A 55,425-nucleotide genomic window follows, 5' to 3' on the forward strand; every position below is an offset into this window, starting at 1 on the left:
AAAGCTCGTCGTCACCGCGAACGCCATGCTCAAAGCCGATCGATGCTGGACGCAATCTCCAGCTTGATCATCACGGATACTCTAAATCTTCCGCTTGAGGCCTAGCAGCCATGGCTTCACCCTGCGGGTCGGATGCGGCTTGCCGTCGAGCCGCTTCGCACGGATGATCCTGACCGGCTTGACGATCATCTGACCGCGCATCGGGCCCGATCCGCAGCAGGTCGGCACGGCGAGGATGCGCTTCACCACATCCATGCCCGCGACGACATGGCCGAAGGCGGCATAGCCGATATAATCGCCCCGCGCGTCCATGTTCGGCGTCGGCCCTATGGTGATGAAGAAATTGCCCATCGCGGAATTGGCGCGGTCGGGCCGCGCCATGGACAGCGTTGCGTCCAGATGCCTGATCCCCGTCCGCGTCGTCGGCTCATGGCGGATCGGCGGCAGCGAACGGCGCGCATCGGTATCGATGCCGCCCTGGATCAGCCCCAGCTTCGGATCGCTCTTGCGCCGCGCCGCGCGATAGAAGGTGACGCCGTCGAACCGACCGTCATCGACATAGGTCAGGAAATTGGCGGAGGTTATCGGTGCCCGGCGATCGTCCGTCGCCACGATGATGGTGCCGAGCGAGGTTTCGATCGCCACGCGGGTGTGGCCCGGTTTCGGCGCGCTGGCAGGCAAGGCGAGGACGGAGCATGGCAGAAGGGCAATCAGCGGAACGACATAACGCAAGGCAGCAGGAGGCATCGGCAACAGGCACGCTTTCAGGGATTGATGTTCCGCCCCAGGCTAGAGCGCCGGCATGCGCGGCGCAACCGGGCGACGTCGGGGGGGGAGGGAGGAGGCATCGTCCATCGAGATGAGGGCACATGCGCGGCATGGGCGGCGTTGCGCCTTCATGCATGCGGTCTATGGCGCGATTGCGATCACGAGTCTGAAGCGAGCGCCCTGTTCCGAAGGAAGCAGGTGAAGCTCGCCATGATAGGCGTCGAGCAGCGACCGGGCTATGGCGAGGCCAAGGCCCGTTCCGCCGTCTTCCCTCTTGCTGGTGAAGAACAGGTCGAAGATGCGCTGCCGGTCCCCCGGCGGAATGCCGGGGCCGTTGTCGGCAAAGTCGATCCATGCCAGGCGATCCTGCAAGGCGACCACGATGTCCAGCCGCGATGCGCCCGCCTGCCGCGCATTTTCCGCTATCGTCGTCAGCACGGCTTCCAATGCGGCTGCATCCACGATCAGCGGGGGGAAGACCTCGGGCAGATGCAGATCGATGACGAAATCCTCCGCCGTCAGCGCATCCGCCACCGACACCAGCAGCGGCGCGGCGTCCGTGCGCGCGTCGCTTTCGCCCACCAGCACGTCGGCGCGCGCCAGTTCGATCAGCCGCCGGACAAGGCGGGACAGCCGCTGGGCGTCGGCCGCCATATTGGTGAGGAACCGTTGCCGGTCGGCCGCCGCCATGTCCGCCCCATGATCCTGCAACAGTTCGATCGCGCCGGAAATGCCGGCCAGCGGCGTCTTGAATTCATGGCTGACCGAAGAGGCGAAGTCGCGCAGATAGCGGGAACGCTTTTCCAAGCTCTCCGCCATCTGCTCGAAATCCCGATAGAGCGCCCTGATTTCGACCACCTGCAGCGAGGGGTGACGCGGCGCGACCCGGCGGCCCAGCGCCAGGTCGCGGGTGGCGCGGCTCAGGCTTTCGATCGGGCGGACGATGGCGCGCGACAATATGGCCGACAGCAGCACCAGCAGCAGGAAGATCGCCACCACGCCCAGGGCGATCTTGCCGCGATCCTCGTACAGCCCCAGGAACAGCGCACGCGGCGAACGCGACACCAGCAGCACGCCCATCGGCTTTCCGTCGACGCGGATGGGCCGGGCATGATGCAGGCGGATGCTTGCCGCCCGGCTCAGCCATTCCAGCGGATAACGGGTGGCCGTCCCTTCATTTTCCCGCAGCACCGTTACGGCCCTGCCGCCCAGCGCCGCCCTGATCTCTGGCAGCGCGGCGAGACTCCGTCCGCCTTCCCGACCGTTCAGCACCACGCCGCGCCGGTCGAGCATCAGGATCGAAGACAGCGTCGTGACCTTGGTTTCGGCAAAGGCGGGCATCATCCGCCGCGCAAGCGCCAGGGCGCCGCCGTCCGGCCGGTCCCGCGTCGGGGCTGCACGGGGACGCGGCGGCAGGATGGGGGAGGAGCGCAGGTCCACCTCCGTCATCCGGTCATGATAGCGCACGGGCGTGGCGGGCTGGGCGGGATCGGCGGCCATGCCCCTGCCCACCACCGCCGCGCTCGCCGCCAGCGCCGCGCCCTGCGCCACAAGCTCGGCCTCCGTCCGGCGAACAAGCGCATTTTCATAGACCCGCAGGAAGATCGCCCCGAAACCCGGCAGCGCCGCCACGAACAGCAGGGTGCCCAGCAGGATCGTGCGCAAACGCAGCACAGGCCAATGCCGGGCTATCCACCCCTTCAGCCCTGCGATCATGCAGGCGGCGCCGTCCCGCTGCACCCGCCCAGCCGATAGCCGATGCCGGCCCGCGTCTCGATGATGTCGAAGCCGCCGACATCCGCGAATTTACGCCGCAGGTTGCGGATATGACTGTCCACCGTCCGGTCGGTCAGCGCAAAGCCCGGCCCGCGAAACCGGTCGATGATCTGGTCGCGGGAAAAGATGCGCGATGGCATGGCCAGCAGGGTGCGCAATATGGTGAACTCCGTCACGGTCAGGCTGACCTCCTCCGCCCCCCAATGCGCCGACCAGCTTTCCGTGTCGAGGGCGAGCCGCCCATGCCGGATCGTGCCGATCGCCTCCACCGCCGGCGGCCGGGCGGATGTGCGGCGCAGGATCGCCATGGATCGCGCCACCACTTCCCGAGGGGAAAAGGGCTTCACCACATAATCGTCGCCGCCAAGCTCTATGCCCAGCACCCGGTCGATCTCGTCATCGCGGGAGGAGAGGAAGAAGATCGGAACGTCATTATGCGCCCTCAGCCTGCGGCAGACCTCCAACCCATCCATGCGCGGCATGTTGATGTCGAGGATGACGAGGTCCGGCGCGTGCCGTTCGACCTCGGCCAGTGCGGCCTCGCCGTCGCTTGCCTCGATCGTCTCCAGCCCCGCCTTGCCGAAGGCGAAGACGAGCAACTGGCGGATATGGGGATCGTCGTCGACGATCAGGATCGTGCTGGGCATGGGGCATAGGATCATTTCCCCGTCTCCGCTGTCAACGCAGGAACCGCATCGGGGGCCACATGGCTGACCGGCAAGGGCGGCGGGACCAGCCTGCCGGCGCAGTCCCTGGGTCCCGATTTCAGGGGCGCGGGTGCGGTATCCGCCGCAATCGCCCGCGCCTGCTCCAGCCGTCCTTGCCCGGCCCAGGTCCAGCGCTGATCCAGTTCCGCCTCCAGCCTGGCGTGAAGCCGCAGCCTCACCGCCTGCACCCGCTCCCGGAATTCCGGCTGCAAACCGGGTCGCCGTTCCAGCGAGAGCAGGGGCAGGAGGGCCGAGTCCCCAAGCTCGCCCAGATAGCAGAGGTCGAGCGCCACGCCGCGTCCGCCGACCTCCCGCGCATGGCGCACATTCCATTCGGCCGCCACCGCCCCCAGATCGACGAAGCAGATGACGGTCAATAGCAGCCCCGCCGCCGCCAGATTGGCGTTGATCAGCCAGGACGCGCTCCGCTCCCGCAGCAGCCTCCAGCAGATCGCGGCCAGCCCGAAGCCGACCAGGGCCATCCAGACCAGCGCGGCGATCCGCAGGCGGGTAAGGGAATAGGCTTCGATATAATCCGCCGTGCGCAACATGGACGAGGCGACCAGGAAGACATTCTGCCCGATCCACAGCATCACCAGTCGCCGGATCGTCCCCAGGCGCGCGGTTTCCGATCCCGGCCGCAGCGTCACCAGCACGAACAGCGCGGCCAGCAATGCGGTCGCGATCAGCGGATAGGCGCCCCGATGGGCATAGTCCGCCATGGTCATGCCGCCGGGCATCGGCGCCCAGCCCCAGAGCCAGGCGATGTCCATCAGGTTCTGAAGCGCGAAGATCAGGTTGAAGACGACCAGCGACAGCGTCACCGAAGCGACCGACACGCCGGGCAGATGCCGGTCGTGCCTGCCGTCGAATGTCGGCAGCAGGCGCAGCGCCAGGCGCGGCCGCAGCAGGCCCCAGATCGCCGCGAACAGCAGCCCCCAGAAGGCCAGCCGCACGATCAGTTCGGGCGACGGTTCCGGCAGCAGCAGCGAGGAGAAGAATTGCTCGATCAGCGGATTGGCGGCTGAAAAGAGCGTCAGGATCACAACGCTGCCCATCAGCGGCAAAGCCAATGTGCCGAGCGCCGCGTGCAGGCTCCAGCGCCCGGTCCGCCCCGCCGCGCGCAGCTTCAACAGGCGCTTCAGATCGATCAACGGCCCGAATGGCGCCCGCAGCCCCAGCCAGATCAGCCGCTGGAACCAGCGCCATCCATCATCGAAGCGCGCCGTCGCCGGGATCAGCGCGGCCATGCCGGCCGCTACCCAGAACAGCGCCCAGGCCAGCAGGCTCGCATCATGGAGCAGGGCCAGCGCGAACAGCGCCGCCGCGGCCATTGCCAGCAAGGCCCTCCGGTCGCGCCGCAGCACGGGCCGCCCGGCCAGCAGCGCGCTCAGTACGGCCAGCGCGAACAGCCCCAGATAGCCGCCATGGAGATGCCGTTGGTAGAACAGCCAGTCCCCGATCCCGACGATCGTCAAGGCGACCGCCAGCTTCCAGCGAAAGCGCGCGAGCAAGGGCAAAGGCGGCGGCATGGCAGAGGAACCCATCAATCTATCTCCCTGAATGTCAGGGCAGAATGCGGCTTCCCGACGCAGACCGGTGCGTGCCGACGATCAATAATTGGCGCAGTTCCGGTGCAGAAAATGTGCACGGCGCAGCGGAAATGACGGATTTCCGCTGGAAAGGCCCGATGCTGGACGCCGGCGGTGCTGCACGCCGCGCCATTGCTCTCCACCCGTCGCTTGCTAGCGTCATTTCATCGCCCTTATTTTCTCTCTACCGAAGCAGTGGAGAAACGTGCATGCGCGCACATCTTGCAATCACCCTCGCTTTCCTTCCCGTTCTTGTCCTTTCCGGATGCGGTCAGGCGCCCGGCGGCTCCGTCTCCTATGAAGCGGTGAATGACGCCGCCCCGGGCGAAAATCGCGAGCGCTATGACGGCCATCCGGTCAGCCCGGTCCATCAGGTCGCGGCCGAGCCCGTCTCGACCTTCGCGGTCGATGTGGACACGGGCGCCTATGCCAATGTCCGCCGCATGCTGCTGGGTGGCCGGACCGTCCCTGCGGAGGCGGTGCGCACGGAGGAGATGATCAATTATTTCCGCTACGACTATCCGCTGCCCGACGATCCGTTCGTGCCCTTCAGCGTGACCACCGATCTTGCGACGACGCCTTGGAACCCCGGTACGCGGCTGCTGCGCATCGGCCTGCGCGGCTATGACGTGGCCCGGTCGCAACGGCCGCCCGCCAATCTGGTGTTCATGGTCGATGTGTCTGGATCGATGCAGGATGCCGACAAGCTGCCTCTGGTCAAGCAGGCGCTCTCCATGCTGGCCGACGCCCTGCGGCCCGACGACAGCATATCCATCGTCACCTATGCCGGCTTCGTCGAAACGCTGGTCGAGGGCAGCCATGACCCGGCGGAGATCAAGGCGGCGCTGGACGGGCTGGCCGCGAGCGGATCGACCGCGGGCGGCCCGGCGCTGGAGCGCGCCTATGACACGGCCCGCGCCCATTTCATCCCCGGCGGCATCAACCGCATCGTCATGGCGACGGATGGCGACTTCAATGTCGGCCTGTCCGATCGGGAAAGCCTGGAGGAGATGGTGAGGCGGAACCGGGAGGACGGCGTCACGCTCACCACCCTGGGCTTTGGCCAGGGCAATTACAACGACGCGATGATGGAGGCGGTGGCCGACCTCGGCAATGGCAACCATGCCTATATCGACAGCGCCATGGAGGCGCGGAAGGTGCTGGACGAGGAACTGTCCTCCACCCTCTTCACCATTGCCAGGGATGTGAAGGTGCAGGTGGAGTTCAACCCGGCGCTGGTCAGCCAGTATCGCCTGATCGGCTATGAGAATCGCGGCCTTGCCGAACAGGATTTTGCCGACGATCGCGTCGATGCGGGCGAGATCGGCGCCGGGCATCAGGTGACGGCGCTCTATGAGATCGTCCCGGCGGGCGAGGCGGGTTGGCTGGCTCCGCGCAGATATGCCGCCAATCGCGCCCCGGTCGTTCCGGCGGGGGACGGTGGAGAGATCGCGACGGTCCGCCTGCGCTACAAATTGCCTGAAGAGACGCGCAGCCGCCTGATCGAAAAGCCGGTTGCCTCCGCCCTCCTTGCCGAAGCGAGCATGCCGCGGCGCGACATGGCCTTTGCCGTGGCGGTCGCGGCCTTCGGACAGAAGCTGCGGGGGGACAGGCGGCTGGGCGACTTCGGCTATGCCGACATCGCCCGCCTGGCGGGCAGCCAGAATGACTATTGGCGGCAGGAATTCGTCCAGCTCGCCCGGCTTGCGGGCCATGACGCCGATCCATGGCTGAGGTGAACCCGGGGCGGGACCGGCCGTCCTGCGGCGGGACAGGGGTCACACGGTCGGCACCGTCCCGCCGTCGATGACATATTCGACCCCGGTGATGGCCCCCGCGCGATCCGACGCCAGGAAGGCGATGAGGTTGGCGACTTCTTCCGGCCTTGCCGGCCTGCCCATCGGTATTCCGCCCAGGGAGTCCATGATGATCTTCTTGCCCCGGTCGATGTCGCCGCCGTGTTCCGCCGCCAATCGGCGGGCCAGTTCGATGGAGGCTTCCGTTTCGATCCAGCCGGGCGAGACGCGCACGACCCGGACCCCGCTGGGCGCCACTTCCTTAGAGAGGCTCTTGCTGTAGGTGGACAGGGCTGCCTTGGCCGCCGCGTAAGCTGTCGTGGCTTCCGGCAGGGGCAGCTCCCGCTGGATGGAGGTCACATGGATGACCACGCCATGGCCCCGCGACACCATGTCCGGCACCAGTTCCCGGTCCAGCCGGACGGCGGGCAGCAGGTTGAGATCCAGTTCCTTGCGCCATTGGTCGTCGCTAAGCGCGGAAAAACCGCCTGCCGGAGAGGAGGAGCCGCCCAGCATGTGGACGATGATGTCCACGCCGCCCAGCCGGTCCTTCACCGCTTCCGCCAGTTCCGCGCAGCCCACGGCCGTGCTCAGATCGGCGGCGACGAAACGCGCATCCGGCATGTCGGCCGGGCGCGTCCGGGCGGTGGTCAGAACATCCGCGCCAAGGGTCTGGAAGAGGCTGACCGTAGCCGCCCCCGTTCCCCGCGTGCCCGATGTGATCAGCGCCCGCTTGCCCCGGAGGGTGAGAAACGGCGTCATGCGCCGAACTTCCGATGCGCCGCCGTCGACCCGATCAGCGGCCGGTCATGACGATCGGCCCTCATGGCACGATCTCCAGCTCAGCGATCTTCCCGCCTTCCAGCATGAAGAAATAGCGCAGGTCCAACGGACTGCCGGGGAAATCGCCTGCCAGATGGCAGGCCACGACAATGCGGTCACCCTCTTTCGCGAGGGAGAAGGGTTCGGCCGTATAATTATATTTTCTGGAGGACTCCGCTTTCCAGTGCCCGATTTTTGCTCGGCCCCGGTAGATATTGCCTTCATCCCTCACCACCGCTGTCTCGGTGAAACAGCGTGATACGCTGCCCGCGTCCTCGGCGCGGTCGGCTTCGAAATAGTCAACTATAGCCTTTGGCAGATCGATAGCCACGTCTCTTCTCCTTCCATTTCCGACAGCCGGGGATGCGTGCGTCGATCCCTGTCCGGCTCGATCGTCGCATCAATTTAGGGGTGGATATGCTGCGCGATAATCGGGATAAAGGGGGATACGGCATCCCGAAAAGCAGGACAATGGCAAGACATAGCCTGATCGAACTCGATTCCGTCATCGCCATCATGCGCAAGGGCTCTTTCCGCGCTGCGGCGATCGAGCTTGGCATGTCGACCACCGCGCTCAGCAATGCGGTGGGCAAGCTGGAGCACCAACTTGGCGTGCGCCTGTTCAATCGCACCACCCGCAGCGTTTCCTTGACCGATGCCGGTCGGCATTTCGTCGGCAAGGTCGGTCCCGCGCTCCAGGACATTCACGAGGCGATGGACGCTGCCCGGTCGCAGCAGGAGACGCCTTCGGGGACATTGCGCATCAATGCGTTCGCAACCGCTGCGCGGGAAATCCTTGCGCAACTCGTCCTCCCCTTTCTGCGGCGCTATCCGCAGGTTCATGTCGACCTGGTTACCGAAGGCCGGCTCGTGGATATCGTGGCTGACGGTTTCGACATCGGCATCCGCCACGTCGACCTGGTTCCCAGCGACATGATTGCAGTCCCCCTTGGCCGCTGTCGGCGCTACGCCGTCGTCGCTTCGCCCGCCTATTTCGGGCAGCGTGACAAGCCGCAGGTGCCGCCGGACCTTCTGACCCACCCATGCATTCGTGTCAGGCTGCCGAATGGAGCCCTTTACCGCTGGCAGTTCGAAAAGGATGGCCGGCAGGCTCAAATCGATGTCGACGGGCCGATCACACTGGATGAGGCCAGTCTTGCGCGCATTGCCGTCCTGGACGGTTTCGGCATAGGCTTCTTCATGGAATCCGATATTCAGGAAGACGTGGCCGCAGGACGTCTCGTTCGCGTTCTGGAAGACTGGACACCACCGCTTTCATCACTATGCCTCTATTATCCAAGCCGGCGAAATCCGTCCGCGGCGTTCAGGGCCTTCCTCGATCACGCCCGCGATTTTGCGGCATCGACGGTCGCGACGCGGGAAACCGGTTAGCAGCAGCGGAAGTTTGCCGTTGGAGGGCTGTATAGTTCTGCGATCCTTTATCGTGCTTTTGAGAGTGTAGATGATGAAATCTGGCAAACCGGCTTATCTGCTGCTGGCGGTTGCGGCGGGGACTTGCTCTCCAGCGGCGCTGGCCGGCTTCTACACCGGGGAAGAGCTTTACGAGCTTTGCTCCACTCCGCGCAGCAGCAATGATTATCTGGAGAAGACCTATGAGTGCATCGCCTATATCACCGGCGCCGTCGATGCATTCAATACGACGCGGGAGGTCAATAAACTGAAAAGTTGCATTCCGGCCGATGTGACGATCAGCCAGCTGAGGAATGTGACGGTGGATTATCTGCGCGACAATCCGGAAGAACGCAGCGCTTCGGCATCCAGGACCGTATTCGCTGCGACGCGAAAGGTCTGGCCATGCCCCAGGACAAGGAAGCGCTGACCCCGGCGGGCTACGTGCATCGGATCGGGCGTGATGGGGAAGGCCTGATGGGGCGGCGCTCGACATTCCCAACCCTGCTGACCAAGGCAATGTCATATATGATCTGAAGCGAACCTGCCGGTCATCCATTGGTCAACAAGCCTAATAGTTGGCTGAGAAATAGCAATTTGATGGAAAGCGAAGCCTGGAAGTAACTATGCGGCCTTGGGGGAAGCCGCACATTGAGGTTGAGATTGCTATTAGCCGCTAGCAGAATGCAACTCGCGTTGACGCGCCATAATGTCGAGGATCTGTTGCCGATCCTTGTCATTCCACTGCTGACGCTGCCGTCGATGGCGATCCTCATCCATTCTGGCCGCATTGATCTGGCCCCTTTCGCCCTCAGCGCATCGCTGCTGATGACGATCGGACAGATGGGTTTCTTTGTCGCGGGTGAAGTCGTCTCCGTTGATCGTCGCCAACAGTTGCTGGATATCATCGTCGCCAGTCCGGTATCCTATGCCGTTATTTTGCTTGGGCGGGTGGGCGTGCTCACCGCGCTCGGCATACTGGGATTTGAGGAGGGGTGGATAATCGCCTGGGGTATCTGTCGCCGCCCAACCGTGCACTCGTTCTCAGCGTCGACGAGAAGTCCCAGATCCAGGCGCTCGACCGCGAGCAGCCGGTTCTGCCGATGATGCCCGGCGTACCTGAGCGCCGCACCCACAGCTACGTTCGGCACGGCACGACCTCGTTGTTCGCCGCGCTCGACATCGCCTCAGGCTTCGTGATCGGCAAATGCTACAAGCGCCACCGGGCAACCGAATTCCTCGACTTCCTCAAGCAGATCGACGCGCGGGTCAGCCATCTTGCCCTGCGGTGCAGCGGACCGACGGTTTAGGCTGCTGTCATCGGAAGATCTCTGAAAGCCAACTCAACACGGCTAGGGATCAATTCGGCACATCCTCTCGGAAACGCTCGATCTGATGCATGCGCTCGTGCAAAATGGTGACAATACCAACGGCACCATCGGACAAGATACGCCAATAGACATAATGATGCTCATACCGGCAATAGAAGCCTTCGACGCCGAGTCCCCGGGGGATATCCCGCCAAGCAATGCGGCGTTCGGCAATATCTTCAAAGCGAACAAAAAGGCAGCGAATATAACGGTCGGCCTGATCCTGTCCCCATTGCTCGCGTGTATAGTTGTAAATGTCATCTATCCGGCGGCCGGCGGCGTGCTGCACGCGATAACTGATCATGAGACTTAGTTGCGAGCGTTACGGGCAATAATTGCGTCGGCATCAAGCGGCAGATATTCGTTCTCTGATACGGCAAATGCGGCGGTCAACTCGGCCTTTAAGAGCGCCAACCGTTCGCTCTCGACCCGTTCCTTGTCACGCCGAATCAGGTCTCGAACATACTCGCTCACATTTTCATAGGCCCCCGCCTCCCCGACGTTAGCGGACACAAAATCGCTGAGAGAGCCGCTGACGCGGACATTCAAAGTTATAGATTTCGACATAAGACCAGTCCCCTGTCCACAAGATAAGGAATAATGAGGACGGAAGCAAGGGCATACGTCAGCAGCAGTACGGGCAGCGCCGGTGACGACCCTTGCACTAACCCGCTCTACGGGAGGGTCGCTTGGGGCGCGTTAGTGCGGTAAATATGGGCCTTTAGCGGGCGAGGTTGCCCACTGAGGTTGGAAGTTTCTTCAGCGAAGAGGAACTTGCCGTGACTGTCTCGATCAACACCGCCCCGATCAGCCTACTGCGTCAACGGATGTAGCACGACATGATGATGCGCGGTCTCGGTCCCCACACCCAGAAGGATTATGTGCGCCATGTGAAGCGTCTGGCTGCCTTTCTCGGCCGCCCTCCCGACACGGCGACGCCTCGTCCGGCCGCACATGACGCTTGGTCGCCATGAAGCTGTGCACGGTTGCCGCCATTGGTCCGTCGCCTCGTCGTCGTGGGCTGGACGAATGCGGTCGAGACGGCGTGGCAGAAGGTCAGCGGAACTTATTCGCTCTGCTTTGACTGGGATTTCGCGCCCAACTGGGTGATCGAAAACATCGACTGGTCAGATCCGGCAAATCCGTATCGGTTGCCGACGACATCGGCACCAACTTGTGCACACCCCATACACCGAAAGTCGATACAATGTTGATACATGTTCGTGTTATGATAATGTATTATCAATATCGATACGGTGGAGATGGTTATGCGTGTGCGAGTGAAAAAGTGGGGTAATAGTGCTTCGGTCAGGATTCCTTCCTCGATTATGGCCGCGGCTGCGCTGCATATCGATCAGGAGGTGGATGTCAGGGAAGAAGAGGGCCGGGTCATCATCGAGCCGATCACCGCACCTGCCTTCACTCTTGAGGGGTTGCTGGCGGGCATGAAGCCTGAAAACTTTCCTGAAAACGTCGATTTCGGTCCGCCTGTCGGCAATGAGCTTTGGTAATGGCCAAATATGTCCCCGACATGGGCGATATCGTCTGGCTAAACTTTGATCCCCAGGCTGGACATGAACAGGCTGGTCATCGACCTGCCCTTGTCCTGTCACCGGCAGCCTATAATCGCGTGCGCGGGATGATGATTTGTTGTCCTATGACGAGCAAAATCAAAGGCTATCCCTTTGAGGTGTTAATCAGCCAGAACCTGCCAAGTGCTGTATTGGCAGATCAGCTCAAAAGTGTTGACTGGATGACACGGAAGGCGACCAAAAAAGGAACAGTATCGCAAGCGGCGCTGCTGGAAGTTCAGGCAAAAATCCGTGCTCTGTTGGCGATTTAACCTATATCTCGTCAGGCGATTTTTCTGCCCCATGGGCAGCGTTCCCCGGCAAAAAATCTCGCGGGCGATCCGCTGGAAAGGATGGCGGCATGCCGACCTGCCTCGTGCGTGCATGATGAAGGCAGTCCGTCTGCCTCGACGTTTTTCGGCGTGGTCAGCGGAGGCGATCACTCTTTGCCCGGTTACCAGGCGCAAACGCCGCAGTCTTCGTCAATCTGTGTCTTGCATGCTACTATCATAAAGTGATATTCATCATCGACAGAGGAGTTTGGCCATGCCTTCCAGTTTCACCCTGGGGCCGCATTTCGAGGGCTTCATCAAGCAGCAGGTGAACAGCGGCCGCTACGCGTCTGCCAGCGAGGTCGTTCGCGACAGCCTCCGGCTGCTCGAAGAGCAGGACGCCATCCGCCAGGCTCGGCTTGACGCGCTCCGTGCCGAGATCGAACGGGGCGCTGCCAGCGGCCCGGGCATTCCCGCCAGTGAGGCTTTCGCGAACGCCCGGCAGCGGATCGCGAATATGGCCGCCGGCGCTACCGATAGTTGATGGGTCTCGAATTTTCGCCGGCTGCTGCTGCTGATCTTGTCGCGATCGCCACCTTTACCGCGCGCGACAATGTTCTTCTGGCCGTCACCTTCGTTGATGAACTCGAAGGGGCTTGTGCGAAGATCGCCGACTTCCCCCGGTCCGGCGTTGCCCGGCCTGAGATTCGTGCCGGGCTCCGGTCCAAGCCGCACGGCAGCTATGTTATATTCTACAGCGTTTTGGTTTCGGTCATCCGCATTGAGCGCATTCTGCATGGCCCAGCGCATCGAGCGCCGCGATCCGTACCCGATCCCAGTTTGGCCAATGACCACCTTTACGCCGTATTGCTTCGGCCGCGTCGAGCGCGGCTATCGCCTCCGCCGCGCGGCCCGCAGCCAGCAGGCGCTCGGCAATGGCTGCGGCTATCGCGGGATTATGGCGCTGGTCGGCCGGACATTGCGCGATGAAGGCATCGACATCGCCCAGCGCATCGGCAATGTCGACCAGCGCCTGGCGGACAAGCCGCTCATGCCGCCGGGCTTCCATCTCATCCTCGTAGAAAACGCCGCCTGAGCCAAAGCCGATGACGCGCCGTTCGCCCTGGGGCGGCCGCTGCTGTACTTCGCGCGCCATGGCCTCGAATTTGCGCCTGAGGGATTTCAATCCTGCTTCGCCAAGCGGCTCCGTCATCAGGGTGACGAGGCCGTGGAACTGGCCATGGTCATTGTCGCAGACGCTGTCGAACACCCGGTCGACAAGCTGGTCAGTGGGCAGGCGGGCCGCAGCGGCCAGCGCGCCAAGAACAGAGAGTGCCGTTGCAAACACGGTGCCCAGCGTACCATGGCTGTCGTCGCACCAGCTGAGCACCGGACGGGCCAGCGCGATCAGCTTCCAGAGCAGCTCGAACGCCGTTGCCGGATCGGTGGGCGCGATATGCTCCATGATCGCGCGCCGCTGCGCCTCGATATCCCGGGCGAGGGGCTTCACCTTGTTCCAGTCGACAAAGGCCTCCGCCTTGGCGATGGTGGCGAGGCGCTTGGCGACCTCTCCAGCGACATCGCCGCTGCCGTTTGCGCTGGCAAGCTCCAGGCGCAGGCGCCGCTTGGTCTGGGCATCCACCGCCACGAGCTCCAGCAGTAATTGCGCCAGCCGATTGGCGCCCAGCGTCTCGAGATTGGCCTGGTTGAGGGTTTTGGAAGAAGCCATGGAATCTGTCTGTCGTCAGATGGTGCAGGGCGTCAAGGGTGGAACGGTGTGGGGTTTGAGGCTGGGTGACTGCCCGCGCATGCGCGGGCAACGGGCTGACGGGCTGGCGCCCCGAGTCCCGCTGCTCGGGTCTCGGCCCTCGCGGGCGTTCATCCCTGCCGTGGTGGCGTGTGGGGAGGGGGGGAAGACATCGCGCGGCTGTCAGTGGGCGATACACGCGCGCGAATGGGGACCTTGGTCTGGAGAGGTCGTGCCGATGCGGAGGCGGACGCGTCCAGCCGCGCCGCCGGGATCAGACAAGAGAGGGATCTCAGATTTTTGTCGCCGAAAAATGGGTTTCGAGCGACAGAATGAAAGGTCAAGTCAATGAACATCGTTGAAGTTCGTGAAATCAACGGTCGCCTCGAAGGCCGCATCGCCACCCGCACGATCGATCTCCCCCGGAGCGGGCTGCGCAAGGTCGAGAGCATGAATCCCAGGGCGCCCGCCTATGAAGTCATCGCCCTCAGATCGGCAAGACCGTAACGTATAATTATTCAGCCTATCTCCAGGCCAATTATCGCCTGACCGACCGGCTGACGCTGACCGCCGGCGGGCGCTATATCAGCATCCGGCGCGCATTCGATTTTCAGGGCGTCAACTATGACCTGGACGGCCATCCGATCGATCCGACGTTCTATCCGCAGGTGAAGACAGGCGGCGCGATCCCCGCGCTGGGCGTCACTGTCGCCGCGACGCAGGTAAATTTCGACAATAGCGGCGTGCTCAACAAGAAGACCTGGCATGCGTTCACGCCGAAGGCAGGCATTTCCTACCAGGCAACGCCGACGATCTTCCTGTTCGCCAACTATGCCAAGGGTTTCGACGCGGGCGGCTTTACCGCGCGCTTAACCTTGCCACCGCGCTGCCCTATGATCCTGAGACGGTCAATGCGTTCGAGATCGGCTTCAAGACAGACTGGTTCGATCGCCGGCTGAGGGTCAACGCTACAGGTTTCTATAACGACTATAAGGATCTGCAGACAGCGGTGTCGGCGTTCAGTCCGATCTCCGGCACTTATGTCAGCACGCGCGGCAATGCGCCGTCAGCGCACACGCAGGGCTTCGAACTGGAAACCTCGGCAGAGCCGACCAACAATCTGTCGCTGGCTTTCAATGTCACCTATCTGACAACCGAATATGACGATTATTCGGCGCCGGCGCTGGCACCGTTCCCGCCTATAACTATACGGGCAAGCAATTTCCCGGTCAGCCGAAATGGCAATATTTCGCGTCCGCCGACTGTTCGATCCCGATTGAGGGGCTGGGCGCGATCAAGTTCGGCGGCAGCGTCAACTGGCAGACCGGCTATTTCTCCGACCAGCTCAACAATCCCCAATATCGGATCGGTTCGAAGCATTTCGTAAATGCCTTCATCGGTTTCCAGACTGCTGACAAGCGGTGGGATTTCACGCTGACGGCGCGCAACATCGGCAATGAATTTTATTATTCTACGCTCACGCCGATCGGCACGGCCATCAAGGCCGGGCCCTATGCGGGCACCTTGCTGCTGCAAGGCGCTCAGAACCCGCCGCGCACCATCTTCTTCAAGGTCGGCTTCAAATATTGATCCTTTCCGCCCGCGGCCACAAGCGGCTCTTGCGTGGCCGCGGGCGACCTGCGCTCCTCGTGATCCCTCAGTCCCCGCCATGAAAGAAACATTCCTGTCGGGGCCGGGCGCACATGGCGATCAAGCTGGGACAGGCCATGTTCGAGACTTGGGTGATACACCCCGCGACGCACGTTACCCTCCATGAGGCGGCGCGCGAGCTTTCGCGTGAGGACGATCCGATGGATTTCCTGGCGATCATGACGGCTGGAACTTGATCTGCGGAAGAGCTATATCGGGCTTATGGCAAAGCGGAGCAAAATGGCTTCGGCGAGCATGCGCGACGGAAAGACCGGGATTATCATCGGGCCTGCGGGCTCGAAGCGCACGCGGACGGTCACCACCAAACTGGGTAATGTGACCGTCAGTGCCCAGAAGCCGTCGGCCGCGCTCGTCAAGGATAATGTCAAGCGCAGCTCCCAGGCGTTGGAGCGTGCCGCGGCTCGTATCGTGCGGGGCGGGGTGGCTATTCCTCAGCGCAAGAATGTGCCGCTCTATTCGGTTGATGAAGATAATCCCAAGATCGTCATCCGTAAGCTCAACGGACAGGTGAGTCGCGGCCAGCTTGTCGACGGCAAGTTTCAAGAATTTGCGTGACGGCGCTCAAGGGCGCGGTAGACCAGATACTTTCCGCACAGGTCAGGACCGACAAGCCGCTCGCGATCATTCTGGCCGGTCATAACGGGTCGGGCGAATCGACGATGTGGCGTAAGATTCTTGCGCAAAAGCTCCAGCTGCCGTTGCTGAACGCGGATCGCATGATGCTTTCGATTCTGCCGGAAGCCCAGGGGGACGGATCGCTTGTGGACTGGGCGCAGGAATTGCGCGACACAAACCTCGGCTGGATGCAGGTGGCGTAAAATGGCGTGAATACGTTCGCCGCCCATGCCATGGCCGCGAAGGTGCCATTCGCAACCGAAACCGTCTCCAGCCATTGGGAAGAGCGGCCTGACGGCACGGCTGCCTCGAAACTCGACACGATAACCGATCTTCGGGCGGCGGGTTATTTCGTCCTGCTATTTTTCGTCGGTCTTTCGAACGCCGATCTGTCCATATTGCGCGTCAGCCAGCGCGTGCTTGAACATGGCCACGGCGTCGACACCGGCAAACTCGTCTGCGGTTTCCCAGGACGCAGAAGGCCATATCGCACGCGCTGGGCGTGGCCGACGCCTCCATATTGACGGACAACAGCCGTGACGAAAAGCGGGCCTTCACCGTGTGCCGGGTCCAGCTTGGCGGCGAAGCGCTTTATGACCTGCGGGATGGCGCGGACAAGGTCCCACTGGCCATCACCGAGTGGCTCGACGTCGTAAGCCCGCTCGCCTGATGAAGGGGCAGTTGATCGGGAACGGCTGTTGATATTTGCATGCGAATAGTTGGGACAGGCAGGTCAAAGCCTGCCGCATTCGCAACCTGTCCGTGTCTACGCGCAAGTGGGCTATGGTGACGACTTCGGTTCAATAAGCTGAATTCGAGGAAAATGTCCCACCGATCGCCGCCTGAATCTCAGCGCGGCCGGACCTTGCAATCCGGTCGCGCTGAGGCCGGTACTGTCCGCCGGCTGCGGTCAGTCGACGAAGATGGCCTGGAACACGATCTTGTCGTCGCGCACGATGAAGGCGTCCTTGCCCGAGACCTGCTGGGGCTGCCCCTTGAACTGGACCCAATGCAGGATGACGCTGTCCGGGCCGGCCGGTTCGATGGTCGTTTCCATCGCCTTGATGCCGGGATGATGATCCTTGTCGGTCAGCGTCGTGAAAACGCGCCGCGCCTGCGCCTGACCCGAATAGATGCCCGGCCCCTTGGCCGGCGCCTGATCCGCGACCAGCCCCTGGGGAGTCACGACGACGGTGTCCGCGGAGTAATCGTCCATGATCGGCTGCAACTTGCCGGCTTTCATGCTCTCGACATGACGGGCGACCACTTCGGCGGGTGTGGCGGCTTGGGCGGCCCCGGCCAGGCAGAGACTTAGGAGGGTGGCGAAGGGGAGGCGGAAGTCCATGTTGGCGGGGCCTTTCTCAAGCATTTCGGGGGGAAGGGTGGGTTGCGGGCCGGTCATCCCTCATAGGGGATGCCCGCTTCATGATCGCGGATGATCTGCCTTACGGCGTCGGGCTTCACGGGCAGCTTGTTCTGATTGGCCTGGAGCCAGGCGAAGAAGTCCGCCTCGATCGCGTCGGTCCAGCGGGTGTCGATCTGGCCGGCGGTATATCTGCCCTCGCGCAGGCGCATATGGCCGAACATGTCGCGCAGCCGCGTATTCTCCGACAGCTTCACCACCTTTTCGGCCAGTTGCGGCGGGATGAACAGCACGCCGCCGTCCCGGCCCAGCACGACATCGCCGGGCATGGCGGTCGCCTTGCCGATGCGGATCGGACCGTTGATGCCCACCATCGTCGAATTGAGCCGCGCGCCCGTCGCCATGGCGCCGAAATGATGCGACGGATCGTAGGAGCGGACGAAGGAAACGAAATTCGGCAGTTCCCTGAGGCCGTTGATGTCGCGCACCGCCCCGTCATAGACGACCCCGTTGCCGCTGCGGGCGTAGATGGCGTTGCCGACATTGTCGCCGATCGATGGGCCGTCCTGCTTCAGCCCGAAATGGTCGCTGACATAGACGTCGCCCTTTTGCAGCATGTCGACCGGCCAGGCGTTCATGGCGCCCTTGCGTCCGTCGTCGGCGCCCTGCTTTTCCAGCACGGTCTGGATGTCCGGGCGGCCGGGCAGCCATTGGGAGGTCAGCGCCCGACCGACCAGCACCTTGTCGGGGAAGATGGACAGCCAGCCATCCTCATATTGATGGTTGAAGCCGGCGCTGCGCAGCGTCGCCCAGGCTTCCTCCAGAGTGACTTCCCGCATCCGCTCCAGAATGTCGTCGGGGACCTTCGGCCGTCCGTCCGGAAAGCGTTCGCCGGTCCAGGCCGGCGTATGCCGGATCACCTGTTCGCGCGTGAAGAAGCCGTCCTCGGCCAGCGCGTGCTGCGGCAGCAGCATGGCCGCGAAGGCGAGGGCGGCGCCCATCAGCCGCCGGTCAAATCCCATGGCTCGGTCTCTCCCCATCCAGTGCGTGGCGCAGCGCCGATCCGCGCAGCGGCCGGTCGGATCTTCCATTCTAGAATTCCGGCGGCATCTGGTCGTTCGCGCCGCCGCGCGGCACCTCGACCCCTGCGGCCCACAGTATTCCATTCACCAGGAACCGGCGTTGCTGCGGATAGAGGTGCATGTTGTCATGGAAGTCGTTGCCGCCCCACACGACCGAACGTCCGCCGTCGGGCCGCTCATAGGCCCAGGCGACCGGACCGCCGGTGCCATTGGCCGCCTGTGACGGCCGGGCGGTGAGCAACGGCGTGCGGCGGGGATTGTCGGGCAGGAAATAGCGCGCGTACATTTCCTCCCGCGGCGTCCAGGGCTTGACCCCGCGCAGGATCGGATGCTTGCCGGGGATCGGCCTGATCGCCCATGTGTCGACGGGATTGTGCGAGACATAGGGAATCCAGACGCCGCCCAGCCAATCGTTCAGATAGAGGCGGCCTGCCCGGTTATCGACGAACATCGTATAATGATAGACGACCAGCCCCGTCTTCCTGCGCTTCAGAAGCGCGTCGAAATCCTTGAGCGCGGCACTGGTCTCGGCATTATAGCCCAGACCGTCCGTTTCGGCATATTGCTGGAAGATCGCCCCGGTTTCGCGCTTCAGCCAGTCGCCATTGCCGTCGATCACGATGGCGTCGGCCGCCTCCAGCATTGCCCGATCCCGCGGCTTTTCTCCGACGACGACCTGCGTCTTCACCTCCCGCGCCGCGCCGGAATGTTCGAGCAGCCAGGCCAGTTCGCGCAGGTCCTTCTCATATTCATGGCGGCCGGGCGCGCCATGCTGCTTCGGTCCCGCGAACAGCAGGATGCGCACGGGCGGCAAGGGCGCCGTTCCGGCCGGCATCGGCAAGAGGAAAGCGACCGCCATCGCCGCCAGCGCCGCACCCGCCGGGCGCGGGGCACGGGAATGGCTTCGCTTCCTGCCCGGCGGAGCAGCCATATTGCGGACCTTGCGGGCCCAGCTTGTGAACGTCCCTTTCAACTCATCCTCACCAGCAAAGATTCGTATCGCGACTCTCTCGGTCGATCCTATCCTATATGATCTGCCACAAACTGGTGGACATACCAAGACCCCGCCGCATATTTCCTGCGATCATGTCTTGGCGTTGTTCGGGGAGTGTTGGTGCACGCGCGTCTGCCACTGGCTGAGACAGAGCAGATCATGCCGCTTCTACCGGCCATCTTGTGCCGGATCTTGGCTTGAAGGCATTCACTCCACAGCCTGAACGCCTTTAGTCGGAGCGAACCATGGCTGATCGCGATTTGGAAGGGTCTGCTTGGCCGTCCTTACCGGGGAGCGGAAAGCCTCCGCAATGCCTGGCTGACCGCGAAGGCGATGAATGCCTTGGTGGGATCTGCCAATGGCCTGATCACCTATGTGGCCATGCCTTATTTCAATGACGCCGTCAGTCCGGCGGGCTAGCCGCAGATCGCCCGCACGCGCCGATGTTCCTCTGCCGCCGGTAGAAATCGCGCCGGGACCGACGCGGGGGTTCCCGAATCATGCAAATCCTTCTTTGATGCGTCAGGCTGCGCGATCAAATCGCGACGCGATACATGAAGATGAAGGTCAGATGGAAGCAGACGGCGCCATATTGCAGGATGAAGATTATGCGGCGCTGGCGGAATTCCGCTTCGCTCTGCGACAGTTCCAGGCGTTCAGCAGCGAGCGGGCGGCCAGGGTGGGACTCACCCCGCAGCAGCATCAGGCCTTGCTCGCCCTGCGCGCTGCGCCGGCCGAGGATGCGACCGTCGGCTATGTCGCGCGGCGACTGTTGCTGAAGCCCCACAGCGCGACGGGGCTGGTCGACCGGCTGGAAAAGCTGGGGCTGGTGACGCGCCATGCCAGCGCCACGGACCGGCGGCGCTCGCAATTGCAATTGACGCTGGGCGCTCTGGACCTGCTGGCGAAGCTGTCGGCCACGCATCGCGATGAGATCCGCCGCTTGCGTCCGCTGCTCAACCAGTTGCTGGCGCGCTTTGCCTAGGAAATTTCAGGCCCCAGGATAGCGGTGGAGACCTGCTCCAGCCCTTGCGGCAGGACATGGCTGGCGGGCCCAGCCCGCTACCCCCGTCGGTGGTGCAGGCGCGGAACCGCGTCGGATTGCCGGCGGACCAGGCTGTAGTCCAGTCGCGCCAACCCCCGCCCGTCGACTTCTTCCCCGCCCTTCATCGCTTCCGCCAGCAGGGTCATGGCGGCCCGGCTCATGTCGCGAATCGGCTGGCGGATGGTGGTGAGCGTGGGCCAGATCGCGGCGGCAAGCGGCGTGTCGTCGAAACCGCAGACCGTCAGATCGGCCGGCACGCTGATCTGACGCTGATGCGCGATGGTGATGGTCGCCGCGGCCATATCGTCGTTGCAGGCGAAGATCGCTGTCGGCGGCGTCTTCAGGCTCAGCAGATGCGCCGCCGCCTCCAGCCCGGACCGGTAGCTGAAATCGCCCTCGACGATATAATCTTCCTCAACCGGCAGGCCTTGCGCGGTCATGGCGACGCGAAAGCCCTCCAGCCGTCGCGCGCTGGAACGGTGCTGGGGATTGCCCTGGATGAAGGCGATGCGGCGGTGGCCGAGGTCGATCAGATGCCGCGTCATCTCGCTCGCGGCCTGGCGGTCGTCTATCGCGACGACCATCATGCCATGGTTCTCGTCCGGCGCGATCGCGACCCAGGGAATGCCCTGCCGCCCGAGCGCCTGCGCCAGTTCGTCCCAGTCGCACAGGGGCGGCGGCACGATGACGCCGGAAACGCGCGCCTGAAGAACCTGGGCGACGATGTCCTGCGCCGTGGCGCCCATCTCGCACTGTTCCACCACCAGGTGGAGGTGATGCTTCGCCGCCTCGTCCAACCCGCCCAGCAACAGTTCGCCCAGATAGGCGGAGGTCGTCGTATTGCGGTAAAGCAGCGCCACTCGCCGGTCGTCGCCCCCGGCCAGCGCCCGGGCGGAGACATTGGGCGCATAGTTCAGTTCCGCGATCGCCTTTTCCACCCGGGCTCGGGTCTGGGGGCTGACCCAGCTCTGCTTGTTCGCGACGCGCGACACGGTCATCACGGACACGCCGGCCCGCGCTGCGACTTCCCGGATTGTCGGCGGCTTACGTTCGTTCATGGTCGTTCACGGCCTAGCCTTTGCGGCCATTGAAAGCCAGTCATGGATTGCCCGGCGCATAGGGGAAAGCGAGCGATTTGTACCAGTTCAGATCATGTTCCGGCGGTGCCGTGCCCGCCGGCAGCGGGCGTTTGGACAGCGTCTGGAAATAGGCGATGCTGGCATCGCGCCACCATTTCGCCTCGCGATGCTGGATGCCGAGGAAGGACTGCGTCTGGGCGAAGCGTTCCGCATCGACATAGGGGCGCAGGCTGTCCCACGTCCTGCGCATGGCCGCGACATAGGCGACCCCCGCGTCATAATGGCGGATGAGGCCGTTCCACAGGGTTTCGCCCGATTTCAGCTTCGCGTCCCAGCCGACATGGTGGAACCAGAGGAGGTCGCGTTCCGGCGTCGTCTTCGGGTCGGCGAGCATCCTGGCGACCGGCGGGGCATATTGGGCGATGGCGTTGCTGCCGGTCCTCGTCCGGTCGAAGCCGATCCCCTGCGCGTCCGCCTTGTGATAATAGACCGGGTTCCATTCGGGCCGGGCAAGCTCTGAAATCCAGGGAGCCGGGCCGTAATGATGGCCGGTGCCCATGACATGGGACAGGCCGAGCGGGGTCATATAGTCGACCGCCGCCTCCCGGGATCCCATCATCATGGCGACCACCCGATCGGCCACCTTTGCATCCGTCGAGAAAGTCTGCGCCGCCCATTCGCGTGCGATTGCCTCCGCCGACAGATCCGGATCCCAGGCAAGGCGGCCGAAGGCGTACCAGTCCGCCTGGTTGAAGATCGATCCGCTCCAGTCGCGGTCGGCGCCGATATTGGCGACGCCGGCAATGCCGGTCAGCTTGTGGCCCTCCAGCGATCCGTCGATCACCCTGGCCACGGTCGACCCCTTGCCGCGGGCGAAGGTGTCGCTTTTCAGCGTCTCCTCGAACAAGGGGCCGAGATAGGTGAGGTGGGTCGACTGGCCCAGATATTCCTTGGTGATCTGGAATTCCATCATCAGCGGCGTCCGGGGCATGGCGCCGAACAGAGGATGGAAAGGCTCACGCGGCTGGAAGTCGATCGCGCCGTTCTTCACCTGCACCAGCACATTGTCCGCGAACTGGCCGTCCAGCGGCTTGAAGTCGTTATAGGCCTGCTTGGCGCGGTCGTCCGGATTGTCATGCGCATAGACGAAGGCGCGCCACATCACGATGCCGCCATGCGGCTTCACGGCCGCGGCCAGCATGTTCGCGCCATCGGCATGGGTGCGCTTGTAATCCTGCGGCCCCGGCTGCCCTTCGCTGTTCGCCTTCACCAGGAAGCCGCCGAAATCGGGAATGGCCCTGTAGATCTCGTCGGCCTTCGCCTTCCACCAGGCGGCGACTGCCGGGTCGAGCGGATCGGCGGTCCCGAGGCCGGACAGCTCCATCGGCGCGGTCCATTTCACCGACAGATAGACCTTGATGCCATAGGGCCGGAACACGTCCGCCAGCGCCGCCGCCTTGGCGATATAGGGCGCGGTCAGGCTGTCGGACCTGGCGTTCACATTGTTGAGGACCGTGCCGTTGATGCCGATGGAGGCATTGGCGCGGGCATAGTCGGTGTATCGCGGCCCCTTCCAGTCGGGCAGGCGCCACCAGTCCCAGATGGATTGCCCGGCATAGCCGCGCTCCACCGTGCCATCCAGATTGTCCCAATGGTTGAGCAAGCGCAGCTTCATGCGCGGCGCGCTGCGAATGTCGAGCCGGTCCAGCGGGGCGCCCGTTTCCGCCAGCCGCAAATAGGCATAGGCGCCATAAAGAAGTCCGGCATCGCCATTGGCCGCGATCACCGTCACGGACTGGCCGTCCAGCGTGACCGAGCGAATGGCATAGCCCTCTTCGCCCAGCCCATCGAGCTTCACCGGCAGATCGGGGGCGGAAGCCGGAGTCGCCAGCCAGATCGCGCCATTCATGGGCTTGTCAGCCAGCGCCGGCGCCGCGCCATTCGCGCCCGCAAGGCCACGCATCAGTTCATCGCGGGCGGCCAGCGCAGTCGCACCGCGGCCCGGCGCAACGACCGCCGTGGCGTGCCGCGCCATTTTGCCGCCATCCTGCACCTTTTCGTGCCGCAGCCACAGATCATAGCCGTCCTCCGCCATGGCGGGCGCCGTCATCACGGCGGTGGCGACGGTCCAGCAGAACAGGCGCGCGAACATAGATCCCCTTTCCTCTCCTTCCCGTCTTCGCCCGAACCGACGCTTCGGATCGAAGGGCATTGACAGGCCGCTCTTGTCTGAGCAATGTTAACGCTATCAGTTGGGATGCGGCAAGCAAAAAGCTGGAAGCCGCCGCAAAAAAGGGGAGAGGCTGTTTCGTGATCCGGTTCCGCAAGCTGTTGGGCGCGGTTTCGCTGCTGACGCTGACGGTCGCGACGCCCGCCGTCCCCGTTCTGGCGGCGCCTGCGTCGATGGGCGCGCGTCCGCTGTACAAGGATGCTTCCGCGCCCATCGAATCGCGGGTCGACGATCTGCTCTCCCGCATGACGCTGGAGGAGAAAATCGCCCAGATCACGGCGGTGTGGACCGACAAGGTCAAGATTTTCGACGACAGGTTGCAGCTCGACCCATCGAAACTGGCGCAGATCTTTCCCCATGGCATGGGGCAGTTCACCCGCCCGTCCGATGCCAAGGGGGCTTTTTCCCCCCGCGAAGTTCCCGGCCGAAATCCGCGCCAGACAGTGGCGCTGGTCAATGCGCTGCAACGCTGGGCGACGACGCGGACGCGGCTGGGCATTCCGATCCTGTTCCATGAGGAAGGGCTGCACGGCTATGCGGCTGTTGGCGCTACCAGCTTTCCGCAGTCGATTGCCCTGGCCTCGTCCTGGGACCCTGACATGCTGCGCGAGGTGAATGCCGTCATCGCCCGCGAAATCCGCTCGCGCGGCGTCAGCCTCGTCCTTTCCCCCGTAGTCGACATCGCCCGCGATCCGCGCTGGGGCCGGATCGAGGAAACCTATGGCGAAGACCCCTATCTGGTCGGTGAAATGGGGGTGGCCGCTGTCGAGGGGCTGCAAGGCAAGGGGCGTTCGCGCCTGCTGCCGCCGGGCAAGGTGTTCGCGACGCTCAAGCATCTGACCGGCCATGGCCAGCCCGAAAGCGGCACCAATGTCGGTCCGGCGCCGGTTTCCGAACGCGAACTGCGCGAGAATTTCTTTCCGCCCTTCGAACAGGTGGTGAAACGCACCGGGATCGAGGCGGTGATGGCCAGCTACAATGAAATCGACGGCGTGCCCTCCCATGCCAATCGCTGGCTGCTGCGCGATGTGCTGCGCGGCGAATGGGGCTTCAAGGGCGCGGTGGTCAGCGACTATTCGGCAATCGACCAGTTGATGAGCATCCACCATATCGCCGGCGATCTGGAACAGGCGGCGGGGCGCGCACTGGATGCGGGCGTGGATGCGGACCTGCCCGATGGCCTCTCCTATGCGACGCTCGGCCGGCAGGTGCGCGAGGGCAAGATCAGCGAGGCGCTGGTCGACCGTGCCGTGCGGCGCATGCTGGAACTGAAATTCCGCGCCGGCCTGTTCGAAAATCCCTATGCCGATGCGGCGGCGTCGGAGAAGATCACCAATAGTGCGCAGGCCCGCACATTGGCGCTCAAGGCGGCGCAGCGCTCCATCACCCTGCTCAAGAATGACGGCATGCTGCCGCTGAAGCCGGAGGGCAGCATCGCCGTCATCGGCCCCAGCGCCGCCGTGGCGCGGTTGGGCGGCTATTATGGCCAGCCGCCGCATAGCGTCTCGATCCTCGAAGGCATCAGGGCCAAAGTCGGAACCCGGGCGAAGATCGTCTTCGCGCAGGGCGTCAGGATCACGGAGAATGACGATTGGTGGGCCGACAAGGTCGTCCGGTCCGATCCCGCCGAAAACCGCCGCCTGATCGCGCAGGCGGTCGAGGCGGCCCGTCATGCCGATCGCATCGTCCTGACGCTGGGCGACACGGAACAGTCGAGCCGCGAAGGCTGGGCCAACAATCATCTGGGCGACCGGCCCAGCCTGGACCTGGTGGGGGAGCAGCAGGACCTGTTCGACGCGCTGAAGGCGCTGGGCAAGCCGATCGCCGTGGTGCTCATCAACGGCCGCCCTGCCTCCACCGTCAAGGTTTCGGAACAGGCGGACGCCATTCTGGAGGGCTGGTATCTGGGCGAGCAGGGCGGCCATGCCGTGGCGGACGTGCTGTTCGGGGACGTCAATCCGGGCGGCAAGCTGCCGGTGACCATCCCGCGCTCGGCGGGGCAATTGCCGATGTTCTACAATGCGAAGCCCAGCGCGCGGCGCGGCTATCTCTTCGATACGACCGATCCGCTCTACCCCTTCGGTTTCGGCCTCAGCTATACGAGCTTCGACCTGTCCGCGCCGCGACTGTCGGCCGCGAAGATCGGCGTCGGCGGCACCGCCAGCGTGTCGGTCGACGTGCGCAATGGCGGCCAGCGCGAGGGCGACGAGGTCGTCCAATTATATGTGCGGGACAAGGTCAGTTCCGTCACCCGGCCGATCAAGGAGCTGAAGGGATTTCAGCGCGTGACGCTGAAGCCCGGCGAGGTTCGCACGGTGACCTTCACGGTCGGGCCGGAGGCGCTGCGGATGTGGAACGATCATATGGACCGCGTGGTCGAGCCGGGCGATTTCGAGATCATGACCGGCAACAGTTCGGTCGCGCTCAAATCGGCAACGCTGACGGTGGTGCCATGAACGGTTTCGCGCGCCGGCAGGCGCTGGGCCTGCTCGCTTCGACCTCGCTGCTCGCCGCCGCGCCCGCCGCCGCGAAGGGGAGGGGCGGGCCGCTCTACAAGGATGCTTCCGCCCCCAACGACCTGCGCGTCAGGGACCTGCTGGCGCGCATGACGCTGGAGGAAAAGGTTGGCCAGATCATCGCGCTCTGGGCGACCAAGGCCGACATCATGGACGATCTGACCTTCTCTCCCGCCAAGGCGAGCAAGGCCTATCCCGACGGCTTCGGCCAGATCACCCGCCCGTCCGACCGCCGCGGCGTGCCGAACGGATCGACCCAGGCGGGCGGCGTGGGCGCGCGCTGGCGGACGCCCGCCGATACCGTCGCCTTCATTACCGCCGTCCAGAAATGGGCGACGGAGGAGACGCGGCTCGGCATCCCGGTGCTGTTCCATGAGGAGGCGCTGCACGGGCTCATGGCGACAGAGGCGACCATGTTCCCCATGGCGATCGGGCTCGCGGGCAGTTTCGACCGCCAGTTGATGGAGGAGGTTCATTCCGTCATCGCCCGCGAGGTGCGGGCGCGCGGCGTCCATCTGGCGCTGTCGCCGGTGGTCGACATTGCCCGCGACCCGCGCTGGGGCCGGATCGAGGAGACCTTCGGCGAAGACCCCTATCTCTGCGCCGAGATGGGCGTGGCCGCCGTGCGCGGCCTTCAGGGCGAGAGCAGCCGGATCGGCCCGGACAAGGTCATGGCGACGCTCAAGCACATGACCGGCCACGGCCAACCCCAGAGCGGCGAGAATATCGCGCCCGCGCCGATCTCCGAACGGGAACTGCGCGAGAATTTCTTTCCACCCTTCCGGGAGGTGGTGAAGCGCACCGGCATCGCCGCCGTCATGCCGTCCTATAATGAGATAGACGGCGTGCCTTCGCACCAGAACCGCTGGCTGCTGAACGACATATTGCGCGGGGAATGGCGTTTCGACGGTGCCGTGGTCAGCGACTATGGCGCGGTCCACGAACTGGACAGCATCCACCATGTCCAGCCCGACCCGGAGGCGGCGGCGCGCGCCGCGCTGCGGGCGGGCGTCGATTGCGAACTGCCCGATGGCCAGACCTATCGGACGCTCGTCGAACAGGTCCGCGCGGGCAAGGTGCCGCTGGAGGCGGTCGATCTGGCCTGCACCCGGATGCTGATGCTCAAGTTCCGTGCGGGCCTGTTCGAAAATCCCTGGCCGCGCAAGGATCATGAGCGGCTGACCGGCAATGCGGAGGCGCGCGCACTGGCGCTGAAGGCGGCGCATCGCTCCATCGTGCTGCTCGGCAATGACGGCACGCTGCCGCTCACGCCCGGCGCGCACCGGCGGGTTGCGGTGATCGGTCCCAATGCCGCCATTGCGCGACTGGGCGGTTATAGCAGCGTCCCGCGCCAGACCGTCTCCCTGCTGGAAGGCGTGCAGGCGAAGCTCAGGGGCAAGGCGGAGGTCGTCCACGCCCAGGGCGTCTTCATCACGCGGAGCGAGGATCGCTCGGCGGACGAGGTGCTGCTGGCGGACCCGGCGGAGAACCGCGCCCTGATCGCGCAGGCGGTCGAGGTCGCGAAGACCGCGGACATCGTCCTGCTCGCCATCGGCGACACGGAACAGACCAGCCGGGAAGGCTTTGCGAAGAACCATCTGGGCGACCGCACGAGCCTGGACCTGCTGGGCGAGCAGAACGCCCTGTTCGCCGCGCTGAAGGCGACCGGCAAGCCGGTGGTGGTGTGCGCCATCAACGGCCGCCCGCCCAGCTATCCCATGGTCGCGGATGGCGCCAATGCGCTGCTGGAGTGCTGGTATCCGGGGCAGGAGGGCGGCACCGCCATGGCCGACATCCTGTTCGGGGACGTCAATCCCGGCGCGAAGCTGCCCGTCACTGTGGCGCGCGACGCGGGGCAGATACCGATCTTCTACAACCGCAAGCCATCGGCCCGGCGCGGCTATGTGTTCGAGGATATTTCGCCGCTCTTCCCCTTCGGCTTCGGCCTCAGCTACACGCATTTCGAATTCGGGCCGCCCCGCCTGTCGTCGCCGCGCATCGGCACGGGCGGCGAGGTGACGGTGGAGGTCGACGTCCGCAATGCCGGGCAGAGGGCAGGGGATGCGGTCGTACAGCTTTACGTCCGCGACCAGACCGCCAGCGTCACCCGGCCGATCAGGGAACTGAAGGGCTTCGAACGCATCACGCTGGCGCCCGGCGAGAGCCGCGCCGTGCGCATGACGCTGGGCCCCGCCGCCTTCGCGCTCTGGAATCTCGACATGGAGGAAGTGGTCGAACCCGGCCTGTTCGACGTCATGACCGGGCCGGACAGCGAAAATCTCCAGAAAACCACGCTCGAAATCATCTGAACAGGATCGTCCAATGCCCAAGATCATCGATGCCAAGGTCATCGTCACCTGCCCCGGCCGCAATTTCGTCACGCTCAAGATCATCACCGATGAGGGGGTCCATGGCGTGGGCGACGCGACGCTCAACGGCCGCGAACTGGCGGTGGGGAGCTATCTGGCCGACCATGTCGTTCCCTGTCTGATCGGGCGGGACGCGCACCGGATCGAGGACATCTGGCAATATCTCTACAAGGGCGCCTATTGGCGGCGCGGTCCCGTCACCATGACCGCCATTGCCGCGGTCGACATGGCGCTGTGGGACATCAAGGGCAAGATTGCGGGCCTGCCCGTCTATCAGCTCCTGGGCGGGGCCAGCCGGGAGGGGGTGACGGTCTATGGCCACGCCAATGGCACGACCATAGAGGATACGATCAACGCCGCGCTGGAATATCAGGCGCAGGGTTACAAGGCGATCCGCCTGCAATGCGGCGTGCCGGGCATGGCGTCGACCTATGGCGTGTCGAAGGACAAATATTTCTACGAACCCGCCGACGCCGACCTGCCGACCGAAAATGTCTGGAACACGTCCAAATATCTTCGCGTCGTTCCCGAACTCTTCAAGGCCGCCCGCGAAGCGCTGGGCTGGGACGTGCATCTGCTGCACGACATCCATCACCGCCTGACCCCCATAGAGGCCGGACGTCTGGGCCGGGACCTGGAGCCATATCGCCCCTTCTGGCTGGAGGATGCGACGCCGGCGGAAAATCAGGAGGCGTTCAGGCTGATCCGCCAGCACACCACCGCGCCGCTGGCGGTGGGGGAGATCTTCAATTCGATCTGGGACGCGAAGGACCTGATCCAGAACCAGCTTATCGATTATATCCGCGCGACCGTGGTGCATGCGGGCGGGATCACCCATCTGCGCCGGATCGCCGCGCTGGCCGATCTCTATCAGGTCCGCACAGGCTGCCATGGCGCGACCGACCTGTCGCCGGTCTGCATGGCCGCCGCGCTGCATTTCGACCTTAGCGTGCCCAATTTCGGCATTCAGGAATATATGCGCCACACGCCCGAGACCGACGCGGTCTTCCCCCATGCCTACACTTTCTCCGACGGCATGATGCATCCGGGCGAGGCGCCGGGCCTGGGCGTCGACATCGACGAGCAACTGGCCGCCGGATATGAATATAAGCGCGCCTTCCTGCCGGTGAACCGGCTGGAAGACGGCACGATGTTCAGTTGGTGATCCGTGCCTGCCCCTCCTTCTCCGTCATCCCCGCGCGGGCGGGTATCCCTCTCCCGGCCTTGCGGCTGGATATGGGGCGCGAACCGGATCGCCGCCTGCGCGGGGATGACGGATCATAGGGACCGACCATGACCCGATCCATCCCCAAACCCTCCGGCAAGGTCCGCTGGATCGTCTGCGCCCTGCTGTTCGCGGCGGTGGTGCTGAGCTATGTCGACCGGCTGGTCCTGCCGACGCTCAAGCCCGATCTCCAGGCCCGCTACGGCTGGAGCGAGAGCGGCTATGCCGACCTCGCCATCTGGTTCCAGGCGGGCTACGGCATCGCCTATGTCTTCTTCGGGCGGCTGATCGACCGGATCGGGGCGCGGGCGGGCTATGCGCTGGCGGTGGGATTGTGGACCGCCGGCCACGTCATGCACATCTTCTTCACCTCGACGGCGGGGATGCTGCTTGCGCGCATTCCGCTCGCCATCGGGGAAGCGGGAACCTTCCCCGCCGCCATCGCCGCGACCAATGAGTGGTTCCCCAGGAAGGAGCGCGCCTTCGCCATCGGCATCTTCAATGCCGGGTCCAATGTCGGCGCGATCCTGACGCCGCTGATCGTGCCCGTCATCGCCGTCACCATGGGCTGGCGCTGGGCCTTCATCCTGACCGGCCTGCTGACGGTGGTCTGGCTGGCGGCATGGATCGGCTTCTATCGCCGCCCGCGGGAGAAGAAGACCCTCTCGCAGGAAGAACTCGCCTGGATCGAAGCCGACCCGCAGGAGCCGCAGCGCCCGGTCAAATGGCGCGCCCTGTTCCGCCATCGCCAGACCTGGGCCTATATCGCCGCGCGTTTCCTGATCGATCCGGTGTGGTGGACCTTCCTCTTCTGGCTGCCGGACTTCTTCAACAAGCAATATGGCGTCAAGATGCTGGACTTCGGTCCGCCGCTGATCGCCGTCTATCTGCTGGCGGACGTGGGGTCCGTCACGGGCGGCTGGCTGTCGTCGCGACTGATGAGCCGGGGCATGAGCATCAACCGCGCCCGCAAGACCGCGATGTTCTGCGCCGCGCTCTGCGCCCTGCCCATCGCCTTCGCCGCGCAGGCGCCGGGCCTGTGGGTCGCGGTCGGGCTGATCGGCCTTGCCTGCGCCGGGCACCAGGGATTTTCCGCCAATGTCTATGCGCTGCCGGGCGACCTCTTTCCCCGCTGGATGGCGGGATCGGTCGTCGGCCTTGGCGGGCTGTCGGGCGCCATCGGCGGCATGCTGATGGCGAAGTTCGCCGGCATGATCCTGGAAAGCGTCGGCAGCTTCCAGCCGATCTTCATCGTCGCGGCCTGCGCCTATCTGATCGCGCTGCTGGTCGTCCACCTCATCGTGCCGCGCTACGCGCCCGTCACCCTTTCGGAATCCCGTTCATGAAGCCGCTGAAGCTCCACCCCGACCGCCTTTTCCCTGCCGAACCGCGCACCCGCGACATCGCCCGCGCGCTCCATGCCACGGTCAGGGACCTGCCCATCGTCAGCCCGCATGGGCATACCGATCCGCGCTGGTTCGCCTATGACGATCCCTTCGCCAACCCGTCCGAACTGCTGATCGTGCCGGATCACTATGTGTTCCGCATGCTGATGAGCCAGGGCGTGAAGCTGGAGGAGCTGGGCGTTCCGACCAAGGATGGCAGCCCCACGGAAACCGATCCCCGCGTCATCTGGCACAGGTTCGCCGCCCATTATCGCCTCTTCCGCGGCACGCCGTCCCGCATGTGGCTCGACTGGGTCTTCGCCGAAGCCTTCGGCATCGAGGTCCGGCTGGAGGCGGAGACTGCCGACCATTATTACGACATCATCGACGCCGCGCTGAAGACGCCCGGCTTCCGTCCCCGCGCCCTGTTCGAGCGTTATGATATAGAGGTCATCGCGACCACGGAAGGGCCGCTGGACCCGCTCGACCATCATCGGGCGATCCGGGCGTCCGGCTGGGGCGGCAGGGTGATCACCGCCTATCGGCCGGACCCGGTGATGGACCCGGCGGTGCGCGGCTTTGCCGACAATGTCCGCGCCTTCTGCGCCATGGCGGGGGAGGATGCGGGCAGTTTCGCCGGCTATCTGCGCGCCCATGAAAGGCGTCGCGCAGACTTCCGCGCCGCCGGGGCGACCTCCACCGATCATGGCCACCCCACCGCCTTCACCGCGCACCTCGGAAGGACGGAGATCGAGGCGCTTTATGCCAGCGTCATGTCCGGGCCCGTCAGCGACCGCGACGCCGAATTGTTCCGTGGCCATATGCTGGTGGAAATGGCGCGCATGTCGATCGAGGACGGCATGGTGATGCAGCTCCATCCCGGCGTGCATCGCAGCCATAATGCAGCCGTGCTGGCGCGTTTCGGCAGGGACAAGGGCGGTGACATTCCGGCGGCCGGAGAGTTCGTCCAGGCGCTCAAGCCCCTGCTCGACCTCTACGGCAATGACCCGCGGCTGACGCTGATCCTCTTCACCCTGGACGAGGATGTCTATTCCCGCGAACTCGCGCCGCTGGCGGGCCATTATCCCGCCCTGAAGCTGGGCCCGCCCTGGTGGTTCCATGACAGTCCGGAAGGAATGCGCCGGTTCCGCGAGCGTGCGACCGAGACGGCGGGCTTCTACAACACGGTCGGCTTCAATGACGACACCCGCGCCTTCCTGTCGATTCCCGCGCGGCACGACATGGCGCGCCGGATGGATTGCGCCTGGCTGGCGCGGCTGGTGGCCGAACACAGGCTGGAAGAAGACGAGGCTTTCGAACTGGCCCGCGCCTTGTCCTACGACCTTGTGAAGCAGGCCTATAAGCTGTGAGGCGGCTATGCTCCGCAACGCTCGATACGCTGCCCGCCGATGTGATCCGGCCTGCCTATGATCGCACGGCGGTCAAGGCCGGCGTCGTCCATCTGGGGATCGGCGCCTTCCACCGCGCGCATCAGGCGGCGGTCTTTGACGACGTGCTGAATGCCGGCGACCTGCGCTGGGGCATCGTCGCCGCGTCCCTGCGCTCGCCGCAGGTGCGCGACCAGATGGCGCCGCAGGACGGCCTCTACACCATGCTGGTGCGCGACGGCGCATCCCGGCGGGCGCGGATCATCGGCGCGGTCCAGCGGGTCATCGTCGCGCCGCAGGAGCCGCAGGCGCTGCTGGACGCCCTGGCGTCGCCCGACACCCATGTCGTGACGCTGACCATCACCGAGAAGGGCTATAAGCTCGACCCCGCTACCGGCGCGCTGATCGAGGGTGATCCGCAACTGGCGGCCGATCTCGCCTCGCTCGCCGCGCCGCAGACGGCGCCGGGCTATCTGGTCGCGGCGCTGGCGATGCGGAAGGCGCAGGGTCTGCCGCCCTTCACGGCGATTTCCTGCGACAATCTGCCGCATAATGGGCAGCGGTTGCGCAATGCCGTGCTGGCGCTGGCGCGCCGCCATGATCCCGCGCTGGCGGAGTGGATCGCGGAAGAAGCGGCTTTCCCGGAGACGATGGTCGACCGCATCGTGCCCGCCACCACGCCGGAGGATGTCGCCGCGCTCGCCGCACGGCTGGACGCGGAAGACCGGGCGATGGTCAAGACCGAACCCTTCATCCAATGGGTGATCGAAGATCGGTTTTGCGGCCCGTGCCCCGAATTCGGGGCAGGGGTGCAACTGACGGCGGCCGTCGCCCCGTGGGAGGAGGCGAAGCTGCGCCTGCTGAATGGCGCGCACAGCGGCATCGCCTATCTGGGCGGCCTTGCGGGCATCGACCATGTGCATGACGTGCTGGCGCTTCCCCCGGCACGCGCCTTTGTCGAGGCGCTGTGGGATGAGGCGCAGACGACGCTGTCGCCGCCACCGGAACTCGACATCGTCGCCTATCGTGACGCGTTGATGGCCCGCTTCGACAATCCGACGCTGCGCCATCGCACGCGGCAGATCGCCATGGACGGATCGCAGAAGCTGCCCCAGCGCCTGCTTGCCCCCATCGCCGCGAGGCTGGCGGCGGGGCAGGGGATAGGGGCGCTGTCCCTGGCCGTCGCGGCATGGGTGCGTTGGCAGGCGGGACGGGACGATCTTGGCAAAACGCATGTCGTCGACGACCCGCTGGCAGGCACGATCGCCGCCCGGCTCGCGGGTGCCGACACGCCGGAGGAGCGGGCCGCTGCGATCCTGCGCCTCGACTCCGTGGTTCCGCCCGCATTGGCGGCGAATGCGGCTTTCCGCGTGGCGCTGGCCCGGTGGCTCGCCATCCTCGAAACGCAGGGCGCGCTGGCCGCGCTCGCCACCTTCCAGGAGAAAATATGATGCAATTCGCCAGGATCGGCGCCGCGCTTACCGCCTTCGCGCTGGCCGCCACGGCGCAGGCCGAACCGCCCCGGCTCGTCAGGCAGGGCAGCGCCACCCAACTCAGCGTGCAGGGCAAGCCGATGCTGCTGATCGCGGGCGAGCTGGGCAACAGCAGCGCGTCGAGCGCGGCCTATATGGCGCCGCACTGGAAGCGGCTGAAGGCCATGCACCTCAACACCGTGCTGGCCCCTGTGTCCTGGGAACTGATCGAGCCGGAGGAGGGCAGGTTCGACTTTTCCTCGGTGGACGCGCTGATCCGTGACGCGCGGGCGAATGACTTGAAGCTGGTCATCCTCTGGTTCGGCGCGTGGAAGAACAGCATGTCGACCTACGTCCCCGCCTGGGTGAAGCGCGACCAGAGCCGCTTCCCCCGCGCGCAGCTTCCCAATGGGCAGGGCGTCGAAATCCTTTCCGCCATGGCGCCCGCGACGCTGGAGGCCGACCAGAAGGCCTTTGCCGCGCTGATGGCGCATATCAGGGCCGTGGACGACAGGCAGAATACGGTGCTGATGACCCAGGTGGAAAATGAGATCGGCATGCTGCCGGTCGCCCGCGACTATGGTCCCCTCGCCGATGCCGCTTTCAGGGGGCCGGTGCCCGCTGAACTCATGACCTATTTGCAGCAGCATCGCGACACGCTGGTCCCGCAGATGAAGCGCCTCTGGGAGGAGCAGGGGAACAGGACCAGCGGCACCTGGTCCGAAGTGTTCGGCCCCGGCCATCAGGCGGAGGAAATCTTCACCGCCTGGCATTATGCGCGCTTTGCCGACGCCCTGACCCGCGCGGGCAAGGGCGCCTATCCCATGCCCATGTATGTCAATGTCGCGCTCAACCGCCCCGGTCGCCTGCCGGGCGAATATCCGAGCGGCGGGCCGCAGCCGCACCTGATCGACGTGTGGAAGGCGGGAGCGCCCGCCATCGATTTCCTGGCGCCCGACATTTATTTCCCGAACTTCGTCGACATCGTGAACATCTACAAGCGGCCCGACAATCCGCTGTTCATCCCCGAAGCCAATAATGCTGACCATCCGCAGGTGCCCGGCAATGCCTTCTACGCCATCGGCAAGCTGGACGCGATCGGCTTCGGCCCCTTTTCCATCGAGTCGATCGACGAGAAGCCGGGGGCGCTGGGCGAGGCCTATGGCCTGCTGGAACAGCTCGCCCCCCATATCCTCGCCGCGCAGGGTCTGGGCCGAATGTCGGCTTTCCGGCCGAAATCGCTCTATGACGAAACGCTGGTCTATGAGCCGGTGACGGAGACGATCGGCAATTACCGCTTCACCGTCGCCTTCGCCGACATCCAGAGACCCGTCGCCACTCCTGATACCGTTAACGCAGGCGGCATCGTCATTCAGACCGGGCCGGAGGATTACCTGATCGCCGGGCAGGGCATCACCGTCACCTTCGCCCCGGCGGGATCAGGACCGGGTCTCGCCGGGATCGACAGCGCCTGGGAAGGGCATTTCGACGCGCAGGGCCGCTGGATCGCCGGACGATTGCTGAACGGCGACCAGACCCATCAGGGGCGCCATATCCGGCTGCCCGCCGGCAACTTCCAGATCCAGAAGGTCCGCTTGTACCGTTACCAATAAAGACGCTTCCGGGCTTGACAAAAATAACTCAGGGTTTATCAAAGCCGCACTGATAGCGCTACCAGACAGGCTTACCGGATAGGCGGAAGCTGCGCTCAGGAGGGGATTTTCAAATGGCAGATTCTCACATTCGCTCTTTCCGCATCGCGCTTTGCGCAGCGTCGGCCTTCGGCGCGCTGACGCTGGCCCAGGCGGCGATCGCCCAGGACAGCGCGGCCCAGCCCGCCGCTCAACCCGTCGCCCAGCAGGACGAAGCAGCCGACATCGTCGTGACCGGCATCCGCGGCAGCCTGCAAAGCGCCACCAACGCCAAGAAGAACGCGGTCGCCTTCGGCGACTCCATCTTTGCCGAAGACATCGGCAAGCTGCCCGCCACCAACCTTGCGGAAACGCTGAACCGCATGCCCGGCGTGCGCCTGAACCGCGACATCAGCGGCGAAGGCACGCAGGTCGCGATCCGCGGCCTTGGCCCCAGCTTCACCCGCGTCCTGCTGAACGGCTCTCAGCTTCAGGTCGCGTCGGACGGCGGCACGAACGGCGGCAGCGCCAATCGCGAAGTCGACCTCGACTTCTTCCCGTCCGAACTCTTCACCCGCCTCGACCTTGCCAAGACGCCGTCGCCCTCTACGCTGGAAGGCGGCATTGCGGGCACCGTCAACCTGCGCAACGCCCGTCCCTTCGACAAGCCGGGCACCCATGTCACCGTGGTCGCGCAAGGCCAATATACCGACAGCAATGAAAAGCTGAGCCCGCGCGGCGCGATCGTGGCCAGCCATACGACCGACACTTTCGGCATTCTGGTCGGCGTGGCCGGCGTCAAGACCAAGACCCGCATCGATGGCTTCGACACGGTCGGCTGGACCGACGGCAATCTGGGTCCGGTCAATGGCGTCCCCGATCCGGGCGGCAACAACTTCTTCTGGGCTTCGACCGTCCCCGCCAATGCAGGTCACGGCCTTATCCCGGGCCAGCCGGTTGATGTCGTCGCGACCTCCGGCCTGACCCGCAGCCAACTCAGCACCGCGCTGCTGCCCCGCCTTGGCCGCAATACGCTGACGGTCGGCGACCGTTCGCGCATTTCAGCCCTGGCCTCTCTTGAATGGCGGCCCAGCGATACGCTGCACTTCGCCCTCGACGGCATCTGGGCAAAATCGAAGCGTGACTATTCGCGCATCAACATGAACTGGCAGGTCCGCAACTCCGGCCCCGGCACGGGAGCGCAGGCGACCGGCGGCATGATTCCGATCGATCTCACCGTCGACGACAACGGGGTCGTGACTTCGGGTACCTTCGCCAACTCTTCCTTCTTCCTGGAGGCGAGCGAGTTCAAGCAGACCACCAAGTTCTGGAACATCAATCCCAGCCTGAGCTGGCAGCCGACCGAAACCCTGAAGGTCGACCTCAGCGCCAATTATTCCAAGAGCCGCTTCTTCCGCGAGCAGCCGACCTTCGCGTTCCAGACGCCGCCCAATTCGGGGGTCGACGTCTATTATGACAATCTGCAAGGCTATTATCCGTCGATTACCACTAATGTCGACCTGAACGACCCCAATCTCGGCTGGCAATGGTATCGCCAGAACATCGCGCTGGTTCGCCGCAAGACGGAAACCAAGGGCGCGCATCTGGACGTCATGCTGGGCGACGCCATGTTCAACGTGAAGGTCGGCGCCGCCTATGACCGGGCGACTCGCTCGATCCGCGCCTATGACAACAGCCCGGCCTATCAGCTTTCGGTCTGCGGCACGGGCTGCACCGGCGCCACCGGATCGATCCCTACCAGCGCCATTCCGCAATATCTGATGCCGATGACGGTCGGCAATTTCGGGCATCTGGCGGGCCGGAATATCGGCTATAACGCCTTCATCATGCCTGATTTCGGCGCGATCAAGGATGCGACCGACTATTACAGCTATCGCGACAGCGCGCCGGAAACGCGCGGCGTGGTGACGGGCGGCGCGACCGGAGACATGGATGAAAAGGTCTGGGGCGCCTATTTCGAACTGAACGGCGTCACCACCATCGCGGGCCGCGACCTGCACATCAATGCCGGCATGCGCTACGCCGCCACCAACCAGCTGGTGGTCGGTCCCAGCCAGGTGGGCACAGCGATCGTCGACATCACCTCGCGGTCGAAATATGATAATTTCCTGCCATCGATTAACCTGACCTACGACATTGCCGACAATGTGAAACTGCGCGCCTCCGCCTCGCGGACCATGACGCGCCCGGATGCGAGCCAGATCCTGCCGGGCGTGACCTTCACCGATCCCTCGGCTCTGGTGGCGACCGCCGGCAATCCGACGCTGAAGCCCTATACTTCCGACAATTACGATTTGGGCGGCGAAATCTACACCGGCGGCATCGGCTATGTCGGGCTGTCGCTGTTCCAGAAGAATGTCCAGGGCTTTACCGTCACCCAGTCCCAGGATGTCACCTTCGGGTCGCTCAATATTCCCTATGACAGCCTGATCGCGACCCAGCAGCAAGCGCTGACCAACCGCGCGGCATCGACCGGCGTGGCGATCAACGACCTGATCGTTTCGGTGAACCGGCCGATCAACCTCAGCGACCTCAAGATCAAGGGGATCGAGGCAACCTGGGTGCAACCGCTCGACTTCCTGGTGAAGGGCCTTGGCTTCTCGGCCAACGGCACCTACCTCAAGCAGTCGTCGAAGCTGATGCCGGGTCAGGCGACCAGGCTGGTTGCGACCGGCGTTTCCAAATGGTCGTACAATCTCCAGGGCTTCTATGAGAATAACGGCCTCTCGGTCAGCCTGAACTATGTCTGGAACGACAAGTCGATTGCGGTCAACGCGCCGCAGAACGGCATTACCGGCGCCGCCCTGCGCAATGATGCCCGCGGCCAGCTTGATCTGTCCGCCGGTTATCAACTGCCTTTCCTCAACAAGGCGATGCGCCTGACGCTGGATGTGCTCAACATCACCAACGAACCGATCCGCACCACCTTCGAATATGATAATGCACCCTATTCGATCTACTATCCGGGCCGGACGGTGCTGGCGGGCATCCGCGCGAATTTCTGATCCTCCCCCAAGGAGCCTGGGGCCGGTTGCAAGACCGGCCCCTTTCTTTCGTTCTGACGAGGACAAGCCCATGCGGTTGACCTTTGCGGCTTTTCTGTTCCCGCTCGCGGCCTGCATCGCGGGCCCGGCTCTGGCGGCGCCATGCGCAGGGCGTTGGACTGCGGCCTGGGCCTCTGCCCAGATGGCGCCCACCGGGGACAATGCGCTGGCGCCGGGCATGCTGGCGGACAGCAGCCTGCGGCAGATCGTCCGGCCCTCCATGGCGGGGGACCGGCTGCGGGTGCGCCTGTCCAATCTGATGGGCGCCGCGCCGCTGCACATAAGGGGCGCCAGCATCGCGCGCGCGCTGCGGGCCGGATCGCCGGCCATCGATGCGAAGACCCTCCTTCCGCTCCGCTTCGACGGGCGCAGCGACGTGACGATCCCGGCCGGCGCGGATTATCTGTCCGATCCGGTGGCGCTGCCGGTCCGCGCCTTTGACGATCTGGCGATCAGCATCGCCTTTGGGGAGGAGCCTTCGGGCCAGACCTCCCACCCCGGATCGCGGGCGACCTCCTGGCTGCTCAAGGGCGATCATCTGACCGACCCTGCCATGGCGGGCGCGCAGGCGGTGGAGCACTGGTTCTCGCTGGCAGCGCTGGAGGTGGAGCGCTGCACGGCGGCGGAGCTGATCGTCGCGCTGGGCGATTCCATCACCGACGGGAGGGGGTCGACCACGGATGGCAATGACCGCTGGACCGACAATCTCGCCCGGCGACTTCAGGCCGATCCGGCGACGCGGCATCTGGCGGTCGTCAACCAGGGCATAGGCGGCAACCGCCTGCTGAACGACGGCCTTGGCCCCAACGCGCTTGCCCGGCTCGACCGCGATGTGCTGGCGCAGCCGGGCGTGCGCTACCTGATCCTGCTGGAGGGGATCAACGACATCGGCACGCTGACGCGCGAAGCGCCGGTCAGCGATGCCGAACATGCCCGGCTGGTATCGCGCATCATCGGGTCCTATCGCCAGATCGTCATGCGGGCGCGGGCCCGGGGCATCAAGGTGATCGGCGGAACCATATTGCCCTTCATGGGCAACGACTATTATCATCCCGACGCCCGCAACGAAGCCGACCGGCAGGCCGTCAACCGCTGGATTCGCGAGCCGGGGAATTTCGACGGCGTGATCGATTTCGACCGGGCGGTGCGCGATCCCGCTCGCCCCGACCGCCTGCTTCCCCGCCATGATGTCGGGGATGCGCTGCATCCTTCGCCCGAAGGCTATCGCGCCATGGCCCGGGCGATCCCGCTCGATCTGTTCAGATAGCGGGGGTCGGGCGAGCTCGTCCGTCTCGCCCTTCTGCCCGTCATCCTTTCGGGCAGGGCGGATTGCCAATGGCGATCCTGCGGCATTATGAATCGACAAGGACGATATTGTCGGACTTAATAGCGCAAGCCTGCCAAGGAAGAACCGGCCCATGGACGACATGACCAGCACCCCGGCCGATCCCTTTGCGGCGCTGAGCCAGCGCGACCATCCGCTGCGGGCTTCCCTCTCGCGGGAAATGCATATTCGCGGCCTGCCCCGTTTCGATGCGCCGGCCCTCGCGCTGCAATTCGTGCTGCTGGTCGACGAGCAGCAGGCCGAGCAGGGCATCGCCCTGCTGTCCCACCGCTTTCCCGCCCTCAAGGCCGGTGACCGCTTCCTTGCCGCGCGGATTGGCGACCTCCATTTCTCCTGGGAGCGTCATACCGAATTCATGACCTACAGCTTCCTCGCGCCGGTCGAGGGCGCGACGCTGTTCGACCTCGCGCCATTTGGCGATGTGCCCGCATGGATGGCGGACATGCTGGGCCGGGTGATCCGCTCCACCCAGATTGCCATGGTCATGGACGAACCGCCCTCCGCGGCGATCGCCGCGCATTTCGCGACCGACGACCTCATCATATCCGACGTTGCGGACGGCCATGCCCGCATCTGGAGCGACTTCCGCCTGCATGCCGACGGCTTCGGCCGGCTGCTCATCCACGACAAGGGGTTGCAAGGCGGCGAAAGCTCGCAACTGGTCCAGCGGCTCCAGGAACTGGGCAATTACCGCAAGATCGCCTTGCTCGGCCTGCCCGAGGCGCAACAGGCGACCCCCTTACTCACCGCGCTCGAACAGCGGCTGACCGCGATCACGAGCCGCGTCGCGCAGAAGGATGCGGATGCCGATCAGGTGCTGGAGCAACTTTCCGCCTTGAGCGCGGAGCTGGCCGGGATCGTGGCGCGCACCCGCTACCGCATGAGCGCGACGCAGGCCTATGCGGAAATCTGCCGCGACCGCCTCCGCCGTCTCGCCGTCGTGCCGGTGCGGGGGTATCGCTCGCTCGACGATTTCACCGAGCGGCGCCTGCTGCCGGCCATGCGCACCTGCGATGCCTTCACCCGCCGGCTGGAGGATCTGGCGCAGCGGACCGCCTGGACCAGCGCCTTGCTGCGCACGCGGGTCGACACCGCCCTTGCCCGCCGCAACCGCGACCTGCTGGCGTCCATGGACCGCCGGACCGCGCTGCAATTGCGGCTCCAGCATACGGTGGAAGGGCTGTCGGTGGTGGCCATCAGCTATTATGCCCTTGGCCTTTGGCACCATCTGAAGGAAGCGCTGGAGCTTCAGGGATGGCATTTGCCCGCCTGGATCGATGTCGCGCTGTTCCCGGTGACGATCATCACGGTCTTCCTGGGGATCGGCCAGATCAGAAAGGTGAAGCGTCCATCCGGCGACGCGCATTAGGACCGATCGACATTCAGGCTCATGGTGGCCTGCAATGGTTGAATCGAGTCACCTGCTCCGCTTCCATTCCCGTGCTTCCGGTGCTCGCTTACTTTGAATATGCTGCGCTCCGGGTCACGGAAAACTGCCATTTTCGGCTCACCCTGAACTAAATCGGCCCCAGGATTTCCGGCTTGGTGGAACCCTGTTTGTGCCATGCCTCCCCTCAGTTCCGGGCATAGAGATAGGCGGCGATGTCGCGTGCCTGACGCTCCGACGGGCCCTGTTCGGGCATGCCGCTTCCGGGACGCAGCGCCTGCGGATGCATCAGCCATCGCACCATCGTCTCCGGATCGTTGGGGAGCGAACCGGCCAGGCTTGCGCGTTGGCCGACATGGGTCAGGTCCGGCCCCACCATGCCGTTCGCGCCGTCGATGCCGGGAATGACATGGCAGGCGCCGCAGCCATGGCGATAAAGGGCGGCCCGGCCCCTTTCCGAATGTCCGCCGGTCATGGCGTCGGCGCGGGTTTCATCGGCGGCCCTGGTTTCCAGATAGATCGCGCCGCCCGCCACAAGCGTGACGCAGACCGCGAGCAGAAGGATCGCTGCCAGCCAGACGAGGCTTGAGGGGACGGGGCGGCTAGCCATATGCAGGCCTCGGCACTTTGCGGGTGAAGCGCATCGCTGCGCCGGCATGGACGAGACAGCCCGGCGGCGGCGCTGGAAGGATCACGCCTATCCGACGCATGGCGGCACGATCAGCAGGGCGAGGGTCTGGAAGGCGCTCGCCAGCGCGAATATGCCCGCGACGGCGATGGCGAGCCTGGCCAGCCAGGGATGGGAAAGGGGGCCATGCGACCCTGTCAGGGGCCAGGCGATGCGCGCCGCCAAGGCGCAAAGGGCGATGCTGACCACCCCCCAAGCAAGGCCGATCCGCCATCGCCCGCAATCGGCATGGAGCAGTGCGGAAAGGCCCTGTTCGAACAGGAACCAGGTCATCGGCGGCAGCAGCAGGCCGATCCAGGCCCGCGCCCGGATGCTGAGGCGGCTGGGCGTCATAGCGCCCTCGGCGCCCAGTAGATGAGGGCATAGACGGGCAGCCAGCATAGGATCACGAAGGTCCAATAATTGGAATTGTCCTCCACATCCGCGAACTGATCGTCTCCGACCTCATGGGTGAAAAGCCAGACGCCCAGCACTACCGTGTCGAACCAGTCGGTGACGACATGGGTGGTGTGGAGGACGAGGAGCGTCCAGACGATCGATCCATAGGCGTCCTGATGCCAGGATATGCCGAGATGCGCGAACTCGAACGCGCGGGGTATGAAGAGCAAGGCTGCGATGACCGCCATCGCCAGCGTACCCCAGCGCACGCCGCTCAGATGCTTCTTCCTGGCGCAGCGCAACACCCAGACATTGGGCACCGCGCTCAGCAGCAGGCCGATGGTGAAGATCGCGCTCCACAAAAGTCCGGGCAAGGCGTCGCCCTTGGGCGGCCAGGCAGGAGCCTGAGTCATAAGGTAGAGATAGGCCGCGGCGGCGAGCGCGAAGCCGGTCCCCTCTATGACCATGAAGCCGATATTGCCCCACCAGACCAGATGGCGCGGGCCCGATGCGCTTTCCGGCAGGGTGGAAAGATCGCCGACGATCCGGATGGAGCGGGAAGGACTCATGCATTCACTCCCAATGGTCCCGATCGGGAGCGGGGCCGGCTGGGCCAGAACCATCCCGTCAGGGTGGCGGCGACCGGCGCCGCGCCGACGACAATGGCCCAAGGCGTGAAAATGCTGCCGATGAACATGGCGGAGACCGCGAGCGCCGCCAGCAGCGGCCAGATCGACGGCGCGGCGCTCTTCTGCCTGTAGAGGGGAATGGCGTCGGTCACGGACGTTACCAGCACTTCGCGCCGGTCCGGGCGAAGGCCGTCCATGACGTCGAGCCGCCCGGCATCGTCCCACATCGGGGTCAGGCCGTGCACCACGGGCACATGCGCCATGTTGTACGGCGGCGGCGGGGAGGGGGACGCCCATTCCAGCGTCGATCCGCCCCATGGGTCGTCGCCCGCCGGCTGGCCGCGCCAATAGGCCCATAGCGCATTGCCCACAAAGACGAGCCCGCCCGCCACGGCGATGGCGCTGCCAGCGGTCGCGACCTGGTTCAGCGTTTCCCAGCCCATGCCGGGCGGATAGGTATAGACGCGACGGGGCATTCCCATCAGGCCCAGGAAATGCATCGGCATGAAGCCCAGGTTGAAGCCGCCGACGATCAGGACGAAGGCGACCTTTCCCCAGCGTTCCGACATCAGCCGCCCGGTCGCCTTGGGGTACCAATAGGCAAAGGCCCCCAAAAGCGGGAAGATCGCCCCGCCGATCAGCACATAATGAAGATGCGCCACCACGAAATAGGTGTCGGTGAGTTGCAGGTCGAGAGCCGCCGAGGCGGTCATCACGCCTGAAAGGCCGCCGATGACGAAGGTCGCGACAAAGCCCAGAATCCACAGCATCGGCGTCGCAAGACGGATTCTGCCGAGCCAGATCGTCGCGATCCAGCAGAAGATCTGCAATCCGGCGGGCAGCGCGATCGCCATGCTGGCGGCGGTGTAGAAATCATTGCCCAGGCGGGGCAGGCCGACGGCGAACATATGGTGCACCCACAGGCCGAAGGCCAGCGCGCCGATGGAGATCATGGAGAGGACGAGGGCGGCATGGCCGAACAGCGTCCGCCGCGAAAAGGTCTCGACGATGGAGGATATGAACCCGGTGGCGGGCACGAAGATGATATAGACTTCCGGATGCCCGAAGAACCAGAAGAGATGCTGGAACAGAAGCGTGTCGCCGCCCCCGGCGGGCGAGAAGAAATGGGTCGAGACGAGCCGGTCGGCGATCAGCATGGAGGTGACGAGCATGACCGCCGGCATGGACAGGATCGTCATGATCGATGCGATCAGCATGGCCCAGAGGAATACCGGCATGCGGGTCAGCGTCATGCCCGGGGGCCGCATCTTGAGGATGGTCGCCGCGACATTGACCGAGGCGGCAAGCGCGGCAACCTCCGTGAAGGTGATCATCTGCGCCCAGATGTCGGCGCGATGCCCCGGGCTGTAGGATGGACCCGAGAGCGGGGGATATTCGAACCAGCCAAGGTCGGGCGTGATGTCGATCGCATGGGCGATCCACAGGGTCAGGACGCCGCCGAAATAGAGCCAGAAGCTGAAGGCGCCAAGGCGCGGGAAAGCCATGTTGCGCGTGCCGAGCATCAGCGGCACCAGCCAGAAGGCCATGGCCTCCATCAATGGCACGGACACCAGGAACAACATGGTCGAACCGTGCAGCGAAAAGCTTTCATTGTAGAGCTGCGGGCTCATGCGGGTGTTTTCGGCGACCGACAGCTGCCATCGCATGTCGAGCGCGAGCATGCCGGCCAGGAACATGAGGAACAGGGCCGTGACGATGTAGCGCGCGGCGATGCGCTTGTGATCGACCGTGGTCAGGAAACCCCGCAGGCCCGGCGGGTCGCGCCACCTTTCGTCCAGCCGTTCGATCAGGGTCGCGTCGGCGGTCATCTGAGCCTCGCCAGATAGGCGGCGAGCGCATCGGCATCCGCAGGCAGCAGCGGTACGGCCGGCATCGACGTACCGGGCTTCAACGCCTGGGGCTGCGCGATCCAGCCTTGCAGCGCGCCCCGCGTCATGGGCAGCGTGCCGGCGGCGATGGACCTTCGCGCGGCGATATGGGTGAGATCGGGTCCCGCCCGTCCTGTTGCCGATGTGCCCCTGATCCTGTGGCAGGCCGCGCATTTCGTCGCGAAGAGCTGGGCTCCGCGCCCTGTGACGGGCGCGCCGGATGCCGCCGGGGCTGCCTGCGTCTTCAGCCAGAGGTCGAAATCGGCAGGCGCTTCCACCTTCACATCGAAGGCCATATGGGCATGTTGCGCGCCGCAAAATTCCGTGCAGGCCCCGCGAAACCAGCCCGTTCGACGCGGCGTCAGGTCGAGAAGGTTGCGGCGGCCGGGAATCATGTCGATCTTTCCGGAGACGTTCGGCACCCAGAAACTGTGAATGACATCTCCCGACGTAAGCTCGACCCGTGTCGTGCGGCCCAGCGGCAAATGGAGTTCGTTGGCGGTCTCGATCCAGCGCCCGCTCGCCGGATCGCGATATTCGATCCGCCACCACCATTGATGCCCGGTCACGCGCACGGCCATGGCGTCCTGCCCGCGGGTTGCGAACAGGGCGCGGTCAGCGAAGAAGCTGGCGGTGATGAGGATGGTGAGCCCGACGACGATGACCCCCGCCGCGACATGGAGGGCGCGGTCCACCCGCTTTTCAGCCCGTCCTTCATCCTTTCGGCGGCGCGAGCGGGCGCGCATGAGGGCCCAGACGAGCCCGCCCATCACCAGCAGATAGACCAGCCCGCAGACCACCGTCATGACGATCAGAAGCATGTGGAGAGCGGACGCCTGATCCCCTGCCGGGGCGAGCGGCGACTGGACGCCGGTGCAGGCGGACAGGATCAGCATGGCGATGACCGATGTCGATCGGCTCATTGCGGGCCGGACCATGCCGATTCCTGCGGCTCGCCCTTCTGGTCGAGCAGGAGCCGCCGCCGCTTTTCGGGATAGTGCAGCGGCAGATCGCGGACATAGGCCGTGATCTGCCAAAGCTGCTCGACCGGCACGCGTCGGCCATAGGCGCCGCCATGGCCCGTGGCGATCGACCGGTAGACGTCCGCGAAGCCCCCGCCCTGAACCCATTGCCCATCGGACAATCGGGCGCCGCCCTTTGCCTGTTCGCTGTGGCAGGGCGAACAGCCATACCAGGCGAAATAGCGGCCGCCCTGCGCGATCTGGTAGAAATTCCCCTGATAGGCGTCGATCCGCGGGTCCGCATTGCCATGCGGCGCCGTCTGCGGCAGGCCGGGGCCCAGGTCGCGCGCTTCCTGGCTGCATCCGCCGAGCAGGATCGCCATCAATGCCGCTGCCCCGCGCTTCCGCATCTCAGATGACGATGCGGACGGGAACGCCCTTGGCCGCAGGTGTCTTCGACTGTTCGTCGTGGTACCAGAGCGGAACCAGGGGATTCATTTCCGGATAATATGCGCCCAGGCAGCCGCGCGGCAGCAGGAAGGGCGTGACCGCCAGACCGTCGACCTGACGATGAACGCCGTCCCCGGCATCGCTCGCCAGGCTGACGACCTGGCCCTCCCGAAGGCCGGCGGCTCCCATATCCTCAGGGTTCATCAGCACGACGTCGCGCGTTCCTTCGATGCCGCGCAGCCGGTCGGAATAGCCGTAGATCGTCGTGTTGAACTGGTCGTTCGACCGCAAGGTCACCAGCCTGTAACGGCCCACCGCCGGTTCGAAGCCGACCGAACTCATCGTCTTGGGAACGGTGAACTGCGCCTTTCCGCTCTCGGTCTTCCAGATCCGCTCCCGCGCCGAATTGCCGCGGTAGAAGCCGCCGGGCGTGAACACCCTGTCATTGAAGTCGTGGAACTGGTCCGGGTAGCTTTCCTCGATCCTGTCCCTGATCCTGGCATAATCCGCCGTCCATGCGTCCCATTCCAGCTTTGGATTGGGGGGAAGCGTCGCCTTCGCCATTCCGGCCACGATCGCCACTTCCGACTTCAGATGGTCGGAGGCGGGCTTGTTCTTGCCCAGCGAGCCGTGGATGCAGGAGAGAGAATCCTCCATCGTCACCGCCTGCGGGCCGGATGCCTGCATGTCTTCCTCGGACCGTCCAAGGCACGGCAGAAGATAGGCGATTTCGCCGTTTATGAGGTGACTGCGGTTGAGCTTGGTCGCGATCTGGACCGTCAGGCGCAGGCGCTGCCAGGCCGCCTCCATCTTCTCGCGTTCCGGGATGGCGCGGACGAAATTGCCGCCCAGGCCGATAAAGGCCTTCACCTCTCCCGACAGGATCTTCTCACACGCCTTCACCGTGTTCATGCCCTCTTCCCGCGGCGGGTCGAAGCCATATTGCCGGGCGATCCTGTCCAGCGGCACCAGTTCCGGCTTTTCAGAAATGCCGACCGTCCGCTGGCCCTGCACGTTCGAATGGCCGCGGACCGGGGATATGCCGGTGCCGTCGCGGCCGATATTGCCCTTGAGCAGCCAGAGATTGGTGAGCGCCGCAAGATTTTCGAAGCCATGGACATGCTGGGTCAGGCCCATGCCGTACATGGCGATGGAGCGGGGAGCGTCGATGTAGATCTGCGCCGCCTGCCGGAGGTCGGCGCGGGCAAGGCCGCTCTCGCGCTCGATCTCCTCCCAGCCTGTCGCCTCGACATGGGCCTTGAGCGCTTCGAATCCGGTGCAGTGCTGCTCGATGAAGTCGATGTCGAGGACGTGGCGCTGTTCCTCGCGCCACTTCCTTTCTTCCTCGGCAAGGACATGCTTGATCAGTCCGGTGATGGCGGCAATGTCCCCGCCGGCCTTGACCTGCAGATAGAGCGTCGAGATCTGCGTCGCCTTGGGCGTCAGCATTTCGGTCGGGCTCTGGGGATTTTTGAAGACTTCCAGACCCTTTTCGCGGATCGGGTTGAAGGTCACGATCTTCACCCCGCGTTTCACCGCCTCCTGCAGCGGATGCAGCAGCCGGGGGCTGTTGGAGCCCGTATTCTGCCCGAAGAAGAAGATCGCGTCGCACAGGTCGAAATCGGCCAGCACGCAGGTGCCGACCGGGGAGCCGATGAGCTTCTTGAGCGCGACGGACGTCGTCTCATGGCACATATTGGAACTGTCCGGCAGGTTGTTGTGACCATAGGCCCGGGCGAACAGGGCATAGAGATAGCTTGTTTCTAGGCTGGCCCGCCCCGATGAATAGAAGACGGCGGCGCGGGGATCGATGGCCTTGAGTTCCCTGCCGATCGCCTCGAACGCCTCTTCCCAGGAGCAGGGCACATAGCGGTCGCTCGCCCGATCGAAGCGCATCGGATGGGTGAGCCGCCCAAGCTGCTCAAGGTCGTGGTCCTTCCATGTCCTGAGCTCGCCGACCTTGTGTCTGGCCAGCACTTCGGGCGTGCAGCGGCGGCTGGTCAGTTCCCATAACGTGGCCTTGGCCCCATTCTCGCAAAATTCGGCGGCATGCGGATGGGCGGGCTTTGTCCAGGCGCAGGACACGCACATGAACCCCTTGACCTTGTTTTGCCGGCGCAGCGTGTTGAGGACGGCCGGCGTCGGCTTCTCGCGCCAGGCGATCTCGGCCATGCCCTTGATCGAGCCCCAGCCGCCTTCCGTGCCGTCATAATGAACGGTGTCGTCTTCATCGCCCATGGCACGACCCTCCTGTCGCTTCTCTATCGGTTTATTACGCAGCGCGAACTAACCTGGGTTGGACGCCGGTCGGGCGAGGCTGATTTGTTTCTGTTTCATGTCCCGAACGGTTTGAGGGCGGAGACGTTCCAAGGATCGGTGCCGGCCGGTTCAGGCGGACGAGGCGCCTGCCTTGTTCCCGGGCTAACCGCGCGCCAGGCCGGGGCCGACATGTCCGACGGGCGCCGGATCGCCGCGGGAATAGGTGCCGACCAGCACGCCCACCCCCAGCACTTGGCCGTCCATCGCCTTGACGATGTCGGACCGGCCGGGCCCCGGCCCCAGATCAATGGCCTGCGCCAGGGCGAAGAGCTGGAAAATATAATCATGCTCGCCATGGCCCGTCGGCGGGTCCGGCGGAAGCCAGGCCTGGGCAAGATAGCTGTTTCGGCCAACGGAACCGACGGTGGCCTCCTTGCCCTCCGCAATCTCCCCCTCGTCCACCTGGCGGAGATCGCCGGGCAGGTCCCAGAGCAGACCATGGACCAGCGGATTGGGTGTGGGCGCGTCGGGGTCCTCGACGATCAGCGCGATGCTGGCCGTGCCTGCCGGCACCTCACCCCAGACAAGCGGCGGGGATACCCCTTCGCCATCCGCCGTGAAGCGGATCGGCAGCCGGCCGCCGGCAGCGAAAGCCGGGCTGGACAGGGGGATCATGGGCGCCGTTCCCTGCAGCCCGGCCCTGACGATGGCCAGCCTTTCATGGCCGGCGCGGACATTGGTGAAGATCCTGCCCATCCAGGCGGGAATATGTTCGAGCATCGGCTGGCTCCATGGCTCCGGTCATCGACTGAAGGGAAAACTTCAGCCGCGTGCAGGACGTTCCATCGCGATGAGCCGCGCCGCGCTATAATCCATAATCTGAGAGACATGGATTAAAGGATGGCGCCATCCGGAAGGACGGCGCCGGTCCAAATTGTTATCTCTATCCGTCTTAGAGGATTTCGAGAGCCACGGCGGTCGCTTCGCCGCCGCCGATGCAGAGCGCCGCGACGCCTTTTTTGAGGCCGCGGGCCTTCAATGCCGCCACCAGCGTGGCGATGATGCGCGCGCCGCTGGCGCCGATGGGATGACCCAATGCGGTAGCACCGCCATTGACGTTGATCCTGTCATGCGGAATGTCGAGGTCGCGCATCGCGATCATGGCGACGGCGGCAAACGCCTCGTTCACTTCGTAGAGATCGACGTCCCCGGCGGACCAGCCCGCCTTCTCCAGCACCTTGCGGATTGCGAAGACCGGGGCAGTCGTGAACAGCGCGGGAGCATGGGCATGGGATGCGGTGGCGACGATGCGCGCCTCCCTGGCAAGGCCAAGCTTCTCAGCGACATCCGCACGGGTCAGCACCAGCGCGGCTGCGCCGTCCGAAATGGAGGCGGAGGACGCCGCCGTGATCGCACCGTCTTTGGCGAAGGCGGGCTTCAGCGAGGGTATCTTCTCCGGCTTCGCATTGCCGGGCTGTTCGTCCTTGTCGACCTGGACCTCGCCGCCGCGCGTCCTGACGGTGACAGGCACCACCTCCGCAGCGAAGGCGCCGCTGTCGATCGCCGCATTGGCGCGGGCGAGGCTTTCGACCGCATAGGCATCCATTTCCGCGCGGGTGAACTGATAATCGCGGGCCGTGTCCTCGGCAAAGGCTCCCATGGGCTTGCCGCGATCATAGGCGTCCTCCAGCCCGTCCATCATCATCGTGTCGATGACCCGGTCGTGGCCGATGCGCGCGCCGGAACGGTGCTTGGGCAGGGCATAGGGCGCATTGGTCATGCTCTCCATGCCGCCGGCGACGACGATGTCCACGGCCCCGGCGCTCAGCGCTTCGGCCGCCATGATTGCCGCCTGCATGCCCGAACCGCACATCTTGTTGACCGTCGTCGCCTCCACCGACTGGGGCAGGCCCGCGCCAAGCGCCGCCTGCCGCGCGGGCGCCTGGCCGAGGGCGGCGGGCAGGACGCAGCCCATATAGATGCGGTCGATGGCCTCCGGCGCGGCGCCGGAGCGCTCGACCGCCGCCTTCACCGCAACGGCGCCCAGTTCCGGTGCCGAAACGCTGGAAAGTGCGCCCTGAAAGCCGCCCATGGGCGTCCGGGCATAGCCAGCGATGATGATGTCCTTGCTCATATCTCTTTCCTCAAGCGGTTCAGGGACGAACCCAGCACTGGATCATGCCGCGAATCGTGACGAGGGTTTCCGTCCGTATCGCCCGCCTCTTCTCCCATCCCGGCAATGCGTGCAACGGGCGCACCGATATTCCTTCCCGCGCTGTCCACGTTCACGCACGCGATCAGCGGCATATTTTTTGCCCTAAGCCTATGAGCCAGGCAAGGAATTGAGTCCTTGGGTCGACCAGGATCAGGTTCTATGTTGCGGGTTCCACTCGTTTCGCAGGGAAAGGCCATGAATCCGTTTCCTCAGGATATTTTTACCGAGCCAACGGGTGTCGACCCCGACACGCTCGCCAATCTGGGACCGCTGGCGAGGCTGGCCGGTCGCTGGGAGGCCCATAAGGGTGTTGATATCAATCCCAAGGCAGACGCTCCCGAGCGGCGCGTGTTCGTTGAGCGCGTTTCGTTCGATGCCATCGATCCTCAAACCAACGGGCCGCAGCTTTTCTACGGCCTGCGCTATCACACCCATATCACGACCGAGGAAGAGGACATCACCTTCCACGATCAGGTCGGTTACTGGCTATGGGAACCGGCGACCGGGCTGATCCTGCAGACATTGGCTATTCCACGTGGGCAGGTGGCGCTGGCCGCGGGCCACGCCAAGGTCGGCGACGACAATTTGTCGCTGGTCGCGGCACGCGGTCAGACGCAATATGGGATATGCTCGACCGCTTTCCTGGAATATGGTTTTCGAACGGATGCATACCGGATCGACATCCGCTTCGACGGCGACGATAGCTGGAGCTATGATATTCACACCACTCTTGCCGTCCACGGCAGGCCCGACCCGTTCGACCATCACGATACGAATACCCTTCGGCGTGTGGCGCCGGGCAAACCCAATCCTCTCAAGCAGATTCTGGACCGACGGGCGAGGTCGAACTGATATGGCGGGCATCCCTGTCCGCTTTCGAAAACCGGAATTCGACGCTTGAGTCATTACCGAGGGTTAAGCTGCCCAAACGTCATTTTCGACCTGTATCGGTAAGTCACATGTTGTTGAGAAAGGGCACGCAAACCCGCCCGCCCTTTCCCATCCCCGCTTTGCAAATCAAAGTTTGACAGACACGCCCATATACATGAAGCGGCCGATATTGTCGTAAATGGCGTCGCCATCACCATTGCTGCCATTGCCGAACAATCCGTAGGGCGGTTTACGGTTGGTGAGATTGTCGACCCCGCCATAAAGGGTGAACCGCTTGTCGACGTCCAGCGACGCACGGATCGAATGGTAGAAAACGCGCGGATAATAGACGGTGTCGGCATAGTTGGGATCGAGCGCAGGCACACCATAAGTGTCGTGCTGAGCCTCCCAATCCGTGATCGATTGGCGGCCGATATAGCGGATTTGATACCCCAGGGTGAGGTTGCGGTGCGTATAGTCGATGGACGCATTGACGTTCCAGATCGGATCGCCCAGCTCTCCCTTCACCCGTTCGGGCTGGCTGGGATTGTCGAGATAGGGATAGTCCGTGCGGGTCCGCACCCAGGTGCCGACGACCCGGACCGCGATCCTGTTGTCGGGGTCGAAACGATGATTATAGGCGACATCCATGTCGATGCCTTTCGCCACCAGGGCGGCGAAGTTCACCGTGCTCTGCAACAGGGCCGGTCTGGCGAACAGTCCATTGGCCTGACGGGGATAGATGAGCTGACAGAACTGGTTGTTCAGATTTGCTCCATCATAGCAGGCGTCGAGAATGGTCTGCGCATCCACGGCACTGATGACCTTGCTGATCTTGATGTCGTAATAGTCGACCGTGATCGACAGGTCCGGGATCATGCGCGGTTGCAGGATGAACCCATAGGTCCAGCTGCGCGACTTTTCGGCGGTCAGATTGGGATTTCCGCCCGACAGAAACTCCGTGCTTCCGGCCCGCGCCACGCTGTTGACGAAGCCCGCGGGAACGCCGGCGGCGGCGCAATTGGCCGCGCGGGTCGACTTGCCCTTGTCGATGAAATTGACGTCGCAGGGATCGTCCAGAAGATCGAAATTCTGTGACGGCGAGGAATAAAGGTCGCTCAGTGTCGGAGCCCGCACCGACCGGGAGTAATTGACCCGGAACTTGATGTCGGAAACCGGCGCGTAGATCGCACCGCCATTATAGGCCCAGACGGTGCCGGTTGCGCCCTTATAGTCCGCGACGCGAACCGCGCCATTGACGCTGAGTTCCCGCGCGAACGGCATGTCCTTCAGAAGGGGAACGTCCAGTTCGCCATAGGCTTCCTTCACGGCGAAGGATGGCGGATTGAAGTCGGGAATGGCGTTCAGGAAAGTATCGCCGCTCTTCACCGTATCGTCATAGGCGTAAAACGCCTTTTCCCGACGATATTCGGCGCCAATCGCAAAGGCGACGGGACCGCCCGGCAGCTCGAACCATTGCGAGCTGTCGCCCACCAGATTGGCGTTGATGTCGAATTGACTGGCGCTACCCCGGCGATGGGATGTGGTGTTGATATAATCGAGCGCCGCCTGGCTGGGCGCACCGTCCCCGAAGAGGTTGAGCGGTGCGCAGGCCGGGTCTGTGACGGTCACCTGATTGATGCGGCAGACGATATTGCCCGCAGCGTTGAAAACGGCGTCGGCCGCATTCTGAAAGCGGGATTCGATACGGTTGTTGAAGAACAGGGAGCGGCTCTTGAACTTCCCGTAGTTGACGGAAAAATCATAGCGCCAGTCGTCGTTGAACGTTCCTTCGGCGCCCACGACGATGCGATAGGTGTCGCGGCGGTCATATTCGTCGCGGGTGCCAAGATCGTTATTATTGCGGTTGAGCCGGAAGAATTCCGCGCCCGCCGGCAGCAGCGAGCGAATGGTGGCTGCCGCGCCCGGCTGCAAATAGGCATTGTCGAAGAAGATCGGAACGCCCGATCCCAGATAGGTGTCGGGCGTCGCCGCCACGCGGATCGGATTGCCGTCCTCATCCTCCGACGCGACCGTGCCTTGTTCCCCGCCTTGTCCGAATGTCGGGCTGCCCTGGTTAAAGCTCTTCACCCGGACGAACTTGGCCTCGATAAAGGGGCGAAATGCATCCGACACGTCATAATGGGCAAGGAAATTCGCCACGAAGCGCTTGAGCGAGGGATTGAGCGTGCCGCGATCGTTCAGCGTCGCGCCGTTGCCATTCTGATTATTCCCGGATCCGGCAGGGCGGAAATCATTGCCATAGGCATATTCGTAAAGCGATCCGTCGGGGTTGAAGCCGAAAACGCGCGGGAAGCCATTTGCGCGGCAGGCCCCCGCAGCGCCAGTGCCGCAGGACAGGGGGCTGCCGCCATTATAGGCGATGAAATTGCCGCCATTGTCATAACCGAAGCTGTGCACCCCGGTCAGGAAGCTTCTGTCGGGAATGTCATTGTCCAGAGACGGATTGTCGACCAGTTGGAATTGCCGCCGTCCGGAAAAAGCGCCAGTCAGGGCGGGCCGGTCGGTATAGGTCAGCAAATTCGCGCGATTATATTCCAGGCTCAGCGCAACATTGCCCCGTCCGTCGGCGAAATTCCGGCCGAAGGTGCCCGACAGCCGATAGGTTCCCCGGTCGCCATAGCTGGAGATACCGGCCTTGCCGTCAAGCGAAAGGCCATCGAAATCGCGCTTCAGCACGAAATTGACCGCGCCGGCCATGGCATCGGAGCCATAGACGGCCGAACTGCCGCCGGTCACGATGTCGACGCGCTCGATGAGGTCGGTGGGAATGGTGTTCGTATCGACGAGAAAATCGCCTTCGGACGAGGTGACATGGCGACGGCCGTTCACCAGAACCAGCGAGCGCGTGACGCCCAGGCCACGCAAATCGAGCAGGTTGAGGCCGGACGTGCCGATATATTGGGTGGAGTTCGCCTGACTGTAGGAGGACCGCAGCGAGGGCAGATCATTCAGCACATCGCCGATGACGGTGCCGCCGCTCCGGGTAAGGTCCGCAATCGACAGCGATGTTACGGGGATCGGCGAATCCAGTGTCGGCCGCGCAATGCGGGAACCTGTCACAATGATGACCGGCTCTCCTCTGTCCGACGCCGTGTCGCTGCCCTGCGGCGCCGTTGCGGCAGCCGGGGAGGCTGCGTCCGCATTCGTCTGCGCACAGGCCGCGCCGGTTGCGATCAGGAAAGCCGCGCTCCAGCTCGCCGAGCCAAGCAGAATAGCACGAAGCTGCATGTTACACCCCTCATCCCTTGCAGAAGGCATCCCTTCATGCCTTCGGGGATAGAACATGTCAACCGGCGCGCAAAGTTGACCCCTTATCGGCGCCCAACATTGACCCCCTTTTCGTGAGTGTCGGCGGTTATCCCGGTAGT

50 protein-coding genes and 3 pseudogenes are annotated in these 55,425 nt (G+C 64.4%); 27 read left to right on the forward strand and 26 right to left on the reverse strand.

All coding sequences use genetic code 11. From position 1 onward, the window contains the following. Positions 1–81 precede the first annotated feature (81 nt). The 4 genes from K7W03_RS11940 to K7W03_RS11955 form a co-directional block, all read right to left on the reverse strand. The gene (locus K7W03_RS11940; RefSeq protein ID WP_065846325.1) at positions 82–747 is read right to left on the reverse strand and encodes a peptidylprolyl isomerase; all 666 of its coding nucleotides are present in this window, start codon (positions 745–747) and stop codon (positions 82–84) included. A 162-nt stretch (positions 748–909) separates the two neighbouring features. Further along, a complete protein-coding gene (locus K7W03_RS11945) occupies positions 910–2,484 on the reverse strand; it encodes a sensor histidine kinase (RefSeq protein ID WP_226870091.1) in 1,575 nt (524 codons plus the stop codon). Then, positions 2,481–3,191, reverse strand: a complete 711-nt coding sequence (locus K7W03_RS11950; RefSeq protein WP_048575622.1) for a response regulator transcription factor — start codon at positions 3,189–3,191, stop codon at positions 2,481–2,483. The genes K7W03_RS11945 and K7W03_RS11950 overlap by 4 nt, the downstream gene beginning before the upstream one ends. Positions 3,192–3,202: 11 nt before the next feature. After that, a complete protein-coding gene (locus K7W03_RS11955; RefSeq protein WP_222886420.1) occupies positions 3,203–4,798 on the reverse strand; it encodes a DUF4153 domain-containing protein in 1,596 nt (531 codons plus the stop codon). A 254-nt stretch (positions 4,799–5,052) separates the two neighbouring features. On the opposite strand from K7W03_RS11955, the gene K7W03_RS11960 reads away from it, so the two are divergent. Further along, on the forward strand, positions 5,053–6,582 hold the full coding sequence (locus K7W03_RS11960; RefSeq protein WP_065846327.1) for a vWA domain-containing protein: 1,530 nt from the start codon (positions 5,053–5,055) through the stop codon (positions 6,580–6,582). A 39-nt stretch (positions 6,583–6,621) separates the two neighbouring features. Here the strand turns inward: K7W03_RS11960 and K7W03_RS11965 are convergent, their stop codons facing one another. Further along, positions 6,622–7,401, reverse strand: coding sequence for an SDR family oxidoreductase (locus K7W03_RS11965; protein WP_048575607.1), 780 nt, complete (start codon positions 7,399–7,401; stop codon positions 6,622–6,624). Between the two features lie 61 nt (positions 7,402–7,462). Continuing rightward, on the reverse strand, positions 7,463–7,792 hold the full coding sequence (locus K7W03_RS11970; protein WP_048575606.1) for a nuclear transport factor 2 family protein: 330 nt from the start codon (positions 7,790–7,792) through the stop codon (positions 7,463–7,465). A gap of 140 nt (positions 7,793–7,932) precedes the next feature. Between K7W03_RS11970 and K7W03_RS11975 the strand changes: the two genes are divergently transcribed. Then, the gene (locus K7W03_RS11975) at positions 7,933–8,853 is read left to right on the forward strand and encodes a LysR family transcriptional regulator (RefSeq protein ID WP_065846328.1); all 921 of its coding nucleotides are present in this window, start codon (positions 7,933–7,935) and stop codon (positions 8,851–8,853) included. 70 nt (positions 8,854–8,923) lie between these two features. Beyond that, positions 8,924–9,301: a Rap1a/Tai family immunity protein gene (locus K7W03_RS11980; RefSeq protein ID WP_226870093.1), complete on the forward strand. Its 378-nt coding sequence runs from the start codon at positions 8,924–8,926 to the stop codon at positions 9,299–9,301. A 239-nt stretch (positions 9,302–9,540) separates the two neighbouring features. Here K7W03_RS11980 and K7W03_RS11985 read toward each other — a convergent pair whose 3' ends face one another. Next, positions 9,541–9,762, reverse strand: a complete 222-nt coding sequence (locus tag K7W03_RS11985) for a hypothetical protein (RefSeq protein WP_044660861.1) — start codon at positions 9,760–9,762, stop codon at positions 9,541–9,543. A 122-nt stretch (positions 9,763–9,884) separates the two neighbouring features. Here K7W03_RS11985 and K7W03_RS11990 point away from each other — a divergent pair. Next, positions 9,885–10,136 (forward strand): annotated as a pseudogene (locus K7W03_RS11990) (IS630 family transposase); the annotation flags it as partial. A 94-nt stretch (positions 10,137–10,230) separates the two neighbouring features. Here K7W03_RS11990 and K7W03_RS11995 read toward each other — a convergent pair. Both K7W03_RS11995 and K7W03_RS12000 read right to left on the reverse strand, forming a co-directional pair. Beyond that, complete coding sequence (locus tag K7W03_RS11995; RefSeq protein ID WP_044660859.1) at positions 10,231–10,545, reverse strand: type II toxin-antitoxin system RelE/ParE family toxin; 315 nt, start codon at positions 10,543–10,545, stop codon at positions 10,231–10,233. Between the two features lie 5 nt (positions 10,546–10,550). Beyond that, positions 10,551–10,808 carry a type II toxin-antitoxin system ParD family antitoxin gene (locus K7W03_RS12000; RefSeq protein ID WP_044660858.1) on the reverse strand — a complete coding sequence of 86 codons (258 nt, stop codon included), beginning with the start codon at positions 10,806–10,808 and terminating at the stop codon, positions 10,551–10,553. A 701-nt stretch (positions 10,809–11,509) separates the two neighbouring features. Between K7W03_RS12000 and K7W03_RS12005 the strand changes: the two genes are divergently transcribed. The 4 genes and pseudogenes from K7W03_RS12005 to K7W03_RS27810 all read left to right on the forward strand — a co-directional run. Next, positions 11,510–11,752: an AbrB/MazE/SpoVT family DNA-binding domain-containing protein gene (locus K7W03_RS12005; RefSeq protein WP_082166021.1), complete on the forward strand. Its 243-nt coding sequence runs from the start codon at positions 11,510–11,512 to the stop codon at positions 11,750–11,752. Beyond that, on the forward strand, positions 11,752–12,084 hold the full coding sequence (mazF, locus tag K7W03_RS12010; protein WP_044660856.1) for an endoribonuclease MazF: 333 nt from the start codon (positions 11,752–11,754) through the stop codon (positions 12,082–12,084). Before K7W03_RS12005 ends, mazF begins: the two co-directional genes overlap by 1 nt. A gap of 274 nt (positions 12,085–12,358) precedes the next feature. Next, entirely contained in the window at positions 12,359–12,628 is a 270-nt protein-coding gene (locus K7W03_RS12015; protein ID WP_044660855.1) for a type II toxin-antitoxin system ParD family antitoxin, read from the forward strand. Next, positions 12,628–12,825, forward strand: a pseudogene (locus K7W03_RS27810) (type II toxin-antitoxin system RelE/ParE family toxin); the annotation flags it as partial. The gene K7W03_RS12015 and the pseudogene K7W03_RS27810, both read left to right, overlap by 1 nt. A gap of 31 nt (positions 12,826–12,856) precedes the next feature. On the opposite strand, the gene K7W03_RS27815 reads toward K7W03_RS27810, so the two are convergent. After that, positions 12,857–13,813 carry a DUF6880 family protein gene (locus K7W03_RS27815; protein WP_052628150.1) on the reverse strand — a complete coding sequence of 319 codons (957 nt, stop codon included), beginning with the start codon at positions 13,811–13,813 and terminating at the stop codon, positions 12,857–12,859. 366 nt (positions 13,814–14,179) lie between these two features. Between K7W03_RS27815 and K7W03_RS12025 the strand changes: the two genes are divergently transcribed. The 7 genes and pseudogenes from K7W03_RS12025 to K7W03_RS12055 all read left to right on the forward strand — a co-directional run bounded on the left by K7W03_RS12025 (position 14,180) and on the right by K7W03_RS12055 (position 16,787). Then, on the forward strand, positions 14,180–14,338 hold the full coding sequence (locus K7W03_RS12025) for a hypothetical protein (protein WP_371873087.1): 159 nt from the start codon (positions 14,180–14,182) through the stop codon (positions 14,336–14,338). A gap of 50 nt (positions 14,339–14,388) precedes the next feature. Continuing rightward, a pseudogene (locus K7W03_RS28340) lies at positions 14,389–15,218 on the forward strand (TonB-dependent receptor domain-containing protein). Between the two features lie 316 nt (positions 15,219–15,534). Continuing rightward, positions 15,535–15,678 carry a hypothetical protein gene (locus K7W03_RS12035; protein ID WP_157009786.1) on the forward strand — a complete coding sequence of 48 codons (144 nt, stop codon included), beginning with the start codon at positions 15,535–15,537 and terminating at the stop codon, positions 15,676–15,678. Between the two features lie 43 nt (positions 15,679–15,721). Continuing rightward, positions 15,722–16,057 carry a hypothetical protein gene (locus K7W03_RS12040; RefSeq protein ID WP_226870094.1) on the forward strand — a complete coding sequence of 112 codons (336 nt, stop codon included), beginning with the start codon at positions 15,722–15,724 and terminating at the stop codon, positions 16,055–16,057. After that, a complete protein-coding gene (locus K7W03_RS12045; protein WP_197565242.1) occupies positions 16,054–16,320 on the forward strand; it encodes a hypothetical protein in 267 nt (88 codons plus the stop codon). The genes K7W03_RS12040 and K7W03_RS12045 overlap by 4 nt, the downstream gene beginning before the upstream one ends. A gap of 6 nt (positions 16,321–16,326) precedes the next feature. Beyond that, positions 16,327–16,641, forward strand: coding sequence for a hypothetical protein (locus tag K7W03_RS12050; RefSeq protein ID WP_222886421.1), 315 nt, complete (start codon positions 16,327–16,329; stop codon positions 16,639–16,641). Beyond that, positions 16,620–16,787, forward strand: a complete 168-nt coding sequence (locus K7W03_RS12055) for a hypothetical protein (protein WP_207212584.1) — start codon at positions 16,620–16,622, stop codon at positions 16,785–16,787. Before K7W03_RS12050 ends, K7W03_RS12055 begins: the two co-directional genes overlap by 22 nt. Before the next feature lie 240 nt (positions 16,788–17,027). On the opposite strand, the gene K7W03_RS12060 is transcribed toward K7W03_RS12055, so the two are convergent. From K7W03_RS12060 to K7W03_RS12070, 3 genes are read right to left on the reverse strand one after another with little or no spacing between them, the layout of a single operon-like run. Next, the gene (locus K7W03_RS12060; protein WP_044662922.1) at positions 17,028–17,462 is read right to left on the reverse strand and encodes a hypothetical protein; all 435 of its coding nucleotides are present in this window, start codon (positions 17,460–17,462) and stop codon (positions 17,028–17,030) included. Positions 17,463–17,515: 53 nt separating this feature from the next. Beyond that, complete coding sequence (locus K7W03_RS12065) at positions 17,516–18,571, reverse strand: RraA family protein (protein ID WP_226870095.1); 1,056 nt, start codon at positions 18,569–18,571, stop codon at positions 17,516–17,518. Between the two features lies 1 nt (position 18,572). Beyond that, entirely contained in the window at positions 18,573–19,535 is a 963-nt protein-coding gene (locus K7W03_RS12070) for a ThuA domain-containing protein (protein WP_226870096.1), read from the reverse strand. A 592-nt stretch (positions 19,536–20,127) separates the two neighbouring features. On the opposite strand from K7W03_RS12070, the gene K7W03_RS12075 reads away from it, so the two are divergent. Next, positions 20,128–20,541: a MarR family winged helix-turn-helix transcriptional regulator gene (locus K7W03_RS12075; RefSeq protein ID WP_065846334.1), complete on the forward strand. Its 414-nt coding sequence runs from the start codon at positions 20,128–20,130 to the stop codon at positions 20,539–20,541. Positions 20,542–20,618: 77 nt separating this feature from the next. On the opposite strand, the gene K7W03_RS12080 is transcribed toward K7W03_RS12075, so the two are convergent. After that, on the reverse strand, positions 20,619–21,659 hold the full coding sequence (locus K7W03_RS12080) for a LacI family DNA-binding transcriptional regulator (protein ID WP_065846335.1): 1,041 nt from the start codon (positions 21,657–21,659) through the stop codon (positions 20,619–20,621). A gap of 40 nt (positions 21,660–21,699) precedes the next feature. Then, positions 21,700–23,832: an alpha-glucuronidase family glycosyl hydrolase gene (locus tag K7W03_RS12085; RefSeq protein WP_065846336.1), complete on the reverse strand. Its 2,133-nt coding sequence runs from the start codon at positions 23,830–23,832 to the stop codon at positions 21,700–21,702. Between the two features lie 158 nt (positions 23,833–23,990). Here K7W03_RS12085 and K7W03_RS12090 point away from each other — a divergent pair, with 158 nt between their 5' ends. The 10 genes from K7W03_RS12090 to K7W03_RS12135 all read left to right on the forward strand — a co-directional run bounded on the left by K7W03_RS12090 (position 23,991) and on the right by K7W03_RS12135 (position 41,675). After that, a complete protein-coding gene (locus tag K7W03_RS12090; protein WP_065846337.1) occupies positions 23,991–26,366 on the forward strand; it encodes a glycoside hydrolase family 3 N-terminal domain-containing protein in 2,376 nt (791 codons plus the stop codon). Beyond that, positions 26,363–28,735 (forward strand): glycoside hydrolase family 3 N-terminal domain-containing protein, encoded by a 2,373-nt coding sequence (locus tag K7W03_RS12095; protein WP_065846338.1) that lies wholly within the window; start codon positions 26,363–26,365, stop codon positions 28,733–28,735. The genes K7W03_RS12090 and K7W03_RS12095 overlap by 4 nt, the downstream gene beginning before the upstream one ends. A 13-nt stretch (positions 28,736–28,748) precedes the next feature. Beyond that, positions 28,749–29,960, forward strand: coding sequence for a D-mannonate dehydratase ManD (manD, locus tag K7W03_RS12100; protein WP_222886422.1), 1,212 nt, complete (start codon positions 28,749–28,751; stop codon positions 29,958–29,960). A gap of 128 nt (positions 29,961–30,088) precedes the next feature. Next, positions 30,089–31,366, forward strand: coding sequence for an MFS transporter (locus K7W03_RS12105; protein WP_065846340.1), 1,278 nt, complete (start codon positions 30,089–30,091; stop codon positions 31,364–31,366). Then, positions 31,363–32,775: a glucuronate isomerase gene (gene uxaC / locus K7W03_RS12110; protein ID WP_222886423.1), complete on the forward strand. Its 1,413-nt coding sequence runs from the start codon at positions 31,363–31,365 to the stop codon at positions 32,773–32,775. Before K7W03_RS12105 ends, uxaC begins: the two co-directional genes overlap by 4 nt. After that, complete coding sequence (locus tag K7W03_RS12115) at positions 32,772–34,244, forward strand: mannitol dehydrogenase family protein (RefSeq protein WP_065846342.1); 1,473 nt, start codon at positions 32,772–32,774, stop codon at positions 34,242–34,244. Before uxaC ends, K7W03_RS12115 begins: the two co-directional genes overlap by 4 nt. After that, positions 34,241–35,878 (forward strand): DUF5597 domain-containing protein, encoded by a 1,638-nt coding sequence (locus K7W03_RS28095; protein WP_130030003.1) that lies wholly within the window; start codon positions 34,241–34,243, stop codon positions 35,876–35,878. Before K7W03_RS12115 ends, K7W03_RS28095 begins: the two co-directional genes overlap by 4 nt. Positions 35,879–35,991: 113 nt before the next feature. Continuing rightward, positions 35,992–38,922, forward strand: a complete 2,931-nt coding sequence (locus tag K7W03_RS12125) for a TonB-dependent receptor (RefSeq protein WP_222886424.1) — start codon at positions 35,992–35,994, stop codon at positions 38,920–38,922. A 70-nt stretch (positions 38,923–38,992) separates the two neighbouring features. Continuing rightward, positions 38,993–40,228, forward strand: coding sequence for an SGNH/GDSL hydrolase family protein (locus tag K7W03_RS12130; RefSeq protein WP_044660845.1), 1,236 nt, complete (start codon positions 38,993–38,995; stop codon positions 40,226–40,228). Between the two features lie 151 nt (positions 40,229–40,379). Further along, positions 40,380–41,675 (forward strand): DUF3422 domain-containing protein, encoded by a 1,296-nt coding sequence (locus K7W03_RS12135; protein ID WP_222886425.1) that lies wholly within the window; start codon positions 40,380–40,382, stop codon positions 41,673–41,675. 205 nt (positions 41,676–41,880) lie between these two features. Here K7W03_RS12135 and K7W03_RS12140 read toward each other — a convergent pair whose 3' ends face one another. From K7W03_RS12140 to K7W03_RS12185, 10 genes are all read right to left on the reverse strand, one after another. Next, a complete protein-coding gene (locus K7W03_RS12140) occupies positions 41,881–42,303 on the reverse strand; it encodes a c-type cytochrome (protein WP_222886426.1) in 423 nt (140 codons plus the stop codon). 87 nt (positions 42,304–42,390) lie between these two features. After that, the gene (locus K7W03_RS12145; RefSeq protein WP_061933930.1) at positions 42,391–42,714 is read right to left on the reverse strand and encodes a hypothetical protein; all 324 of its coding nucleotides are present in this window, start codon (positions 42,712–42,714) and stop codon (positions 42,391–42,393) included. Then, complete coding sequence (locus tag K7W03_RS12150; RefSeq protein WP_065846345.1) at positions 42,711–43,328, reverse strand: cytochrome C oxidase subunit III; 618 nt, start codon at positions 43,326–43,328, stop codon at positions 42,711–42,713. The genes K7W03_RS12145 and K7W03_RS12150 overlap by 4 nt, the downstream gene beginning before the upstream one ends. Continuing rightward, positions 43,325–45,217: a cbb3-type cytochrome c oxidase subunit I gene (locus K7W03_RS12155; protein ID WP_065846346.1), complete on the reverse strand. Its 1,893-nt coding sequence runs from the start codon at positions 45,215–45,217 to the stop codon at positions 43,325–43,327. Before K7W03_RS12155 ends, K7W03_RS12150 begins: the two co-directional genes overlap by 4 nt. Further along, entirely contained in the window at positions 45,214–46,215 is a 1,002-nt protein-coding gene (coxB, locus tag K7W03_RS12160) for a cytochrome c oxidase subunit II (protein ID WP_207212583.1), read from the reverse strand. Before coxB ends, K7W03_RS12155 begins: the two co-directional genes overlap by 4 nt. Next, positions 46,197–46,622 carry a cytochrome c gene (locus K7W03_RS12165; RefSeq protein WP_130030002.1) on the reverse strand — a complete coding sequence of 142 codons (426 nt, stop codon included), beginning with the start codon at positions 46,620–46,622 and terminating at the stop codon, positions 46,197–46,199. Before K7W03_RS12165 ends, coxB begins: the two co-directional genes overlap by 19 nt. A 28-nt stretch (positions 46,623–46,650) precedes the next feature. Further along, the gene (locus K7W03_RS12170) at positions 46,651–48,927 is read right to left on the reverse strand and encodes an FdhF/YdeP family oxidoreductase (RefSeq protein ID WP_065846349.1); all 2,277 of its coding nucleotides are present in this window, start codon (positions 48,925–48,927) and stop codon (positions 46,651–46,653) included. A gap of 183 nt (positions 48,928–49,110) precedes the next feature. Beyond that, positions 49,111–49,728 carry a YbhB/YbcL family Raf kinase inhibitor-like protein gene (locus K7W03_RS12175; RefSeq protein WP_044660838.1) on the reverse strand — a complete coding sequence of 206 codons (618 nt, stop codon included), beginning with the start codon at positions 49,726–49,728 and terminating at the stop codon, positions 49,111–49,113. Between the two features lie 172 nt (positions 49,729–49,900). Beyond that, a complete protein-coding gene (locus K7W03_RS12180) occupies positions 49,901–51,082 on the reverse strand; it encodes an acetyl-CoA C-acyltransferase (RefSeq protein WP_065846350.1) in 1,182 nt (393 codons plus the stop codon). Next, positions 51,079–51,255 carry a hypothetical protein gene (locus K7W03_RS12185; RefSeq protein ID WP_165363361.1) on the reverse strand — a complete coding sequence of 59 codons (177 nt, stop codon included), beginning with the start codon at positions 51,253–51,255 and terminating at the stop codon, positions 51,079–51,081. The genes K7W03_RS12180 and K7W03_RS12185 overlap by 4 nt, the downstream gene beginning before the upstream one ends. 103 nt (positions 51,256–51,358) lie before the next feature. Here K7W03_RS12185 and K7W03_RS12190 point away from each other — a divergent pair, with 103 nt between their 5' ends. Beyond that, positions 51,359–52,015, forward strand: a complete 657-nt coding sequence (locus K7W03_RS12190) for an FABP family protein (RefSeq protein WP_065846351.1) — start codon at positions 51,359–51,361, stop codon at positions 52,013–52,015. Between the two features lie 165 nt (positions 52,016–52,180). Here K7W03_RS12190 and K7W03_RS12195 read toward each other — a convergent pair whose 3' ends face one another. Beyond that, positions 52,181–55,285, reverse strand: a complete 3,105-nt coding sequence (locus K7W03_RS12195; protein WP_222886427.1) for a TonB-dependent receptor domain-containing protein — start codon at positions 55,283–55,285, stop codon at positions 52,181–52,183. Positions 55,286–55,425: the final 140 nt, after the last annotated feature.

The sequence above is a fragment of the Sphingobium sp. PNB genome, from assembly GCF_019873065.1.
GTDB lineage: Bacteria > Pseudomonadota > Alphaproteobacteria > Sphingomonadales > Sphingomonadaceae > Sphingobium > Sphingobium fuliginis.

Excerpts from the sequence above, each read along its gene's own strand:
- K7W03_RS11940 (WP_065846325.1), bottom strand. The coding sequence starts at position 747 with ATGCCTCCTGCTGCCTTGCGTTATGTCGTTCCGCTGATTGCCCTTCTG.
- K7W03_RS11945 (WP_226870091.1), bottom strand. The coding sequence starts at position 2,484 with ATGATCGCAGGGCTGAAGGGGTGGATAGCCCGGCATTGGCCTGTGCTG.
- K7W03_RS11950 (WP_048575622.1), bottom strand. The coding sequence starts at position 3,191 with ATGCCCAGCACGATCCTGATCGTCGACGACGATCCCCATATCCGCCAG.
- K7W03_RS11955 (WP_222886420.1), bottom strand. The coding sequence starts at position 4,798 with ATGGGTTCCTCTGCCATGCCGCCGCCTTTGCCCTTGCTCGCGCGCTTT.
- K7W03_RS11960 (WP_065846327.1), top strand. The coding sequence starts at position 5,053 with ATGCGCGCACATCTTGCAATCACCCTCGCTTTCCTTCCCGTTCTTGTC.
- K7W03_RS11965 (WP_048575607.1), bottom strand. The coding sequence starts at position 7,401 with ATGACGCCGTTTCTCACCCTCCGGGGCAAGCGGGCGCTGATCACATCG.
- K7W03_RS11975 (WP_065846328.1), top strand. The coding sequence starts at position 7,933 with ATGGCAAGACATAGCCTGATCGAACTCGATTCCGTCATCGCCATCATG.
- K7W03_RS11980 (WP_226870093.1), top strand. The coding sequence starts at position 8,924 with ATGATGAAATCTGGCAAACCGGCTTATCTGCTGCTGGCGGTTGCGGCG.
- K7W03_RS11995 (WP_044660859.1), bottom strand. The coding sequence starts at position 10,545 with ATGATCAGTTATCGCGTGCAGCACGCCGCCGGCCGCCGGATAGATGAC.
- K7W03_RS12000 (WP_044660858.1), bottom strand. The coding sequence starts at position 10,808 with ATGTCGAAATCTATAACTTTGAATGTCCGCGTCAGCGGCTCTCTCAGC.
- K7W03_RS12005 (WP_082166021.1), top strand. The coding sequence starts at position 11,510 with ATGCGTGTGCGAGTGAAAAAGTGGGGTAATAGTGCTTCGGTCAGGATT.
- mazF (WP_044660856.1), top strand. The coding sequence starts at position 11,752 with ATGGCCAAATATGTCCCCGACATGGGCGATATCGTCTGGCTAAACTTT.
- K7W03_RS12015 (WP_044660855.1), top strand. The coding sequence starts at position 12,359 with ATGCCTTCCAGTTTCACCCTGGGGCCGCATTTCGAGGGCTTCATCAAG.
- K7W03_RS27815 (WP_052628150.1), bottom strand. The coding sequence starts at position 13,813 with ATGGCTTCTTCCAAAACCCTCAACCAGGCCAATCTCGAGACGCTGGGC.
- K7W03_RS12025 (WP_371873087.1), top strand. The coding sequence starts at position 14,180 with ATGAACATCGTTGAAGTTCGTGAAATCAACGGTCGCCTCGAAGGCCGC.
- K7W03_RS12035 (WP_157009786.1), top strand. The coding sequence starts at position 15,535 with ATGGCGATCAAGCTGGGACAGGCCATGTTCGAGACTTGGGTGATACAC.
- K7W03_RS12040 (WP_226870094.1), top strand. The coding sequence starts at position 15,722 with ATGGCTTCGGCGAGCATGCGCGACGGAAAGACCGGGATTATCATCGGG.
- K7W03_RS12060 (WP_044662922.1), bottom strand. The coding sequence starts at position 17,462 with ATGGACTTCCGCCTCCCCTTCGCCACCCTCCTAAGTCTCTGCCTGGCC.
- K7W03_RS12065 (WP_226870095.1), bottom strand. The coding sequence starts at position 18,571 with ATGGAAGATCCGACCGGCCGCTGCGCGGATCGGCGCTGCGCCACGCAC.
- K7W03_RS12075 (WP_065846334.1), top strand. The coding sequence starts at position 20,128 with ATGGAAGCAGACGGCGCCATATTGCAGGATGAAGATTATGCGGCGCTG.
- K7W03_RS12080 (WP_065846335.1), bottom strand. The coding sequence starts at position 21,659 with ATGAACGAACGTAAGCCGCCGACAATCCGGGAAGTCGCAGCGCGGGCC.
- K7W03_RS12085 (WP_065846336.1), bottom strand. The coding sequence starts at position 23,832 with ATGTTCGCGCGCCTGTTCTGCTGGACCGTCGCCACCGCCGTGATGACG.
- K7W03_RS12095 (WP_065846338.1), top strand. The coding sequence starts at position 26,363 with ATGAACGGTTTCGCGCGCCGGCAGGCGCTGGGCCTGCTCGCTTCGACC.
- manD (WP_222886422.1), top strand. The coding sequence starts at position 28,749 with ATGCCCAAGATCATCGATGCCAAGGTCATCGTCACCTGCCCCGGCCGC.
- K7W03_RS12105 (WP_065846340.1), top strand. The coding sequence starts at position 30,089 with ATGACCCGATCCATCCCCAAACCCTCCGGCAAGGTCCGCTGGATCGTC.
- uxaC (WP_222886423.1), top strand. The coding sequence starts at position 31,363 with ATGAAGCCGCTGAAGCTCCACCCCGACCGCCTTTTCCCTGCCGAACCG.
- K7W03_RS28095 (WP_130030003.1), top strand. The coding sequence starts at position 34,241 with ATGATGCAATTCGCCAGGATCGGCGCCGCGCTTACCGCCTTCGCGCTG.
- K7W03_RS12125 (WP_222886424.1), top strand. The coding sequence starts at position 35,992 with ATGGCAGATTCTCACATTCGCTCTTTCCGCATCGCGCTTTGCGCAGCG.
- K7W03_RS12130 (WP_044660845.1), top strand. The coding sequence starts at position 38,993 with ATGCGGTTGACCTTTGCGGCTTTTCTGTTCCCGCTCGCGGCCTGCATC.
- K7W03_RS12135 (WP_222886425.1), top strand. The coding sequence starts at position 40,380 with ATGGACGACATGACCAGCACCCCGGCCGATCCCTTTGCGGCGCTGAGC.
- K7W03_RS12140 (WP_222886426.1), bottom strand. The coding sequence starts at position 42,303 with ATGGCTAGCCGCCCCGTCCCCTCAAGCCTCGTCTGGCTGGCAGCGATC.
- K7W03_RS12145 (WP_061933930.1), bottom strand. The coding sequence starts at position 42,714 with ATGACGCCCAGCCGCCTCAGCATCCGGGCGCGGGCCTGGATCGGCCTG.
- K7W03_RS12150 (WP_065846345.1), bottom strand. The coding sequence starts at position 43,328 with ATGAGTCCTTCCCGCTCCATCCGGATCGTCGGCGATCTTTCCACCCTG.
- K7W03_RS12155 (WP_065846346.1), bottom strand. The coding sequence starts at position 45,217 with ATGACCGCCGACGCGACCCTGATCGAACGGCTGGACGAAAGGTGGCGC.
- coxB (WP_207212583.1), bottom strand. The coding sequence starts at position 46,215 with ATGGTCCGGCCCGCAATGAGCCGATCGACATCGGTCATCGCCATGCTG.
- K7W03_RS12165 (WP_130030002.1), bottom strand. The coding sequence starts at position 46,622 with ATGGCGATCCTGCTCGGCGGATGCAGCCAGGAAGCGCGCGACCTGGGC.
- K7W03_RS12170 (WP_065846349.1), bottom strand. The coding sequence starts at position 48,927 with ATGGGCGATGAAGACGACACCGTTCATTATGACGGCACGGAAGGCGGC.
- K7W03_RS12175 (WP_044660838.1), bottom strand. The coding sequence starts at position 49,728 with ATGCTCGAACATATTCCCGCCTGGATGGGCAGGATCTTCACCAATGTC.
- K7W03_RS12180 (WP_065846350.1), bottom strand. The coding sequence starts at position 51,082 with ATGAGCAAGGACATCATCATCGCTGGCTATGCCCGGACGCCCATGGGC.
- K7W03_RS12185 (WP_165363361.1), bottom strand. The coding sequence starts at position 51,255 with ATGCCGCTGATCGCGTGCGTGAACGTGGACAGCGCGGGAAGGAATATC.
- K7W03_RS12190 (WP_065846351.1), top strand. The coding sequence starts at position 51,359 with ATGAATCCGTTTCCTCAGGATATTTTTACCGAGCCAACGGGTGTCGAC.
- K7W03_RS12195 (WP_222886427.1), bottom strand. The coding sequence starts at position 55,285 with ATGCAGCTTCGTGCTATTCTGCTTGGCTCGGCGAGCTGGAGCGCGGCT.